Genomic DNA, 57,671 nt, shown 5'->3' on the forward strand with positions numbered 1-57,671 from the left:
CCTCAGTTAATGTCACTTTGTATCGTATTGCCATAGTTGCTTTTGTGGCAAATATACGATATTTGTCAGACATTATCAAATTGACATGACACTAGTGAATTAGAATAAAACATAGAAAAGATGAAAACAGTAACATTAAATAATGGAGTAGAAATGCCTATCCTGGGATTTGGCGTTTATCAAGTGGAACCGGGCGAAACCGAAAAGGTTGTTTCAGATGCCCTTGAAGTGGGTTACCGTTCCATTGACACTGCGACCGGATATATGAACGAGGAAGGTGTCGGACGAGCTATTAAAAGCAGTGGTATTCCCCGCGAGGAACTTTTCGTAACCACCAAACTGTGGATTCAGGATGCCGGTTACGAGAATGCTAAGAAAGCTTTTGAGGTAAGCATGAAAAAGCTGCAACTCGACTATCTCGACCTATGGCTGATCCACCAGCCGTTCGGCGATGTGTACGGCTCATGGCGTGCCATGGAAGAACTCTACAAAGAAGGCCGTATCAGGGCTATTGGTGTAAGCAACTTCCATAATGACCGAATAATAGACCTGATTGTGAACAACACTGTAGTTCCCGCTATAAACCAGATTGAGACGCACCCGTTCGACCAACAGATCGAAACACAAGCGTTCCTGAAAGACAACGGTGTTCAAATCATGTCTTGGGGGCCGTTTGCAGAAGGCAGAAACAATATGTTCACTAACGAGATACTTGCATCTATTGGTGCAAAATATAGTAAATCGGTAGCACAGGTTGTTCTCCGTTGGTTGGTTCAGCGCGATGTGGTGATTATTCCGAAATCGGTACGCAAAGAACGTATGCAGGAAAACTTCGATATATTCAACTTTGAACTGTCTGCCGAAGATATGGAAGCAATCAAAGGACTCGATTTGGGTAAGAGCGCATTCTTCGACCATCGTGACTCGGAGTTTGTGAAATGGATTAATGGCATGAAGTTCTAATACAATGATGAGAGTTATGAGGTTTTTATTATCTACATTATTAATCGTAACCATTTCAACAACAACGATTATGGCACAGACTAAAGTGAAACAAACAGCGGGAAGGGAGCAGTTGGGCGATTTCGCTCCCAAGTTTGCTGAATTGAACGATGATGTTCTTTTTGGCGAAATATGGAGCCGCACAGATAAACTCGGTTTACGAGACCGAAGTATGATTACCGTAACCGCCCTTGTCAGTATGGGTATTACCGATACATCGCTAAAATATCATCTCCAGTCGGCTAAGAACAACGGGATTACACGCACGGAAATTGCCGAAATGCTGACACATGTCGGCTTCTATGCCGGATGGCCTAAGGCATGGGCGGCATTTCGTTTGGCGAAAGAAGTCTGGACAGACGATACAGATGCTGCCGATGCAAAAGCCGCATTTGAGCGGGAAATGCTTTTCCCTATCGGTGAGCCCAACGATGCCTTTGCGCAGTATTTCATCGGTCAAAGTTATCTTGCTCCGTTATCGCAGGAGCAGGTCGGTATTTATAACGTAACCTTCGAACCTCGCTGTCGCAATAATTGGCACATACACCACGCCACCAAAGGCGGTGGACAGATCCTTGTCTGCGTAGCCGGAGAGGGCTGGTATCAAGAGTGGGGCAAACCCGCGCAGTTGCTTAAACCCGGCGATGTGGTCAACATACCGCAAGGTGTAAAGCATTGGCACGGAGCGACAGCCGACAGTTGGTTTGCCCATCTGGCTATCGAAGTGCCGGGCGAGAAAGGGAATAACGAATGGCTGGAAGCCGTAAGTGATGAGGAATATGATAAATTAATAAGAAATGAATAATATGAAGAAGAAAAGTTTAATAGCCTACTTCTCTTGTAGTGGGGTAACAAAGAGAGCAGCAAATAAATTGGCGGCGGATATGGATGCCGACCTTTACGAAATAGTACCCGAAATACCCTATTCGGCAGCAGACCTGAACTGGAACGACCGGGCGAGCCGCAGTTCCGTAGAGATGCGCGATCCGTCATCACGTCCGGCCATAGCGGGAAGACTTGACAATGTAGAGCAATACGATACAATTTATATCGGATTTCCTGTATGGTGGTACATTGCGCCGACCATTATCAATACGTTTATTGAGAGCTACGACCTTTCGGGCAAGACTCTTATACCCTTTGCCACTTCCGGAGGCAGCGGAATTGAGAACTGCGAGAAGAATCTTCGCAAAGCCTATCCCCAGCTCGGCTGGAAAGCCGGCAAACTCCTGAAAGGATAACTATTATCATAAAATACAAACAAATGAAACATCTGATTATAACGATTATGTGTGTCCTGTCGGCGACATGGACATACGCCCAGGAGAAGAAAGTAATGGTAGCCTATTTCTCCTGTACAGGCAATACTGAAACGGTGGCTAAAGCCATCGCTCAGGCTACGGATGCTACCTTGTACCAGATCCAGCCTCAAACAGCTTATTCATCCGCCGACCTTGACTGGCGTGATAAAGAGAGCCGCAGCAGTAAAGAGATGAATGACGCCTCTTCACGTCCAGCCCTGGCAGACAAAAATGCAAAGGCGGAAACCTACGATGTGATATTCCTCGGTTATCCGATATGGTGGAACCTGTGTCCGCGTATCATCAACACCTTTATCGAAAGCTATAAGCTGGATGGAAAGACTGTGATACCGTTTGCCACGTCGGGCAGCAGTTCCATACAGAATAGTGTAAAGGAATTGAAGGGACAGTATAATAAAATCAACTGGCACACCGGAAAACTATTCAATGATGGTACTTCTGGTGTCAAGAAATGGGCTGAAGAAGTAATAGCAGCACAAAAATAACAGTTGTGTTGAAATTACATCAAACTAAAAAAGTTACTATCAAATCAAGGAAATCAAGCGCTTGTTAACCTATTTCCCGTTCAGGTATAAAAATATCATTGGACGTAAGTTTACATTTAGCCGCAATATGCCTGCAATAGTCCAAGCGACCGGTTTTCTCGTCGCGCGTATCAGAACCGAATGTGAATTTAAGTCCTGCACGCTTGGCCATTAGGATGAATTGCTCATCAGGGACACGCACCAAATCGTTAATCTCGATAGCAATCTTTCTGGCGCGACAGGCATCAATGATTTGGGATAAACGTTTCTTTGTCCACAATCTATTATATTCCCGCTGTATCGAAACTGGTAAAAACAATGGACAGGCAAAAATATTCAACGGTTCATCGCCTGTAAGGATATCCATGTAATGTTGCATGTTCCGCTCCATGAAAGCATCGGGATTATTGATGTAGGTAGCATATTCCCATATATGGATCGTTTCACCATAGCTGTTTCCATTGGGGATAATCTGAGGATCCATTGCAACGTAATCGGCCTGGGCTATCAGTTCAGGAGAGAGATTTTTAGACCATCCCGGACTCATGGGTTGCAATCCGATGTAAACGGGATAGGGTTTTAAGGATTCGATATATGTTTTTAATTCTTCATTGTTCGTAATGCCCCATGGAGCCACATTTTCCATGACACCAAAGTGTATCCCACTCTTTTTTGATTTGGCAATGATATCTTCAATAGACTGTTTGTTGGAACGATGCACATGCAAGTCTATCAGGGGAGTATTCTCTGAAGCAGCCAATATACTTCTGTCTAATAGATCGTTCGTTAAAGACATTGAGGCGGCTATATTTTTTGTCATCATGCTGCCTGCAAGAAGTAATCCGGATGTTTGCAAAAACTTTTTCCTATCCATCGCGGTCTATTTATTGTAAGAAGCTTTAACAAAAGGAGCATTTAGCAGATAATCAATACTTGTGTAAAGCCCTTTTTCCAGGCTTTCGGTATAACCTTCCATTTCAACCACTATATGTTTCGTTCCGGCAATATCCGCGTGCCTGAAAATAGCATCGAAGCCTACCATTCCGCTTTGCCCGACTTCCCTGTGGTCTTTAATGTGAAGCACCGTAAAACGCCCGGGGTATTTCTTGAAATAATCAACCGGACTGTTTTGCCCCATTACCACCCAATAAACATCCATCTGGAAGAATACATATTCGGGATTCGTATTTTCCAACATATAATCCATCATCACCACTTGATTTTCTACTTTCTGAAATTCGTGCGCATGATTGTGATAGCCAAATTTCATGCCGTTAGCCTTACAACGTTTACCGATTTCGTTATAGTAGTCACAATAGGTTTTAAGTTCTTTCACTGTCTTGGGGATACTGAGCCAAGGATCGACGATATAGGTCATACCTGCAGCTTTGTGCGCGGCAATACATTGATCCCACCATTTCATTGACTCCTCGAAACGGCCGGAGGTCAATTCTTCCACCGTCAGAGGTTTACTGCAATGGGAAGATAAAACTTTCAACCCAAAGGCCTCTACATCCCGCTTGAAATCTTCCGGCTTTCTACCATAAAACAATCCTTCGTGATAACCAGCTGATTCGACAGCGGTATATCCCATTTGAGCAAGTTCTTTCAATATGCCGGTATAGTCGGCATTGTAATTGCCTGATTGGTTGTTTACATGGCTGCCGATCCGTTCCCGAACAGAATAAAGCTGAATGGCTACTTCTTTTTTCTCTTTCTTTTGCGCTTGGACGAAATTGGGCATTAACAGAAGAAATGCCAATAGTTCAAACAGATAATTTGTACTTCTCATGGTCTATTAATTGAATTGATATACTTTAATGATTAACTCATTTTATGCAACAATTTCGACAGTATTCCCTTCGGGGTCAAGAATAACACTCTCGTAATAGCCATCGCCGCTGGTACGAGGCTCACCGACAACCCGATATCCGTCTGTTCTCAGTCTTTCCGTCAAAGCATCTACGGCTTCTTTACTTCCTATGGAAACGGCAAAATGCGTCAGCCCTTTCATCAGTGTACGACTCGCCGGTTCGTGCAAATTCGGTATGTGCATCAACTCAATGCGACACCCGCCTTCTCCGAATGATAAGAAATAGGAACTATAATTCCGTTTACTATTCACATACTTTTCACCGCTAACTGCGTGGAAGTATTTTGTATAGAATTGACGAAGCAACTCTATATCATCTGCCCAAATTGCTAAATGTTCGATTTTCATACGCTTGCTATTAAATATTGGACAAAGATATAGTATGAAATCCTGCCTATACTAATACTATAGTTCAAAATATTGTCGTATATTCGCAATTTTAGATTATTGCGGTATTATGGGTAATATTATCTACGAACAAGTATTCAAGAGCGAGCATCGTTCATTCCTTTTTCGGCAGGACAGGCTCTATTATATGGATGAATTTCCCTATCATCAACATCCCGAATTTGAGATCACATATGTGATCAGCGGGAACGGGAAAAGGGTAACCGATGATTTCATCGAAGAGTTTGAAGAGGGTGAGGTGGTTATTGTACCTCCTAATCTGCCACATGGTTGGGTGTACGATAAAGCCCTATGTGCACCCGACGGAATGATTGAAAACGCTTCCTGGCAATTCGGTCTTGACTTTTTTCAATCGCTGGAAATGTTCGCACCCGAGTTTTTGCCGATAATCACATTCTACAGGGAATTGAAACAATGTATCATCGTCAGAGGTGAAAAGGCAAAGGAAGTAAGTTCTATACTACATGGATTTAGCGATTATACAGAACCTGAAAGTGTCATGGTACTTCTGAAAATTTTGTACCTGATTGTGCAAAGTGGTGATTATCGCTTTATTGGCGACCAACTCTTCGACGGCAACAAGATACATCGTAACAAACAGAAATTACAATCCATCTATAAATATATTGTAGAGAACTACCACCGCACAATTACCCTTGCCGAGATTGCCGACTATGCCAATATGAACCGTACAGCATTTTGCTTATTTTTCAAAAAAGCCCGGAATGAACCTTTTGTATCTTATCTAACGTCGTTCCGGTTGCAAGCCGCATGTACGCAACTGGAACGAACAGATCTTTCCAAAAAGGAAATCTGCTTTGCCGTAGGCTTTAATGATGTTCCATATTTCAATCGCATTTTCCGCAAACGCTACGGGGTTACACCTTCTCAATACCGGAATGACAGGCAGGCATAAGTTACAAGAATTACAAGTTTATATTAAATTTCTTTTTTGAATTTGATATACCAATCAACTGCCAACTCATACCACCCTTTGTTGCATCTACATGAACTAATAGGAATTCGTTGTTTCTTTGTTTCAAAATTCAATAATAATCAAAGAATTACGATATGGAAATTATTGGTGTAGATTCAGAGTTGTATAAAGAGTTGGCAAGGAAAATCGACTTTATTGCAGATTATATCGTTAATCAGAAGCAATCCGACTCTAAAGAAGATGTTGATGAAACATGGGTTGATGGTTATGAAGTTTGTACTTTCCTTAGAATAAGTGAACGTACACTCCAGCGGCTACGTTCCAACGGACAAGTATCCTATTCTATAATATCAGGGAAGAGTTACTATCAGATCAAAGAAATCAAGCGTCTGTTAGAAGACCGTTTAATTAAATCGGGAAGTGATTGTCTTGATGATTTAATAAAGCAACAGAAGCAGTATAACGAGGTTCGGCGGAAGAATAAACCTCAATAGATTATTCGGTGAAATAATACTTCCTGAAAATATTACTAGAAAATGCAAACGAATTCGTTTGCATTTCGTATCTTTGTAAAAAAGATAGGAGATGAAGCATAATCTTGATACATATAAGGGTATTCATCCGGGAAAAATTATTGATCGAAGGTTGAAGAAGCTGGGTCTTAGCCAACGTGCGTTTGCCCGAAATATAGGGGAACATAACCAATCTATAAATGCTGTTATTACAGGACGCAGACCTCTCACTACAGAGCTTTCCATAAAGATTGAACGGGCATTGGATTTTGATGAAGGATTTCTTCTTGCATTACAAGCCTATTATAATGTTGCAGAATATAAACGCAAAGAGGCAAGTGCTTCTGTAACGGGAGTTCCCAATATTCGGAAGATGTTATTCTGGGACACCGATTTTGAAAAGATAGATTGGGGACGTTATCGTAAAGCTGTTATTCAAAGAGTCTTTGAAAGAGGAAATGAGGCAGAAAAAGAAGAGATTATTCGTTTCTATGGAATTCAGCCTTCGGAGATTGACAATTATAAGCCAACAAATTCATACCGTATCCGGGCATACACCAAATGAATATGGAAGAAACAGGATTACAATACAAAACCGTTACTCCGCTTCTAAAAAAGGTTCTTCAACAATTGATGCATGAACCTCTTTTTGCTCCATTCCGACTTGTTGGAGGAACAAATCTAAGCCTTCGGTATGGGCATCGTCTTTCTGTTGACATTGATCTTTTTACTGATTCAGAATATAGAAGTCTCGATTTTGCCTCTTTAGAAAATTACCTACGCTCTCAATTTTCCTATTATGATTGCAATGATAAAGGCTCTATTGTGGGTATGGGACGCAGCTATTACATTGGAAACTCCAAAGATGATTATGTCAAAGTTGATTTGATGTACACTGATCCCTTTATAGGAGAAGTAGAGATACTTGATGGGATACGGATGGCATCTGCGGATGACATTGTAGCAATGAAAATGAATGTCGTTTCTCGCGGAGGACGAAAAAAAGACTTTTGGGATTTGCATTACCTTCTCGGAATTTATTCGCTCTCCGAAATGTTTAATTTGCATGAAAAGAGACATGAATGGGAGCACAATGCTGCTGAACTTCTCCGTAATTTCATAGATTTTTCTGTTGCGGATGAGATGCCCGACCCTATATGTCTTTTAGAAAAGGATTGGGATGATATAAAACTTGATTTAATAGAGATAGTTGAAAATATGAAATAAAATTCACATCTTTGCAGTGTAAATTATGTGCGGACAAGAGAGGTCAAAGCGGTGACAAACAGGGATATATTTATTCTCCTAAAGTGTTCACCTTTGCAGCAAAAATAAAGATAAAACGTTGATATTGAGGTATGGGTTGCTATATTTAACGGCTTCCGTCCATACCACCAAAAGCTAAAACTTGACTTTCAATAAGTTAGTTTTTTTTGTTTCCATAAATGTTGCCGTTTCGCTGAAAAAATGAATTTTTAGAAACTTTGAGCCTCAACATGAAAAGACAAAAATTCACCTCATTTTGTCCTCTTAAAAATAAATACACCCGAAATTAAGCCAAAATAAACTTTTTGCTGTCTTTTTGTAAACTGCATTATTTGTCTACTTAGTTTATATGTTATTTCACTAGCGTCCCATTAAAATGGAACTATTAAATTTTAAGTACTAAGTACTGGTTATAATTTAGTTTGTATTATTATCTTTATGCCCCATTATGGGACGAGTAAATACCCCTATCCTGACTTCCTTGCAGCGTATGGAGTTGGAGGCAGGATTGAGATCAGGCAATAGCCACAGTTTTCGTATGCGCTGCCAGAGTGTCTTGCTTAAATCGGAAGGTCTATCAGGACTGTACACCAAGCCTGGGCGAGGTCGTAAGGCGATTCTTAGCAAGGAATCAGACAAAGATAGTATCCTTGAGGCCATCAAAGCCAACCGGCAACGGATGCGCACAGCTAAAGCAGAATGGAAGTCTCCAGTGGTAAAACTATTAGTGACAGTACGTTCAAGGCTTTATTTAAAAGATCCATGGCAGCATTGGGAAGTAGTCTGAATATTAAGTTTGCTCATTTTAATATAAGTACAGAACACGAATTAGTTTATATTATTTTTAAATGTATATATCCGATTATCAGTATTGATATAAATATGGATAATACAAACTAATTTCAACTTAGTACTTAAACTAATTTTTAACTTGTACTTATATGAAAATATCTTTACTTGATTTTATCAAAACCGGAAAATTCGGAACAGCAGAATTAGGACAAACTACCAAATGGGTAAACGATAATTTTGCCGTGCCTGACAGTAAAACATGGATGAAGAGAGGTACAGGAATCTGGCTGTATGGCGCGTTGGAGTTTCATTTTTTTGATGATATATTACATTTAATCTGGTGTGATAATCTTTCGAAGCTGAATTCTACGGAACAATTTATCTTAGACCGGTCAGTACTGGAACGTACTGATAATTATTTCCCTTCATTCTGTACATACTTGAATGAATTGAATATACAACACGAAATTATAGAGGACAGGCAACCGGATGGAATTTTAGAGGGTAGTGTAAGAGTAGATATAACAGGAACTACAGTTGAACTGTTTTTCTTGGAAGATATGGATTTTCCTGCCGATAAAAATAAGTATTGGTTAAATGGAATCGGTTCAAGTGACTTCTGATGATTCCGACAAAAAGCAATATGAATTAGAGTCTGTTTAAATTTTATAGCAAATCTTTTTTATAGCTATTTTTAGATGTATTTTATCATTTTTGCTAGCCGAACCAACGGTCAGCGGAGCTAATTAGCGGGCTAAACCAAGAGTAAAAAGGGTAAAATACGATAAAAAGAGCATAAAAAAATTGCTAAGAACTATTGACCAGAACCTGTAATAAAAAATTTCGCTAAAATTTAAACAGGCTCTAGATAAATGGTTGCTAAATGAACCAAATAAGATGACTTTTTCTTATTTTTGTTCATTGTTAGAGCAGGAAGACGTAGAAGAAAATGCAACAACTGTTTCGGAATATAGAATTGTCGCTATAGGCGCTACACAATTTAAATCAACGTTTTAAGGAGCGAGAGCAAAACTGAAATTTATTATATGTTATGCCGAGTCACGCAAAACGACTAATGAAATTGCAAATATAAAGTATATCCTTTATGAAAGATTTAGTGTTTAACGGTTTTACTCCTGGAACTTTTCAATTCTTTGCAGACTTGAAAGAAAATAATTATAAAGAATGGTTCGATGCACATAAGGATGTGTATGAGAAAGAACTGTTGAATCCGCTGAAAGCTCTGGTTGCCGCACTGTCTCCGGCCATGTATAATATCGACCAGTCTTTCGAATTGCGTCCGCACCGTTGCCTTTCGCGCATATACAGGGATACACGTTTCTCTAAGAATAAAGACCCATACAAAGACTTTATGTGGATGGCATTCCAGATACCTGTGACAAATGATGTGTGGAAAGACTATCCCGGTTTTTTTATGGACATTTCCGCTACGGGATATACCTTAGGTTTAGGGCTTTTTCAACCGAAGAAGAAGGTAATGGATGCTTTCAGGGATGAAATTAGGTATGACGCCGAAGAATTTCAGCGGGTTACCCAGAAGACAGTTCTCGACAGGGGCTATATAATCAACGGCGAAGAATATAAACGTCCTATTCCCAATGACCTGCCTGAATATTTCCAGCCGTGGATGAACCGGAAGGGTATCTGGGTAAGTAAGGCAAAACCGATAGGGGAAGAACTGTATTCGGCACAGTTGGCAGATATAATTAAGGAAGACTTTGCCGCTATGGAGTGGCTGTATAACTTTATGAAACAGTTAACAGTTAATAGTTAGCAGTCAACAGTTTGTAGAGAATAATTCATAACTTATAATTCATAATTCAATAAATATTCAATGAAAAAAATTAGAGCAGCTATTGTCGGATATGGAAACATCGGGCAATATGTATTGGATGCAATTGTGGCATCGCCGGATTTGGAAGTAGCGGGCATCGTACGCCGCGACCCTGCAAATATACCTGAAGAACTGAAAAAGTACCAGGTGGTAAAATCAGTGAAAGAACTCAAGGATGTAGATGTGGCAGTACTATGTACCCCGACCCGCAGCGTGGAAGAATATGCGAAAGAATGCCTTGCGGCAGGTATCAATACGGTTGACAGCTATGATATACACGGGGGAATAGTAAATCTACGCAAAGAACTGGACGCTGTAGCCAAAGCAAATAACAGTGTGTCTGTCATATCCGCGGGATGGGATCCGGGAACGGACTCTATGGTGCGCTCCATGCTTGAGTTTATGGCGCCTAAGGGTGTAACATATACCAACTTCGGCCCCGGCATGAGTATGGGGCATACTGTTGCCGTAAAAGCGATTAAAGGAGTAAAAGCGGCTCTGTCGATGACTATCCCTTTAGGTACAAGCATCCATCGCCGTATGGTATATATCGAAGTAGAAGACGGGTATAAATTTGAGGAGGTAGCAAATGCTATAAAAACAGATGACTACTTTGCCCATGACGAAACGCATGTGATGCAGGTAGACAATGTAGATAACCTGAAAGATATGGGGCATGGCGTGAACATGGTTCGCAAAGGTGTTTCAGGTACTACGCAGAACCAGCTTTTCGACTTCAATATGCGTATCAATAACCCTGCCCTTACCGCTCAGGTGCTTGTGGCTTCGGCGCGTGCGGCTATGAAGCAGAGGCCGGGGGCATATACGATGATCGAGGTTCCTGTTATCGACTACATTTATGGAGATAAGGAAGCCCTGATAAAGAAACTGGTATAAGGTGTTATGTATTCAATATTATCGGGCTATTGATATTTAATAGCCCGGTTTTTTATATATTTGACGGCAAGCAATAACAGTCTGACACGCAGTTCTTTAAAGCTGCTATCCTATATTTGTTACTTTATCCCGCCAACTGTTTTATTACAGCCATCACCTCAGCTCCGATATCCTCCGCTTCTTTCATGGTATGCGCTTCGGAATACACGCGGATAATAGGCTCGGTATTCGACTTGCGAAGATGCACCCATTTGTCAGGGAAGTCAATCTTCACCCCGTCTATATCGGTTACATCATATTGGCTGTATTTCTCTTTTACAGCTTTCAGTATGGCATCTACATCGATGCTTGGTGTTAGTTCCACTTTCTGCTTGGCAATAAAGTACCCGGGATACGACGCGCGAATCTCGCTTACTTTCTTTTTCTCATGAGCCAGATGGGAAAGGAACAGGGCAATACCCACCAACGAATCGCGTCCGTAATGGCTTGCAGGATAGATAACCCCGCCATTGCCTTCGCCACCTATAACGGCATCGGTAGCCTTCATCTTTGTGGTCACATTCACTTCGCCCACGGCAGAAGCATTGTATTCGCATCCGTATTTACGGGTAATATCGCGTAGCGCACGGCTCGAACTCAGGTTAGAAACCGTATTGCCCGGAGTATGCTTCAACACATAATCGGCTACGGCAACCAATGTATATTCTTCTCCGAAGAACTCTCCGTTCTCACATACGATAGTCAAACGGTCTACATCGGGGTCAACGACAAAACCTACGTCCGAAGGAGTGGTTTTTACCATTGTAAAGATATCTTTCAGATGTTCAGGCAGAGGCTCCGGGTTGTGAGGGAAGTCTCCGTTAGGAGTGCAGTACAACTCGTTTACCTTATTCACACCTAAGGCTTTCAGTAGTTTAGGCAGTACGATACCACCTACCGAGTTTACACAATCGATAGCCACTTCAAAATCAGCCGCTCTGATCGCGTCCACATCCACAAGGTCCAAATCCAGAACCGCCTGTATATGCTTATCAGTATAATCTTTTTCAGTCAATGTCCCGATATGGTCTACATTGGCAAAAGTAAAATCTTCCGATTCTGCTATTTGAAGGACTGTTTCTCCTTCGAGGGCATTCAAAAACTCGCCTTTTTCATTCAGAAGCTTCAACGCGTTCCACTGTTTAGGATTATGGCTGGCAGTAAGAATAATTCCGCCACAAGCTTGCTCCATCGTTACGGCTACTTCTGTAGTAGGAGTTGTTGCCAAACCAATGTTAACAACATCGAATCCCATGCCCATAAGGGTTCCGGTAACGATTTGCTCCATCATTTTACCTGAAATACGGGCATCGCGTCCGACAACAATTTTGTTTGAGTCATTCTTTCTGTTGTCTCTGATAAAAGAGGCGTATGCTGATACAAACTTCACAGTGTCCAAGGGGTTGAGACCATCGCCGACTCTGCCGCCCATAGTACCCCTGATTCCTGAGATAGATTTAATTAAGGTCATTTTTGAATTATGAATATGAGTTATGAATATGAGTTATGAGTTGCTAACTGTTAACTGTTGACTGCTAACTGTTGACTGTTTCTGCGTCCGGAATGATTGTATATTTCAACCGGCCGAAGAAAACAGGTTCATAAGATGAATACTGTTGCAGATACGAACCGTTCGAGAAAGGTACAATCAAACTTACCTCCGCCTGATTCCCCAGATTATAATCTAAAGGCAAAGCACATCCCGGAGATAGGAACATATACATATAGAACTCACTGGAATAGTACGAATTATAAGAATAACACATATAACCGCTCGAATTTCCGTAAGTCATATACATATACGAAAACTCGGTAACATTCTGCATATCATTCGTTATCAAAGAGTCAGGATAACTTTGCAACAACTTGGAATCATAAAAACGCATTGTCACATAATCTCCTTTTTTTATCTTATCCTTCGTACCCGAATCTATTACATGAATATAAATTCCAGTGTTGGGGTCTTTATAATATTCCTTATTTTTAAAGGCATGTTTGTCAGGATATGTATTTCTTATCGATATACCCGTTGTATCAATAAAACGGTCTATCGTTTTCTGTTCCTTCTTCAGTTTATCGGCATACGTCTCGCTACCACATGCTGAAAATATAATAGCAAAACCCATAAAAGCAAATATAACACCAATGATCTTTCTCATTTATAATCTATGTTATTTAATTGTATATTATTTTTTAGTCAACAAATCTCCAAACTCAGGCAAAGCCTTTTCAAATATGGCTATAGCCTCATCCATCGTTCCATAAAACTCGCCACCTGCCGCGTTAAGATGGCCTCCGCCATTATAACACTGAGCAGCAAACTTATTACTAGGGAAGTCCCCTTGAGAACGAAACGAAATTTTTATAAAATCATTGTCCTCACGAATAAAAACTGAGAAAATTATTCCTTTTATATTTAGAGGAAGATTGGCAAAACCCTCTGTATCACCTTTTTTTACATTATAGCGGTTCTGCTCTTCATTTGTCAGCCAGATAAGGGCAGAATTGTATTCAGGATAAATCTTCATCTTCTCCGATAATGTAAAGCCCAACATGCGGAAACGGTCTTCCGTATAGTTATGATACACATTCGAATAGATCTGGTCTTTGTTGATTCCTTTCTTCAGCAATTCCCCTATGATGTAATATATTTCTATATTATTCGAATTATAAGTAAAGCCTCCGGTATCGGTCATCATACCTGTATATAAGGCAGTAGCCGTATCAAAGTTCATCACTTCAAAGTCTCCCATCCGGCAAATGAGACGGAATATCAACTCACTGGTGGACGAAATCTCGGGATAAGAGATCATCACATCGCAAAAATCCGTAGGTTCGGGATGATGGTCTACCAATACTTTCTTTCCTTTGGCGGCTTCAATAAACGGCGCTAAATGGTAAGAACGTTTTGGTACATTAAAGTCAAGACAGAAAATAAGTTCTGCTTCCGCGATCAGTTTCTGGGCATACTCGGGATATTTCTCGTAATTAAGAATATCTTTCGAACCGGGTATCCATTTCAGGAAATCGGGAAAAGAATTAGGCACTATTACATTCACTTCATTACCCAGATCGTTGAGATAATGATATAATCCGAGAGAAGAACCAATAGCATCGCCATCAGGAGAAACATGCGTTACAATCACTATTTTTTCGTACTGATCAAGTAGTTCCTCTACTGCCGTTATCTTCTGACCGGCTATTATTTTTGATATCATTTATTTATAATTCCGCTAAATATATAATTTACAAGCCACAAAAATACTAAAAAATCAAACTAAAAGCACCACTTTGAACAACATCATGATAAGTAATATTTAGTTTTTGACATTCTTTAGCCAATCTGTAACGGCTATATGCTGATAATGAAGCATCTAAAATTATATTTTCGACATCAAGGAGTTGAGTTAAAGAATATAAAGAGAAGTTGTTGTCGTGGGTAAGCACCAGATTATGCACTCTCAGTTTATTTTCCGTTTCCTTATTATGCCATACATCTGATGAAAGGATCAGGATATTATTATCATGAAAACCAATATACTTATATCCTGTGGATATATCGCTATCCGACAGGCAGCTTTCGCTGTTCCCTATATTCCACCTTACCTCCGGGGCCTGCCTTCTGTTATATACAGTGAACATATCCGGTTTGGTTTTCAGATTATTATATATATGGCTCCCCAATAGTAGCAATATAGCGGATAGAGTGATGACGAATGATTTCAACCTCTTGTGTATCAGAAACATTAACAGACCTGTTATTATTACAAATATCAGGAGTAAATCGGCAAGGCTGACCTTTACACCTTGTACCAAAGCATGGGGCAGATTCTCCAATATCCCGATAGCGGAAGTCATAAGATAAACCAACAGTTGCAAAGCTTTAACAGGAAGATAGTAAAGATAGAATGTTAAGTCAGGCAATATAAGGCTCAACACCTTAGCCAAAGCAATAGCACCTACCGCATACATTATCAAAGAAACCAACGGCACAATAACCAGATTCGCTACAAAGAAATAAGTAGGGAACGTCCCGAAATAATACAGGCAAATAGGGAATGTAGCCAGCTGGGCTACCAGCGAAAGTGTAAACATTTGCCAGACATTCCTTATATATTTATTCTTTACCTTAACCAAAGCGGAGGCTTTCGGCTGCAGATACAGAATGGAAAGGACAGACATAAAACTAAGCTGGAATCCTATATCAAACAAAGAAAACGGATTGACCAGAAGCATAAAGAAAGCGGCGATAAATAAAGCATGTATTGAAAAGTTCTTTCGCCCGAATATCTCCGAAGCGCAGAAGATACTCAGCATGGCGCTTGCCCTTACCACGGAAGGAGGCAACCCGGTAATGAAAGCATATACCCAAAGCAACAGAATGGTCAGTAGCGGCTTTATCCAATAATACTTTGCGCTGCGCCTGACAAAGCCGAGCAAGGACGCGATCATCATATAGATTATACCCACATGCAACCCGCTGACTGATAATACATGCACTGTTCCGGTCGTTCTGAATCCCTGTTTCAGGTCATCAGTCAGGTCATTTTGGTAGCCAAGTGTCAGCGCTGATAAGATGGCATATTCCGTATCATTAAAACCTAAAGACTTATAGAAGCGGAGTATCACCTGCCTGCAACGTAATGCCTGACAGTTGAACGAAGACGAAACTTCCCCTGTAACCTTGTATGAATCAGACGGTACATAGACTGAGCCTACAAAATTCTGATTGTACATATAACGGACATAATCGAAATCGTCGGGATTGCCCATATTCCTGAATGGCTGTATCTTTCCATAAAACAGGAATTCGTCTCCGGGCTGTAAACGGCTGGCTTCCAACGAATCCCTTTGAAAATAACAGACTATCTGCCTGTCCTCTTTGGGGAGACAGACCCTGTAGGCCGTTGTCTTTGGCTTTTCCTGCGGTGAGTCTGTTACAATGCCTTTGTAGATTCGGGCATCATCCGGATAGGCAAACTCCGATAATTGCTGGCGATACGCGGTCGCCGAAATGCCGATGCCTGTTATTGCAAATATTACCCCAAAGCCGAATAGCCACCGTAAAGAGAATTGCCTGTCTTTGGGGACGAAATAAGATAAAAGCATAACCAATATTCCGATCAGAAAAAAGACTATGCTTAGATATTCTATCTTTAAATAATACTGGAATAATATCCCCGCAATCAGAGGGATCAGGAGAAAAAGGAAAGGTATTTTGGACAATGGATTGCGCATCCCAAAATATCAGTTATTATTCCAGATTTTTCAGTTTATGTATCATCGCTGTCGGGTTTGCGTCCGCAAATACGGCATTTCCGGCTACAAGCACATCCGCTCCTGCTTCTACCAAACGTTTTCCGGTTTCCAGATTTACACCGCCATCCACTTCGATAAGCGTGTGCAGCCCTCTGCGGACAATCATATCCTTCAGGCAGGCAACCTTGTCCAAAGTCCGTTCGATAAACTTTTGCCCGCCAAATCCGGGATTGACCGACATCAGCAGCACCATATCCAGATCTTGCAGGATATCGTCAAGCAAATGAACCGGAGTATGAGGATTCAGCGTAACGGCCGCTTTCATACCCGCCTCATGGATTGCCGAGATGGTGCGGTGTAAGTGTACACAGGCCTCGTAATGTACATTCATCATATAGGCTCCTGCATCTTTTACCACGGGGATATACTGGTCGGGATTAACTATCATCAGGTGCACATCCAGAGGCTTCTTCGCTATCTTGCTTATTTGTTTGATTATAGGGAAACCAAATGAAATATTGGGAACGAATGTCCCATCCATCACATCGCAGTGAAACCAATCGGCTTCACTATTGTTTACCATTTCTATATCGGCCTGCAGATTCAGGAAATCAGCAGATAATAATGACGGGGCTACTTTATGTTGCATGTTAATATAAGTTACTTTGCCCTGCGGGCAGTTACTGGTTACAAATCATCTATATGAATGATTATAGCAAAAGTAGTAAAAATGAATAAGGCTGAAAAACAAAAAGGCACAAACATCATTTGTCTGTACCTCTTATTCTTTTACCTGAAGAAACCTTAATTTATACAAAACCCATTCATTGGTTTTGGCAGGGATTTCTCAACATAGTATGTGCGTGCAAATTGCTTGATAAAGTCCATTGTACTTTTAGCAGGTGCGACAACCTCGCTTTCACAATCAAAGCCTTTGCACAGTTTCCGGGTAGAGACTTTTTTCATAGGCTATTTCCTTAATAAGTTAAATACAGAAATTTAATAACATATTTTTGAGTTACAGCTTACACTGGTGGTTCACTCACAAAATAATGAATAGGTCTGTGACCTTAAGTTAGTTCTATTTAAGAAACGCCTTGCTTATATTGTTATTGTTTACAGACTAAATTTTAACATTTTAGCTCATCCGGCTCTTATAATCTTCGTAATCGAACTCCCTGTATATTTCCAGTTGGTTATGCCTGTTCCACAAAGCGATAGCGGGATGCGATATGCCATTAAACATAGTAGTTTTCACAATCGTGTAATGAATCATATCCTCGAAGATAATCTTATCCCCAACCAAAAGAGGTTCGTCGAAAGACCACTCTCCTACGAAGTCGCCACTCAGGCAACTGCTTCCTCCCATGCGGTAAGTCGGCAGTCCTTCTACAGGCTCCTGATACGCCCCTCTGATGTGAGGCTTGTAAGGCATCTCCAGGCAGTCGGGCATGTGACAGGCAAAAGAGACATCTAGTATAGCCGTCTTTATTCCCCTGTTTTCCACTATATCCACAACGGTAGAGACTAATACGCCCGTCTGCCAAGCAAAAGCGCTTCCCGGCTCCATTATTATTTCCAGATTCGGATACTTAGCCTTAAATGACTTCAACAGACTGATCAGGTGCTCCACATCGTAATCTTTGCGGGTCATCAGGTGTCCGCCTCCCATATTGAACCATTTGACCTGTGGCAACAGATGTCCGAACTTTTGCTCTATTACCTCCAGCGTCTTCTCCAAGTCATAAGACGACGATTCGCACAATGTATGGAAATGAAGTCCTTCTACTCCTTCAGGGAGTTTATCGCCCAGTTGGTCAACCGTAACACCTAGGCGAGAGCCGGGAGTAGCGGGATTATAGAGGTCAGTCTCCACTACCGAAAATTCGGGATTGATACGCAGTCCGCAGGAAACTTTCTTCCTGTATTTCTGCGCTTCGGGATAGAACCGTTCAAACTGAGACAGGGAATTGAATGTGATATGGCTGCTGTACCGCATAAACACCGGAAAATTCTCGTGTGTATAGGCCGGAGAAAAGGTATGTGCCATGCTTCCCATTTCTTCGTATGCCAATTGTGCTTCATATACCGAACTGGCTGTAGAATGTGGGATATATTGCCTGATAATTGGGAACGACCTCCACATGGCAAACGCCTTAAATGCCAGTATTATATTAACTCCTGCCCTATCCTTTACCGATTTGATCAGTTCAAGGTTCTTTCTGAGCAGTTCCTCTTCCATCACAAAACAAGGTGACGGCACTTTATTTATTTCTATCATCGCTTCTATCTATGCTTATTCAATTTTTTAAACTAATCTCAATAAAAAGTAGCAAAGGTACACAGTACATGACAAAAAACAGAATATATCTTTGATATTGCCCTTTAAATGTATGTGAAATATTTTTTGTCATGTACTATGCAAAAAAATATTATAGTTTTTTTATCCTATCAATCCGACATTAAAATTAAATATAAATAATTAAGCATCAGCTTGTTATATTGAGATGAAAGTTGTATATTTATGATTATCAACAATATAAATGAAATGGCAACTAATTATTCAACAGACTTAACAGATGCTCAATATGATACAATATTACAGATAATGGGTAACAATCGCAAACGAAAACACTCTCTGAGAGAAATATGGAATGCAATTTTATTTGATTAGATTCTTACTACTTTATCCACTATGCTTTCAAAATCTTTCAGGTGGGTAGCCATCAAAATAGTAATATCAGGATATTGACGTTTAATATTTTGGAAAATCGCGATTGCGTTTTCTGAACTGATACCGGCTGTCGGTTCATCCACAACCAGCAATTGTGGATTTTTGAGCAGTGCCTGTGCAAGCAACAGCTTTTTTCGCTGTCCGCCACTCAACGTTTCGCCATTTTCTCCCAACCATGTTGCCAAACCTTCAGGAAGTGATAGCCGCCAGCTTGTTAAATCAACTGTATCCAATGCTTGTTCAATCGCTTCATCGGGATAACTTTCAAAATTTTCACGCAATGTTCCGGTAAGCAAATAAGCTTTCTGGGTAACATAGATACATTCGGGCACAGGTAAATGCGATAGCTCTACATTGGCGTTCCATATTAATGAGCCACTACGGCGGTATTCTGGATAAAAAAGGCTGTTTAGCAAAGTGGTTTTTCCTTTTCCCGTCTCCCCAAAAAGGGCGATCCATTCTCCTCTTTTTATCTCCAGGGACACTTCGCCGGTTTGTACAGGTGTTTCAGGTATTTTCGCACTGAAATTCTTTAAACTTAAATTTGCCAGATTGGAACGAACCTCTACTTTTTCTACAGGTCGCTTCCCTTCTTTGATAATAGTGTCAATATCCCTGATCTGATGAGCGACCGAACTTTTCTCCGATTTTCCCGAAAAAAGCATTTCAGATAATTCGGCTTGCGCCATAATTCCGAAGAAAATTCCAATAGCAGTAGGGGTGTCTATGTTGTAATTGCTTGAATTCCAAAGCAAGAATGTAGCTATATAACTAAAGCCAAGTCCGGCAATCAATTGCAGGTTGAAAGAATTGGTTTGTAGCTTATTCTCCAATCGTTCTAGCTGAGTTAACCTCTGCTCATATTGTCCGATTACTTTTTCCTCCATATCGTATTTCGAGATTTCTATACGGCCTCTGAAACTTTGGATGAGTTCCTGATTGTTCTCTTCGCGCTGTATCTTCAATTCTTCATAGAGTTTTCTGTTTTTTTGAAAGAACAATTGCGGAATAATGAACAGAAGAATAGCTGATGAAATTAGAAACTCTATGGCAATAACCTGAGAAAATACAATAAGAAAGAAAAAGTAGATGCAAAGTGAAATTATCAGTGTGGTAAACGGCAGGAGCCACAACAGAATATGATTCAATATCTGGTCGACACCGTATGTACTATTTTCGAGTAATGCTGAATTATTATTGACCTGTTTCTTAAAATAGGGGAGATTAGCTACTGATTGAAATATTTTCAATTGTAGGCTTCTCTGGGCTTCGAGTGTGGTTTTGTGATTTTCTAATCGTTCGAAATACCTGGTTGCCGTGCGTACCAATGCAAATAAACGGATAATGGCTCCAGGTACTAAATACGAAAACACCGTGTTTGCCGTAGCGAATACCACGCTGCAAATAGCCAGAAACCATCCCGAAATAGCCGGAAGGCCGATAAATGCCATCGTCCATAGTAGCAGCAGGAAAGCGCCCAGCAGCCATTTGCCTTTCAAAGGCTGTACTATATATTTTATGATAAATTTATTCATATCTCATCTGCTCTCCCCAGTTTAAGTCCAAAATTGTAGCAGCGACGCTGTCGAACATTTTCTCGTGCGAAGCAACGATCACCAAGCGGCTTTCGGCTAATTTCAAAATCTGAGGGAGAATGACTCCGACAGTATCAGCGTCCAGATTCGCTGTTGGCTCGTCTAAAATTGCTATCGGCCTTGGATGCATCATCATCCGTGCAAGCGTGATCAACTGTTTCTCACCGCCTGAAAGCTGTTTGCCATTATGGCTCAACCCGCTTTGCCAGCCGTCTTCCTTTTTTGCTAGAATCTTATTCAGAAATTCGGGATATTGGCTGTATGTATCGGTTTCTTTTTCAAGGAAAACGTTGTATCGCAGCGTACCATCAAAGATGAAAGGGAACTGGTTCATATATGATGAGTTCGCTTTCAGCCATTGGTGCGACCACTCATTGTCTTTTCCGTTTACGGAAACAGTACCATCTTTAGCAAATAAACTTCCGGTACAGATTTTTAGTAATGTGGATTTTCCCGAACCTGAAATTCCTTTTACCAGTACTAAACCTTTCGTAGGTAGGCTCAGGCTGATATTGTGCAGAACTTTTACCGGCGAATCGGGATAAGCGAAGTTCAAACCATTGATCTCAAAGTTTCTAAGCGCTTCGTCTGCATCTGCTAAAGGAGCATTATCAGTTTCGTCCAATATGGGCATTATCAGTTTTGCCGATGCCAAAGCCCTGTTCCGGTCATGGTAAGCGCTCACAAACTTCCGCAAATAGAAGAAAAAGTAAGGGGCAAGGGTAAGCAGAAACAGCGCTATACGAAAATCATAACCTTTTCCGTAATTAGGGCCTGTCATAATTCCAAGAATGCTCATACCCAAATAAATGGCAACGGCAGCGATACAAATTGTGACGAAAAGCTCCAGTACGGCTGACGACAGAATGGCAACCTGCATCACGTTCGTAGTCGCTTTATTCAGTGCCTTACTTTTCTCCGACAAGAAACGGTATTGAGGTTTGAAGTTATCTAAATTGACAATTTCGGCGATGGTCTGTAGCCGGTTGTAGAAGACAGCTGAATATTTCAGGAAAAGATTGATATGCTTTTTATGAAGTGCTTCGGCACCTATCCCAATAATAATCATTTGCATAGGAATGACCAGCAACGAGATCAATAACACAACGCCAACCCATTTTTCGACCCAGAAACAAACGACCAATAATAATATACTGGACAAGATTGAAGCGATGGAGTATGGAATAAAAAAGGCGAAATAGGCCTTCAGGTCATCACTTATCCTGGTAACGAACAAAGTGCTTGATATAGAGTCTAATTTACTATTGTTTAGTAATATCGGATAAATCTTTTTTTTGACTTTCGAAACAATAAGGTTCCCCGCGCTATAGTTGAGCAATGATGCAAGATGAGCAAAAATGTACCTGCCAGTGAGAAATACCAATGCATATAACAATGTGTTTGGTAAAACTAAGCCATCGCTAAGCCATGAAGCGGCAAATGCCGACAAATACCAGCAAAATACAACGAAGCATCCCACGCTTATAATGGTAAGCGCCGAAGCTGAAACATATGCATATTTTGCCTCAACTATCTTTTTATTTAGCCATCGGGAAGCGCTTTCCTGACTTGAACTCATTAATTATTATTTTTAATTTCCATTTCCACTGTATGAAAATGAGGCTGCTCTAAGTAAACTGAGCGGTTTAATTTTATTACTAACAAAGATAATTATTTATATAAAACAATGATTGATATAAATATAATCGATATCTTGATTGCATTTGTTTGTCCCTTTAGGGACTGAATGTTGGTAGAAAAAAGCTTTAACCGGTTAATTGCGTGCCGTCAGGTACGCAATATCTACAGAACAATTCACATTTTGTACCTGACGGCACAAAAAAACGAATTTCATTCATGTTTCTACCAATATGATGTGCCTAACGGCACATTTAACCCTTGATTCGCATTATTCATAATAAGAGATTACCTGTCCACTGATCTGTATAAGAGATATTTCGCATAGCTTTGTGTTATATTCCGCTTGTACAAGACGCTCCTCAGCTTCTAACAAACTATTCTGGGCTTCGCGCAACTCTATACCCGAAAGGTCGCCCAGCTTATAACGTTCAATAGCTATCTCATGGTTTTCCCGGGCTGTTTCCACGTTTTCCTTTTCCAGATTGGTTAACTCTATATTGTTCCTGTAGGCCATCCACATATTTGACAAATCTGCTTTCAGCGAAAGAATGGTTTGCTCATATTGCAGTTCCTTGTTTTCTATCTCTATCCGGGCATTCTTCTGTTTTCTTTTCCTGTTAAATCCGCTAAAAAGGTTAAATCCTACCGTCAGGCCATAGGTCAGTCCCAGATTACTCTGGTTGTCTATTGTTCCCGTGTTATATATATTCTTTGTATATCCATATCCTGCATTTAGCTTCAGGTATGGATAATTTTCACTCTGCGCTGTTTTCAGATCCAATACGCTGAGGTTCTTGTTCTTGTCCGAAAGGAGGAGGAATGTGTTGGAAGACAATGTCTTTTGCCAGATACTTTCTTTGTTTAAGAATTCATTGAAATTTATAACAGAGTCGGTGGTAACGATCAATTGTTCGATGTTGTCCGCGGCCATCATCTGGTTTAAAGAGATACGCGATGAGTATAATACCTCGTATTGTTTGATTAGCCTGGAGCTGTCACTGTTGAAGTCTATCTTTGCCTGTTGCAGGTCGAGACGTGAACCTGCTCCGATTTCGTAACGGGCTTCAACGATGCGCAACCTTTCCTTGGATAGTTTTACGGCCGATTTCAGATTGTTTAACCGGATATTTTGCTGGATATAGTTGTAGTATTCAGAAGCCAGTCCGGCAACGAAATTTTCTATTGTCAGGCGTGTGTTTAGTTCGCCCATTTTTTGCAGTTCTTTTAGCCGCTGATGGTTGGTCTGAATATTAAAACCGTCGAAAACAGTCCAGTTAAGATTGACGCCCGCATTTAGCAACTGATTATGCACACCACTGTCTTTTTCTTTTTCCCCATCGGAGAGATTCCGGGTTGTATTGTTTGCCGAACCGGAATATCCGGCCGTTAAGTCCACAGTGGGAAGATAACCTGCATTACCGATTGTGAGGTTATTATCGGAAATCTCCTGGTTATTCCGGATGATGCGTATATCATAATTTTTTTGCAGGCCTATCTCAATACATCGTTTCAGGTCGTAAACAACCTGAGCTTCAGTAATACACGGTGTAATCAATAACAGAGCGAAGAAGAATATATATTTTTTCATAAACCTAAAATTCTACATGTTGTATTTTTAATAAAAAAGTGACAAAAGTGACAACTTTTTCAATGCTTTTATTTGTTACCTTTTCTAACTTCTGAGTAACTGTTTAAATTTTATTCGTTCAAATTTTTAGAGATGTTTTAGAGATGCTTTTTTTCTTCCTCGAAACGATAATAGCGGGCTATTTACATACGCTTTGCTCCTGTGACCGCTGGTTGAGTTGAGAGAAAGGAAAAAACAGCCGAAAACAGACTAAAAATGAACGAAGAAAAAGGTATAATAAAATATTCGTTATAAAATTTAAACAGTTACTGAATATCTCGAACACCTTTATAATAGATAAATTTAACCATTTATCTTTAAATCCCGTTTCTCCCTGTTGGTAGAAATATACATGTACATCGCAGGTACTATAAATATGGTAAGCAGCGTGGAAACCATCATGCCACCGATTACTGCCACCCCCATAGCCATGCGTCCGTTGGCACCTTCAGCGCTGGCAAATACCAACGGTAGCAATCCCAGTACAGTAGAAAAGCTGGTCATCAATATCGGGCGCAGACGCTGGACTGCCGCTCCCTGAATGGCTTCCAGTTTACTCATTCCGGCTTCCTGCCGCTGGTTGGCAAATTCTACGATCAGGATACCGTTTTTTGCAACCAGCCCGATGAGCATAATAATACCGATCTGGCTGAATATATTCATCGTTATGTCTTTGACGTGCATAAACAGTAATGCGCCTGCAATGGCTAAGGGAACTGTAAGCATGATTACAAACGGGTCTTTGAAACTTTCGAATTGTGCAGCCAGAATTAAAAAGATGAGCAATATCGCCAATATAAAGGCAAACATCAGGCTGGACGAACTTTCGCGAAAATCTTTAGAGTCTCCGGCTAGCGCCGTGCGGAATGTATCGTCCAGCGTCTCTTTGGCTATGCGGTCCATCTCGTCCAACCCCGCGCCTATAGTAACTCCCGGCGCTAATCCGGCGGAGACTGTCGCCGAATTGAAACGGTTGTAACGATATAATTGCGGAGGAGCCACATTCTCTTCAAGGTGTACCAGATTATCCATCTGTATCATATTTCCTGAAAGGTTCTTCAAGTAGATCGATTTTAATTCCAGCGGAGTATTCCGTTGTTGACGGTTAATTTCCCCTAATATCTGGTATTGTTTCCCATTCATATAAAAGTATCCCATACGCTGACCGCTGAGCGCATATTGTAAGGTTTCGCCTATATCGCGCGTGCTGACCCCCAATAACGCGGCCTTATCCCTGTCGATAATAATACGGGTTTCGGGTTTGGTAAACTTGAGATTGACGTCTGCCATCTGGAACATAGGGCTTTCCTGTACCTTTTTCATAAATAGGGGAATGAATTCCTCTAGTTTTTCAAGATTTGTAGCCTGTAATACATACTGTATAGGCATACTTGAACGCCTGCCCCCAAATGTAGACTGTTGCTGGACGAATGTACGGGCGGCAGTCTGTCCCCTTACTGCTTTTGTCAATTCATTTGCTATTTCCATCTGGCTTCGCTGGCGGTCTTTGATGTCGGGCAGGCTCATGTTTACCATTCCGCCGCCAGTCCATACACGCATGGTGTTGATAAGCCTTTCGGGTGCAACGGAGTCTGCTATGACAGCTATTTTTTCTGTATAGTTCCTGTTATATTCATATGTAGAACCTTCAGGCCCGCTTGTACGTATCGTTACTTGCGAACGGTCTTCCAATGGAGCCATTTCGGACGGTATGATATTAACCAGATACCCTATTCCTGCCAGTGTAAGGGCGATAACAGGCCAGATAATGAATTTGTTTTTGAGGAAATGTTCCAGTCCGTTATGATAGCCGTTGGTTATCCACTGGAAGAATGGCTCCGTTTTGCGGTAGAACCATCCCGGCTGATCTTTCTTTTTCAACAGCTTTGTAGATAACATCGGGGTAAACGTTAAAGCTACGAAAGCCGAAATCAGTACAGCTCCGGCAACTACAATGCTGAACTCGCGGAACAAACGCCCCGTCATACCTTCGAGGAATACAATAGGGAAAAATACGGCCACCACTGTAATCGTAGTGGATATAACGGCAAAGAATATCTCTTTAGAACCCTCTATCCCGGCTTCCCTTGGGGTCATCCCGCCTTCTATCTTCAGGTAAATGTTTTCTGTGACCACAATCGCGTCATCTACCACCAACCCTACGGCAAGCACTACGGCAAGCATGGACAATACATTGATGGAGAAGCCCGCGACATACATCACAAAGAACGCGCCAACCAATGACACCGGGATAACAACACACGGAACAAGGGTCACGCGCCAGTCGCGCAGGAAGAGAAAAATGATGATAACAACGAGCAAAAACGCGATATAGACCGTTTCTTCAACTTCGGCTATGGATGCACGTATAAATTTGGTATTGTCAAAAGCTACATCTATAAAGACATCCTCCGGTAAATCTTTTCTGAGCTGTTCGAGGCGAATCATCGCTTCGTTGGAAATCTCTATCTGGTTTGCTCCCGGCTGGGGTATAATTACGGTACTCACGGCTGGTATACCGTTGCGGCGCATGATGCTGCGATGATTCTCCGTTCCCAGTTCGGCGGTACCTACATCCTTAAATCGTACAACATTATAATTATCTTCTTTGATAATCATATTGTTAAACTCTTCAGGGGTTTGCATCAGTCCGAGTGTACGAATAGATAGTTCCAGGTCATTCCCTTCGATGCTACCTGACGGTAGTTCCACATTTTCCCTGTCAACGGCCTTTTTTACATCCATTGGGGTAATTCCGTAGGATGCCATTTTAACAGGGTCGAGCCACAAACGCATCGAGTAGCGGTTTTGTCCCCATATCTCCACCGAACTAACATTCGGAATAGTCTGCAACCGTTCCTTTACCGTCAATTCGGCTATTTCGCTCAGTTCGAGCAGGGAACGTTTTTCGCTCTGGATACTGATCTGTATAATAGGATTGGCATCCGCATCGGCTTTCGATACGGTAGGAGGGTCACAGTCGCGTGGAAGGTAGCGTTGCGCGCGCGATACCTTGTCGCGTACGTCATTCGCTGCCGTTTCCAGATCTACGGATAGCTCAAATTCAACGGTGATACGGCACGAACCCTGGCTACTGCTACTGGTCAGCGACCTGATACCCGGAATCCCATTGATATTCTGTTCGAGCGGTTCAGTTATCTGGTTTTCGATTATTTCAGCATTCGCTCCCGGATAAGATACGTTTACCGAGATAATTGGGTTGTCTATATTCGGGTATTCCCGTACTCCAAGGTAAGTGTATCCGATCATCCCCAGCAGGAATATGACCAAAACAAATACAGTGGCTAGTACCGGGCGTTTAATACTTAATTCTGATACGGTCATTTTTTTTGTATTTCCAGATTTCAGCTTTCAAGATTTCCTCTGCTTTCCAAAAATCTTGAAATTTTGAAACCTGAAATCTTGAAACTTAAAATATCCTTATTCATTTTCTATAAAATTATCTATCATCACAGGCAGTCCGTCACGCAACTGCATTACGCCGGTAACCAACAACGTGTCTCCTACGTTCAATCCGTTCAATATCTGTATAGATGATGCTGTACGCATTCCTTTTTTTACAGCTACCTGATGCGCCTTTCCGTCTTTGTATACATAGGCTATATCGCGTCCCATTTCGGCAACGGTAGAAAGGCTTGGTATTACCAGTGTATTCTTTATCTCCTGAAGCTTGATCTCAATATTGGTGGATAAGCCTGGCTTTAGCCTACCTCCCGGATTAGAATACAGGGCACGGGCTTTCAGCGTAAGCGTCTGCCTGTCCAGATTGGACTCTACGGCATATACAGTAGCCTGATATTTGTTCAGGTCGTTGTCGAATGTAAAGGTCAGGGGAGTTCCCGGTTTTACATTATTTACCTGTGATTCATTCACGGAAAACTCGATTTTCAGCGGGGTGATCCGTGTCAGCCTCGAAATGATGATCGTAGGCGAGGCGTATGTCCCTTCGCTCACCTGCCTCAACCCGATAACACCATCGAACGGCGCGCGCAACTCGGTCTGGGCTATTCTTGTCTTCACCAGTTCTATATCGGCTTTTAGTTTTTCAAGCTCGGTGTTTACCGATTCGTATGCTTCCTGACTGACAGCGTCTTTTGCCAATAAGGCTTTTTGCCGATAAACCCGGTCTTCGGCCAATGGAACCTGAGCTTCCAGTTTCAGTAATTCAGCCTGTAAGGGTTTGTCATTCACTTTTGCCAGAAGTTGCCCTTTTTTTACGTTCGAACCTTCTTTAAAGTGTATTTCCGTAATTTTTCCGGATGTTTCGAAAGAAAGGTCAACTTCCTCATCGGGTATCAGTAATCCTTTTACGCGGATTACTTCATTCAGATTTTCATACTTCAACACTTGGGCGTTTACGTTCAGTATTGTTCTGCCCCTTCCGCCACCGCTTACACTCACAGGGGCAGACGTATCATCTGCACTGATGAATGCCTTAATCTTAGGGTAGAATGCCATGCCGGCTATAAATAGGACAATGACGATAATGAGGGCTATTTTCGTTTTTTTATTCATAGTAAATTATTCTGTTTTGGGCTGATGTAATAGATTTCCCAGAAGTACGATGTGAAATAAGTAAAAAGGTTTAATTGTAAAGTAAAATTTTAGTATTTCTTTACATTGATAAACAAAATTTAAAACAGGTGTTTCTGAAATAAAAGCCCAATGCATTGATACATTGGGCTTTTGTGGAATAATGATAAATCTAAACAGGCTCTTATATTTATAACTTATCAGCTATACTTTTTATAAAGGCCGTAGCTTCAGCTACTTTATCTCCGTTTTCGGAAAAAATGCCTATTATATATTGTCCTTTCCATACTACAGGTATATCCCCGTTGTATCTGTCGGTAATGGTAAGCTCGCCTTGCTGAAAATCCGGAGACTGTTTTGTGAATGTAAAGTATTTATCCAATGTTTCTTTCGCCCCCTCTTCCGATTTTCCGTCTATAATAAATGCCTGGAATGTTTTCCCGTCTTTACTATATTTAGATGTGTATACCGATTTTAGAAATTCGTGGCCGATATAATTGGAAGTGGTATACGTTTCACTGTGCGGGATTTTATCCTCGGCAGGCAAAAGCTTAATGAGTGCAGGATAACCGGCTTCGGGGTCTATCTTCTTAGATAATTCTTCGGCTATATTCTGCAATACAGCACTCACATTTTCGGCAGAACTGCTCCACATCTTAACATATATGTTCCCGGCAAAGAAAAATATCCCGTTATCATCGCCCTGAGCTTCCCCGGCAAACGGGTAGAATGTGAGATCGGGCGAACGTTCTGACGCATACATCCCAAAAGCGTCTTCGGGCGAGGCATGGCGGTAAGCCTGAATTGTTATATAATCATCCCCCCTGGTGTATTCCATAGAGGTCATCTCCCTGAAATTATTTTCGATAAACAGGGGAGCCGCCCCGTTTATACGGTCGAACAGGTTATCAGGGCTGAATATTTCCACTTTTTCAGAAACCGTCCATCCTCTTACGGCCGGGAGATATGATTTTAGTTCGTCAGGTGTTTGTGCCAACAGGCAATGACATACGCTGATAAATATAGTGAGCGTTACTATAAACTGTTTCATATACTGATATTCTGAATTAGGTTAAGAATTCGTTTGGTACCTGCATAACCGGGGTGATGGCGGCTATTTTTTCTCCTACATTAAAGCCTGACGGACATTTAACTTTGCAACTGTCGCAGGATGAACATAGGTCTTGTGGCAGGTTCAATTCAGCCAGAGTTTCTTTCGACAACTGCGAATACTTATATCCGTAAGTGTACATATACGCCCGCATTATATCGGGGATAGGGAGTTTTTCGGGACATTGCTTCTTGCATTCCCCGCATTGCTGGCAAAACATCATTTCTTTCTCTGCCAGTCCGGCTATATACTCTTTGTCAGCATCGGTCAGGCATGAGTCTCCGGCGGCGGCAAGGCATTCGTCCAACTCGTCATAATTTGTGAATCCGGGTATGGCTGTCGTTATATGCTCATTATTCCATGCCCACCTGAGGCAGGCCTGCGCGTTGATTTTTTTCTTGCCGTCGGCGTCTTCTGTGCCTCCGGTCATCGTTTTCATAGCAACAAGGCCAATACCGGCTTTTGCTGCCCTCTCTATCGCAGCATCTGTTTCGGGCAGGTTGTGCAATTTGAAATTGTAACTCAACAGTATTACATCATATATTCCGGCTTCTACGGCCGCGTCTATTTGCTCCGGTTTATGCGCATGGGTCGAGAATCCGAGAAAACGGCACTTGCCTTCTTCTTTAATTTTCTTCAGTGCTTCTACAACCCTGCTGTCGCCTATTTCTTCCGTTGTAGAATATGCATGAGCATAGAAAATATCCACATAGTCCATTTTAAGGCGTTTGAGGCTCAGTGTCAGTTTTTCATTCAGATCCTGCTCGAAATTATCTTTTAACGGATAGTCGAATTTCACTTTTGTCCCGATAAAGTAGCTGTCGCGGGGTTTCCCTTCGAAAAAAGTTCCTACCATTTCTTCGTTTCTTCCGTTTTGATATCCGTGAGCCGTGTCGAAGTGGAATATGCCCGAATTATAAGCTGCACGCAGAAGATTCGGGTTGTCGGCACGCATTACTCCCATACTCAGAATCGGAATCCGGATGCCTGTCTTGCCGAGAGTGCGCACCGGAAATTGGTTAACTGCAGCATTGCTTGTATTCTTACTTAACGAAGATGCTGTTGTCTCAGGAATAAGGATTGCTCCTGCACCAACAGTGGCCGAAAGCCGGAGGAAATCTCTTCTATTAACGCCTTTCTTTTTCATGGTTTGATTGTAGTAAAGTAACAGATAGAATTTAGTAATATGTTTTCAGTGTTATAACTGGCTCATGTTGTTATGCTTACAAAATGATTAAGCAGGTCAGCCAAACTATATTTGTTAATCAGGTATCAATTTCAACAGAAATGATAATATGTGTATTCTGTGCTATTTGATTTTTACAAATATAACAATATATTTCAAATCAGCGTATTACGGAGGTAATAAAATGTAGGATAGAAATGTAGGATTATTGCAATATACTAAAAATAGTTATTTAAGGGAATGGAATCTTTACAGGTATGTCCGATATTCAAATGAGATGCTTATATTTGTAAATATTTTAAGAGCCTGTTTAAATTTTAGCGAAAATTTTTATTACAGGTTCTGGTCAATAGTTCTTAGCAATTTTTTATGCTCTTTTTAGCGTATTTCCCCCTTTTTACTCTTGGTTTAGCCCGCTAAACCGGCTAGCAAAAATGATAAAATCCATCTAAAAATAGCTATAAAAAAGATTTGCTATTAAAATTTAAACAGACTCTTAATAAGTAGCCTAAATATAAAAAATACCTCATGAAGAAAAATGTTTTTCACCTCAAAACAAAGCAGTTGAAGGAAATTGCCCTGTCGCTTCAGGCAAAAGTAGAAACCGGACTTAATAAAGAGGATACCGAAATACAATGTATTCCGACCTTTATTAATCCCAAGACTTCGAATATAAACGGCAAAGCTACAGTGCTTGATTTGGGAGGAACTAATTACAGGGTAGCGGTAGTTGACTTTGTAGACGGCAAAGCGGAGATCCATCCCGAAAATGGCTGGAAAAAAGATTTGTCAGTAATGAAAACTCCTGGTTTTACTGAAGAAAACCTGTTTAAGGAACAGGCAGACCCAATAGGAGAGATCAAACGTGAAGAAGAAATGCCTATCGGTTACTGTTTTTCTTATCCTGCACAATCGATGCTGGATGGCGACGCCGAACTACTGCGTTGGACAAAAGGCGTGGATATCAAAGAAATGGTTGGAAAACCAGTTGGACAGCCATTGGTAGACTATCTGAATGCCCGGAATACAGTGAAATTTAATGGTATAAAAGTAATTAATGATACTGTCGCAAGCCTATTTGCGGGATTAACGGATACAAGTTACGATGCTTATATCGGATTGATTGTTGGTACCGGAACCAATATGGCTACTTTCATCGATGCCGACAAAATAAAGAAACTGAATCCTGACTATAAGTTAAGCGGATTGATCCCTGTAAATCTTGAGTCCGGAAATTTCTTTCCTCCGCATTTAACATCTATAGATGATATGGTTGACGCATGTTCGGATACAAAAGGTGAGCAGCGCTTCGAAAAAGCGGTATCAGGAATGTATCTGGGCGAGATACTAAAATCGGTTTTCCCGTGTGACGAATTCGAACAACGTTTCGATGCGCAGAAACTGACTAACATAATGAATTATCCTGATATCCATAAGAAGAGATATGTAGAGGTTGCCCGTTCGATATACGAGCGTTCTGCAAAACTTGTTGCCGCGTCTATTGCGGGCTTGGTTATAGTTTTGGTGTCTCACAACCCTTCTATAAAGAAAGTAAGGCTGGTAGCCGAGGGTAGCTTATTCTGGAGTGAATACCGGAAAGGGAAAGATTATAAAGACATGGTTATGTCTGAACTGCAAAAACTACTGGCAGAACTGGGACACACCGATGTGCATGTGCATGTAGCCCAGATGGAGAATGCAAATCTTATCGGTTCGGCCATTGCGGCACTATCGTGATGCGATAATATGATATAGATATATAACGGGATTCATTTTCAAAATGAATCCCGTTTTTGTATTATAAGAAACTGTTTAAATCACTTTTTATAAGTATTTTTGCTATGTAATTAAATTTTTACCTATAGTAGTATATGACAATTTTAGACAAAGCGGTTGCAGCACTACCTGCGAAAGGATACCTGGATATGGAAATCCCGAAGGGTATGAACCTGATAGAAGAAATAAATAAAATGCGCAAAGAAAAGAATGCGATTATTCTGGCGCATTATTATCAGACAGGGGATATACAGGATATCGCCGATTTTTTGGGCGATAGCTTGCAGTTGGCACGCGCCGCGGAAAAAACAGAGGCAGATATGATCGTGTTCTGCGGAGTACATTTTATGGCAGAAACAGCTAAGATATTGAATCCTGCGAAGAAGGTGGTTTTACCAGACTTGCTGGCAGGATGCTCTCTGGCCGATTCGGCATCGGGAGAAGGCATTCGTGAGATGAAAAAGAAATACCCGAATGCGATAGTTGTAAGCTATATTAATTGTGATTCAAGTGTTAAAGCAGAGAGCGATATTATCGTTACTTCTTCCAATGCTGAACATATTATAAATTCGTTACCAAAAGAGCAGGAAATAATTTTTGCTCCCGACAAAAACCTGGGGCGGTACATCAACCAGGTTACAGACCGTAATATGATACTATGGGATGGGGCTTGTATAGTACACGAAGCATTTTCGCTGGAACGTATCGCACAGCAAATGCTCGACCACCCGAAAGCGAAACTTATCGCGCATCCCGAAGCGCAAAAACCTGTATTGCAGGTAGCGCACTATATAGGTTCTACAGCCAATCTGTTGAACTATGTGGTAAATGACGAGAGTCAGGAGTTCATTGTAGCTACCGAAGAGGGGATATTGCATGAAATGCGCAAGCGTGCCCCAAATAAGGCACTTATCCCTGCCTTGACGACAGATGATACCTGCAATTGCAGCGAATGCCATTTTATGAAACTGAATACAATGGAAAAGCTATACCTGTGTATGAAGTACGAACTGCCGGAAATACTAATGGATGAAGAAATCCGTATAAAAGCACTGAGGCCGATAAATAAAATGCTGGAACTGTCGCAGGCAATAAAGTAATGGTGGCGGGGTAACATGGGTAGGGTAAAATATCGTATAAAACAACATAAAAGATAAGGTGTATTACAGTGATAATACTTCTGTAAATTTATCTATTATAAAGGTGTTCGATATATTCAGTAACTGTTTAAATTTTATACGAATATTTTATTATACCTTTTTCTTCGTTCATTTTTAGTCTGTTTTAGTCTGTTTTTTCCTTTCTCTCAACTCAACCAGAGGTCACAGGAGCGAAGCGTATGTAAAAAAAGCATCTCTAAAAATTTGAACGAATAAAATTTAAACAGTTACTCAGAAGTTAGAAAAGGTAACAAAGAAAAACGATGAAAATAGTGTCACTTTTGTCACTTTTTTGACAAAGGACTGTTACCCGAGCCAGGCATGTGATTCTCTAAACAAGTGAGTAGTAATCTTTAGGAGATTGCAGAACAAGCCCACAAAGACAAAACTAAGAGTTACTTTTTTACTGTTTTTGATAGCTTAAAAACGATAAGGGCAATTATATTTTAATTAAAATTCATTACGAAATCGAATGATATACACAGATGTTTTAGTCATCGGCTCAGGAATTTCGGGCTTGTCGTACGCCTTGAAAATTGCGCAACAGAGACCTGACACAAAGATTACGATTATTACAAAATCGGACGATGAAGAGTCGAGCACTAAGTATGCCCAGGGTGGTGTTGCAGTGGTAACAAACTTTGAAAAGGACAGTTTCGATAAGCACATCGAAGATACATTGCGTGCCGGAGACGGGTTGTGTAAACGCGAAACGGTAGAAATAGTAGTAAAAGAAGGCCCCGAACGTATACGCGAAATGGTAGAGTGGGGAGCTAACTTCGACAAGGACGAGTTTCATAGCTACGATCTTGGGCGTGAGGGCGGACATACCGAAAACCGTGTGGTTCATCATAAAGATATAACGGGAGCGGAGATTGAGCGTGCTTTGCTGAAAGCGATCGAGCGGCTCGAAAACGTGCAGTTGCTTAACCATCATTATGTGATAGACCTTCTTACCGAGCATCAGGTGCCTGATACAGAGTTGGATAAATATAACCTGAATTGCTACGGCGCTTATGTGCTCGATATGAAAGGCAGCCGTATAATAAAGATGTCGGCTAAGATAACGCTGATGGCAACAGGAGGATGCGGGCATGTGTACAAGAATACTACAAACCCCATTATAGCCACCGGAGATGGTATCGGTCTGGCTCATCGCGCTAAGGCGAAAATAAGCAATATGCAGTTCATACAATTCCATCCTACGGCGTTTTACAGTAATATGACGGGGCAGTTGCCTCTTATATCCGAAGCGGTCAGGGGATTCGGGGCAAAGCTGCGTACTGCATCGGGAGAGCCTTTTATGCATAAATATGATGACCGTGAAGAACTGGCATCCCGCGATATTGTAGCACGGGCGATAGATAGTGAAATGAAATTACGCGGCGACGACTATGTCTGCCTCGATTGCCGTCATCTTGACCATCAAAAATTTCTGGAACATTTTCCGAATATATATAACCAATGTAAAGATGCAGGATTGGATATGTTCAGGGATCTGATACCGGTTGTTCCGGCCAGCCATTACCTGTGTGGCGGAATCGATGTGGATTTATTCGGTCAAAGTACGATTAAGAATATGTTTGCTGTGGGAGAATGTTCCAATACAGGACTCCACGGGGCAAACCGCCTGGCTTCAAATTCGCTTCTCGAAGCTTTGGTCTTTGCACATCGTGCGGCGCTAAAGACAGTAGAGCGGCTTACCAATGATAATTTTAACTATGCTCATCTTCATCAAATCCCGGAGTGGAATGAGGAAGGTATGGAAGTGAATGACGAAATGGTTCTGCTCAATTACCTCCGTAAGGAATTACAGTCGCTGATGAGTGACCTGGTAGGTATTGTACGTAGTAATACCCGCCTGAAAATGGCAAAGCAAAAAGAAGAAGAAATTTATAAATCGGTAAAGGAAATCTATAAATTTTCGATACTTTCGCCACAACTGTCCGAATTGAGGAACCTTGCCAGCGTGGCATACCTGATTATAACCCAAAGCATAGAACAGACAGAAAACAGAGGAACATTTTATAATAAAGATTTAGATGAAAAACAATAGACCATCATACGTAACCGACGAGAGATTATACAACTTTATAGATCAGGCTATAAAAGAAGATATAGGAGACGGCGACCATTCTACATTAGCCAGTGTGCCGGATAACCTGAAACAGCGTGCCCGCCTGATAGTAAAGCATGACTGTGTACTGGCAGGTATAGACCTGGCTCAGGAAATCTTTCACTATTACGACAAAGATCTGGAAATAGAGACGTTCAACAAAGACGGCGATCAGGTAAAGGAAGGCGACATCGCTTTTATCGTATCAGGGTCTGCCCGGTCTATTTTGACTATGGAGCGCCTTGTACTCAATTGTATGCAGCGTATGAGCGGTATCGCTACATATACGCACCGCATGGTTGAGCTATTGGCCGATACCAAAACCCGTATTTTAGATACACGCAAAACTGCGCCGATGTTCCGTATGTGTGAAAAATGGGCAGTTAATATAGGTGGAGGGAAAAACCACAGATTCGGGCTTTTCGATATGATTATGCTGAAAGACAACCACAACGATTATGCCGGAGGAATTACCAAGGCGGTGGAGGCGACAGTCAAATACCTGAAAGAAAAAGGGAAGAATCTGCAAATAGAGGTTGAAACCCGTAATCTGGATGAGGTGAAAGAAGCTCTGGCAACGGGTGCTGTCGATGTTATCATGCTTGACAACATGTCACTGTTCGAAATGAGTGCAGCTGTTCAGCTAATAAACGGGGCAGCCAAGATAGAAGCGTCGGGAGGCATAACCGAAGATATGGTACCTGACATTGCCAAAACCGGAGTCGATTATATTTCGTCAGGGGCAATCATTTATTCTGCTCCAAATATTGATTTAAGCCTGAAAGCGTTTTAGGAACTATTTGAATTTATGACAGATAAGGAAATATTATTGTTACGCCTGGCTAATCAGCAGTTAGCAGGAAGTGATATAAAAGAGCCTCACAAGCTTGTAGGGTGGATGGGGGCTATGCAGTCCCAGAATTATGAAATGGCTAAATGGGGTATCGGTTGCCGTATACAAGGCATAACGAATAAGGATGTTGAAAGATCATATGATGATGGCGATATTATACGCTTACATATCTTGCGTCCTACATGGCATTTTGTGTCCAAAGACGATATTTACTGGATGCTGTATCTGAGCGCGCACAGAGTAAAAATGGCTAATAATTCGGCTGATAAGGTATTGGGCTTAACGGATGATTTGATAAAAAAAACGAATTCTATAATAGAGAAGGCTCTCAGGGACAATGCACATCTAACGCGCGAAGAACTAAAGAATGCGATAAACGATGCCGGTATAGAGGCCGATAACCGCAGGGTTAACCATATCATGTTCAGGGCCGAAACCAGCAGCCTGGTCTGCAATGGCGCTATGAGAGGAAAAAAGCAAACATACGCTCTGTTGGAAGAACGGGTGCCTAAGACAACGGATACTTTCGATAAAGATGAGTGCCTGTATAAGTTAGCCTATAAATACTTCAGAAGCCACGGCCCGGCAACCCTTCCTGATTTTATCTGGTGGTCGGGTTTGACTACTACAGATTGCAGGCGTGCTGTGGAATTAATCAAGGACGATTTTATATTAGAGCCGGTAGGAGGGCAAACCTATATTTTCCATAGAGAATCAGTTCCTACAGATGAGGTGCATCTAATCAATTTATTGCCTGCCTTTGATGAATTTATAGTTAGTTACAAAGATCGTAAAGAGACACTTCATACAGACCATCATAAGAAGATTATCACAAGCCCGGGTATATTCCAGCCCTCTATATCCAAAGATGGTAAAACGATTGGTTCATGGAAAAAGGCTTCTACAAAGAAAGATATTATTACTGCGGAATACTTCGAACCAGTAAATAAATCTACAGAGAAGCTGATCGGTAAAGCGGCTGAAAGATTTAAGGCGTATATGCTCTAAGCATATATGAGATATATTACTAACATAAGGTATAGCAAAAAAGTGACGGCGATAAAGAAGGTGTTTATACCCATAAGAAAGAAGGATTTGATATTGGATACAGCTCTTCTTTCCCCATAAAAAACACGATTACCCCTGAAAAAATAGAAAGTTATATAAAAGAAAGAGAAACTGTATAGTAATACTTCCGGCAGGGCACTGTCAGTGTTTATCAACTCTATCAGGTACATAAGAATATAACCGATAGATATCGTAAGCAATACTACGGAGAAAAAGTGTAGCGTGAATATCCCGCTGTCGAAATAATAACGTTTCTTTTTATTGTGGAATACCCAAAGCCAGAAAGCGAAAAAGGGCATATATACAAATAGAACTTTAGGTATATTGTGGGTAAAAAAATCGATCGCCTTATCTAGCCTGTCTTTGTCTTTTATATTTGCCAGCATAGCTAACAATGTCTTATATACCTTATTATCAGGGCTTATTATTTGTTTTTCAGCTGATCTCGTCCGGTATAGAGAATCCAGCTTGAAAGCCACTTCTTCAGCAGATGTATCATCGAATAGTTCTATTTCATCATCGTTGTCTGTTTGTGTAGTTATGTCGTTGTTCTCTAGCTGTTTACCGCCTTTATTGTGTTGCGCTACCTTTTCTGTTTTTTTGCCGTCGGCATCAGATATCGTAGGCAAAAGGGTTGGAATGAAAAAAGCGGCGAAGCTTATAAATATATAGAGGGTAAAAGGATTCACATACGATTTCCTTTTACCCTTCATATATTCTACCGACAGTTTTCCCGGAGATAGGAACAGTAGTTTTGTTGTTCGCCAGAAAGAACTGTCATAATGTATAAAATCGAAAATGAAGTGAGTGAACAAATGATGGAAAGATTGCCTGCTTTCGCTGTTTTCCTGCCCGCATTTAGGACAAAAGTTACTTTCAACAAAAGCGCCGCAGTTCTGGCAAACCTTATTCTTTCTTATTTTATGTTTACTCATAGTTTTTAAGAAGGCGTTACTTACTTACTTACTGAGGCGGTAAGTGATGCCGATAGTTCCGTATGTATTTCGCAATTTAAATTTGATCGGATTCGAACCCGAATAGAAATAAGGCATTAAACCCCATGAAAGGCTTCCATAAAATCCGATTCTATTATTCAACCTGAATTCTGCACCTCCTAATAAACCGAAATCGTAATCGCGCGTATCGTCACTGAAGTCGAAGGTGGCGCCATCTCCTGTTATTTCCTGTTTTTGTCCTACCGGCGAATCTATTCTTATATATCCGTCATTGACACTGCCGTCGAATGTCGAAGAAAGTGTTTTTGCCGCATATATCCCCAGTCTTGCCTGCCATTTGGGGTTGAACGTATAAGTAGCGTATACGGGAACTGTAAGATAAGTCATATCTACGTTTGTCTTGTTTTTCCCGACAAAATATCCTGTCAGCTTATCTCCGCCGTCAGCCAGCGTAACACTTGTGTACATGTACTTTACGTGGTCTGTGACCCTCATACCTTTCCAGTCGAGTGTAAGCCCGGTGCCTACGCCCCATTTGTCAGTGAGGTTGTAAACTATATTAAGCCCTATCTGGGGATTAATCTTAGGATTATAGCTGTTTATTTCTCTTACCTCGGCCGGAATAGGCATCGGAGCTGTTGCTCCAAAGTTGAAACCTAACAGAAAGCTTAAATCCAATGTCTTTTTATCTGTATCCTGAGCCGATACACCAGTATAAAAGAATAATGCTGCAAACAGGGCTATTATATTATATTTTAATTTCATACGATAATTTCAATTTAATTTACCGGATCACATATAACCTCTAAATCATCTACTACCAGTTTACTGCCTACCGCGCCCTGATATTCGTTACCGTCTTTGCTGGATGACAATACAATGGTAAGGCGATAATCATTTTTGGTAAAATCTAAACTTTCGGTATATTTGAATGGTATGGAGAATTTAGTAAATCCGTTTATAGCAGGGGTTTCTACCATATCTTTGGCTTTTAATGCCCATCTGGCTGTGCAGACAACACGATCGGAGGTTATTATTGTTTCCCCGTCGAGATATTCTTCGTTGGCAGCAGCCCCTTTGGTAACTTTAAATAATGTAGCGTACATGGACAGTGAGTCTGTCCTGTGCGGTATCACTTCTCCATTGGTACCGGTAAACACCTCGCCAGGAGTATATTTATAGTATCCGTTAAACATGATCGGCCTTCCGTTCTCTATAGGGTGGGCTTGTCCTAATTTAAGTGATAACAAAGGATTCGACATGTTTGCCGAGAATGCTCCCCTGAAAAGATTACCTGCAAAGATCGGATAATCTTTGCCGAAAATAGTAGTTCCTTTTATCGTTTGCAATACTGTGCCGTATTGGCCATTGACACAGTCTGTTGTTTTATCAGTAGGATACTGGTCGATAATAAGAGCGCCTGTTCCCACCAGAATAGCCAGGCCGGAGTTGGCGTTACTCCAAAGTAAATCACTTAATACCGGATAAGGAGCTTTTTCTGTGCCCATTGTAGTCCAGTCCTCAAATGTATGTTTCAGGCTGATCTTGGACGACACGGTTACCGTGTATTCTTTATAATACCTGCCGTCTTCGGAGGTTACGGTATATTTAACCTGCTTGTCGTTTGAGAAATCCTGCGCGACACCCGATGCAGGCTGTATAGTCGCTCCCGGACTAACTTCGATGACAGGTACGATGCGGCTATAATCGGCTTTTTCCGATACGATCAGTTGTACGGTATGTTCGGATATGGCACGTGTAATATACGTATCGTCATCTACACTCATATCTATAATATCAGCTTCCATGTTAAGGGCTTCGTCTTTAATACAAGATGTGGCTCCCAATATTATAATGATATATAACAGGAAAGGATTAAGTCTCATAAAGCAATAATTAAATTATACGCGGTCAAAGGTACATAATGATTTTAAGGCTGAAGTTTCCCGATTATCTAATTAACAGATTTTAATATAATGGGAGGCTTCAGTAAGCAGGATATCATCTCAACTGAAGATGAATAGACAAAGTTTTGATAGACAATGTGAGTGAAACTTAATAATAAATCTCTGATGGATCGCTAATAAGCTCTACATACAAATTATCATTGTCGTTTGAGAATTTTATTTTATTTTCTCTCGACAACCAACCCAAAGCAAGTAGTATAAACGAATCCTTGTAGTTCGTTAACTCTTCGATTTCCTTTATCGATAACCTGCCTTTTTCTGATAAGTATCTCCATATTGCACCCGCATTGATTCCAATATCCTTTTTTAGCATAATGTGTTGGTTTTTAGTTGGGATAAAATTGTACTACGCTTCTTCTCTGTTGTACAATGTAGCGAATAGTCCTCCGAGTATCGCGCCCAGCCCGCAATTTACCCACCATTCGGCCGAGAGCGGGTACGTGCCCCAATAACAGGTAACATAATACCAATAGGTATATCCTGCTATAATGCCCAGCAGGATACCTATCAGCACTATTTTGTTATTATATATAAAAATGAAGATGTCCTTCATCTTTCATCTGATTAACGGCTCCATGAATAATAACCTGCATGAACTGCTTCGCCAACCATCATAGGCACTTCTTCCTTTATGTTTGGATACACAGCTTCCCTGATAGCTCTGGCAAACAGATTGTTTATTTTATGGCCGGGGCAGTTGGCGATAACTTTACCCTTGATAAAATGCCCTACTAATGCCAGGTCTCCGATTATGTCCAACAGTTTATGCCTTGCCGGTTCGTTAGGGTAGAGTAGGGGCTTGTTCATAATATACCCCAGTTTGGATGAATCTTTCCTTTTAGTACCCATCATATCAGCCAGCTGATCGAATTTTTGCTGTTCTATCGGCTTGTCATATATTACGATAGCATTGTCCAAATCGCCGCCTTTTACAAGGTTGCTATTAAGCAGAGGCTCTATCTCTTTTACAAATACGAATGTTCTGGCAGAAGCGAAATCTTTTGTAAATTCAGAGATGTCATTCATTGTCGCATCCTGCCTTCTTAAGAATGTAGAGTTGAACGCTATCTGTGATTGTATGCTGAATGATTCGTCCGGTACAAGCAGCATTGAAGACCCTGTTGTCTTATCTACTACTTTGATCTTCTTCCGTTTGATCGAAATATATTCCCTGATGGCACTTTGTTGCTGGGTGCCTACTTCTTTTATTTTGCTGACAAATAGGATAGAGCTGCCATCCAGAATGGGGAACTCGGGTCCGTCTACGTCGATTAAGCAATTGTCTATTTCGCAAGCATACAGTGCTGCCATGGCATGTTCCACTGTGCTCACCTGCACGCCGTTTGCCGAGAGGACAGTACCTCTTTGCGTTCCTGTCACATTTTCAGCTAAAGCGTCAATGATTGGCTGTCCCGGTACATCTACACGTCTGATTTTATACCCATGATTTTCAGGGGCAGGATTAAATGTTAAATGAATTTTTAACCCTGTGTGCAGTCCTTTACCTTCCAGGGAAAAGCAGCTTTTTAAAGTACGTTGATTAACCATAATGATCTTTGTTTTATTTATATTTCAGGGTATTTTCACAAGGCACGAACCTGTGGAATATCCTCCGCCGAAGACTGATAAACATATCAGATTTCCGGATGTGTATTTATCTATGTTCTGCGCAAAAACCAGAAGAGCGCTAGCTGAGCCTGTGTTACCTAATTCTTCGATATTAGATAATAGGATTTCTTCTTTCATGTCCAGCTGTTTGATCACATTTTTAAGAATTCTCATATTGGCCTGATGCCCAATGAAGAAAGTAAGGTCGTCCAGTGAGTATCCGTTTAGCTCTACTATATCCTTTGTATTCTGTACAATGTATGTGCAAGCCTGCATAAAGACATCTTTTCCATGAGGCATTTTCAATCCGCCATTTTTAGGATCGAGGTAAACACCTTTGGGCCCCTGGCCTATGTGTCCGAGGCCTTGTGTCGTAATATCCAGTATTTCCGGGTCTTTTTTAGAATAGGACTTATCCGAAAAGAAATATGCGGTCGCTCCATCGCCCCATAGGTGCCCTGACATACAATCTGTATCGTCAGAATAGGTTGAATTCCGGTCAGCACATATTAGTAATGCTTTTTCTGCAATTTGCGTTGTAAGGAATGAATATATAATCTCCATCGCATTAATAGCCGATGAGCAGGCGGATGATATAAGAAAGACTTTTGCATTTTCGATGTTATACTCACGTTGGATCTGATGTCCTGTTGTGGCAATTGTATCCGAAGGGGTATATGATGCAAAAATTATCAGATCTACATCTTCTATATTATAGGGTAGCTTAGGCAATGCATTCATTACAGCCTGGCTGCTCATATAATCCAAAGTCTCTTTTTCGGAAGCTCTGGACCGGGTCTTGATACCTGTCCGTTGAGCGATCCAATCATTGGTAAGACCGCTTGTTTGGGAAAAGTAATCGTTGGTAATCCTTTTTTCCGGAATATAATATCCTATTGAATTTATATACATACTAGTGTCTATTATTTAGCCTGTTTTACTTCATTATTCTATTATAGATAATCTCTAGGTTTGTAGTCGGAACGACTCCCATTATGCGGTCTATCTCTTTATTACCCTTGAATACGAGTATGCTTGGTACTCCCGATACATTATATTTTGTATACAATTCAGGGTTCTTGTTGATTTCCGATCTGTAAAACTTAATATCCTGATTCGAAATCCTGCTTATATTATCCATCATCTTGTTGCATATATCTGAATTTTCATTGTAGAATATGACAGATACGATATTTGAAGAATCTTTATCCAATACGGACAGGTCGTTCAATTCTTCAAAATGTATGTCTTCATCCATATTGTAGGATGTGCCTTGTATTGTCATAGGGCCTACTATGTTGATTACAAAGAGAAATAGGCCTAATAACAGGCAGAAATGCCATGTCTTAAAACGAAATTCTTTTAGTTTGAACATATTAAAAGAAATTATAGAAGTTCGGTTTGATACATATACCTACTCTTATGTTCATCGCATACCTATTATAATCGAGGAGGCTTTCTCCATATCCCTGATAGAAACGTGCAAACAAGTATTGATTGGAGCGTTCGGACATCCTGAATGAGGCTGTCAAAGTAGTGTTTACATTTCCCCATCCCTTTCGTGGGTTAATATCCGCTGACAACCACCACTTATGTTTATTGCTCGTATAATTTATGGAGACAAAGCCTAAGCCTCTGTAATCCAATAAGTCTTTATTGTTTCCTCCATCTACATAAGGAATCCATACTTCTCCGGAAACATTGAATCGCGCATTGAAATAGTATTTCATCGACAAGCTCAGATAATTCCAGCTCCGCGAGTCATCTCCATCACGCCCGTTCGATTCATGTTTTATCTGGGCAAATGCGGCACCTACTACGCGATCTTTATATAATATATATTTACCTAATCCTATACCCGGATTGTAATTTGTATCTTTAAACGGGCTGGACTCCGCATATATATCCCAAAATGATTTTTGAGTGTAGGTCAGATACAAAAATGTCTTGAATGGCAGGATACTCTTTGTTAGCCGTTGCCGTATGCTTATCTGGAAAGATGCGTCGGCTGTATTTTTGTCTATTTTCTTATTCAGCGGAACTCCTGTTACAAAGTAAGTATCGCGGTATACAGCAAATGCAGGCATCCTGTCTGCTATCTTTATAGCGTCTTTTTCTGTTATTGCCAAATGCTTTGGACGAAATATATGCGGATCTTGCATAGCGCTGTCATATATCTGACGGATACTATCGTTTTCCAGATACATTAAATCGGTGTCATTCTGGGCAAATAATGCAGTAGTGGATAATGTGGTAAATAATATGAATAAATAGTTTCTCAACATGATTTTTTATGTTATTACCCGAAAATAAATTGGTTGATAAATTTATCACCTTCCAATTCTTCCTTGTTTTTAGTTTTGATCCCTATTTTATTTAATATATTTTTTAGATCCGTATTGAAAGATTCTGCATATACAATGCTTACTTTCTTTAGAGCCATCAGTAGCGAAAAATAGTTATTCTCCGTATTTTCCAGTTTCAGGCTTTCAACGCCTTTAACTTTTTCATTTTCCAGTTCAAAAAGGTTGACAGTAGTGTTATGTTGAATGTTCTTACTTAAATTCCCTTTTTGTGTTAATATTGCAATTATTTCTGCCATATAGTCTTGTTTTTTATATTTCACCCCTAAATACAGTGAACAATCATTCACATTTTTTGTTTAAAAAAAGATCATGTTTTTATCAGATTATATAAATAATCCATCACTTGCTTTCTACGCTCCATATCTTTTATTATATCTATGATAAAATTTGCTTCTTCGCAATGTTTATCGGATGATTCTTTTAGATTGGTGTTGTTGAATATAATAGCCATGATATCGACGTCAACATCGCTTTTTACTTCACCAGCTTCGATGCTGTTCTTTATTGCATTTCGCCAATTATCAAGTAATCGTCCATTGATGATTTTGAAACGATGAATAAAGTTAGGGTAATGTTTTGCGGCCTGTATCATAAGTGCGGTATAATTAAGAAAGAAGGTATGGGTAACACCTGCTCTCGTAAATGCGTTAATAATAAACTTCTGGCGTCTGTACATTATTTCGATATATTCAGCAAGTGTTCTGTCGTCTCTTATATTCTGAAGGATCTTATCAAATAGCCTAAAGAAATAATCATCGATAACGGCATTAAATAATTCCTCTTTATTTTTGAAATAGCGATACAGAGCCCCCCGCGACATGTTTAATTCTTCCTGTAATACAGATATTGAAGCGCTGTCGTATCCTTTATTCATAAATACGTCGAATGCCCGTCTCAATATGTATTCTCTACTGTACTTCATATTATTTGTAAATGGATTTGTTAAATGTGAACAATCGTTCACTATGCAAAGATGAGTATTTTATTAAAATCAGCAATAGATTTTATGTTAAAAAATCTATTGAAAAATAAGTAATATATGGAGATAGAAAGATGCTGCCTTTAAATTCAAATTTTATCAAATTAATATTGTCTGATTTTGAGCTCATTATAAAAAGAGCAAATAAAAGTTGTCGGAATTGTTTGCAAAAACAAAAAAAAGACATACATTTGCATCGCTTTTGAAGAAAAGTATTGTACTGGAGAGATGGCAGAGTGGTCGATTGCGGCGGTCTTGAAAACCGTTGAACTGCGAGGTTCCGGGGGTTCGAATCCCTCTCTCTCCGCTGAAAGCCTAAGACAAAAGGCGACAAACAGCAGACAAGTCCTACAAATCAATGATTTGTGGGACTTTTTGCATTTAAGAGTGTCTGGGTGTAAAGCCATAAAAAAGCCAATTTTGGACATAGTTGCGTAACCAATTCGTAACCTACTCTCCAAAATTAGAAATAGGTTACGAATTGTCCGAAATTGGCAGTGTGTTGTCCATTATTGGCAGTCTGTATTTATCTCATTATTTGATTGTTAAAACTAATTTTGAAATTAAATTTTGAGTTATGCAAAAGAGTACATTCAACATCCTTTTCTATGTTAAAAGGAATGCAGTAAAAGCAAATGGCAAAATGCCGATTATGGGACGGATTACCGTCAATGGAGAAGCTGTTCAGTTTGGAGCAAAAACAGAAGTCAATCCCAAAATCTGGGATACGAAATCAGGAAAAGCTGTCGGCAAAACACAAGAAGTAATAGAACTCAACGGTATCCTTGAAAGTATCAAGGCTACTATGACAAAGATCTACCGTGAATTACAGGAACGGGAAACTACCGTAAGCCCTGAACGTATTAAAAACATCTTCTTTGGAGTAGAAATTAAACAACAGATGCTTTTAGACTTATTTAAAAAGCATAATGACGATGTTGAAAGATTGGTGGGCATAAGCAAATCAAAGGCTACTTATCAGAAATATGAGGTAACACGTAAACATCTAACCAACTTTATTAAGGAGAAATACAATCGCTCGGATGTGGGATTAAAAGAAATTGACTACCTCTTTATTACAGATTTTGAAGTCTATTTACAAACTACCTGTGGCTGCAGTTCAAATACAACAGCCAAGTTCATGCAGTTTTTCAAGCGCATCGTCATTATCGCAAAAAACAATGACTGGATTAAAGCTGATCCATTTGTCAATTACAAAATTCGTATTAAGAAAGTAGATAGAGGCTATCTGACACAAGAGGAAGTCGAATCTATAATGGAAAAAAGGTTTTCTACAAAACGATTGGAACACGTGCGTGATATTTTTGTGTTTTCTTGTTTTTGCGGATTAGCATATATAGATGTAAAGAAATTGCGCAAAGAAAACATTCGAACCTCATTCGACGGTAATCTGTGGATTATTGGTAAAAGAGAAAAAACAGATGTAACGTTTTCAATCCCCTTACTTGATATTCCCAAAAGAATATTAGAAAAATATGAAGGCACTTTGCCGGATAACCGAATACTCCCTGTACCAAGTAATCAAAAGATGAACGCTTACCTGAAGGAAATCGGCACATTATGTGGGATTGATAAGGAAATTTCATTCCATCTTGCACGCCATACATTTGCTACTCTGACACTTAGTAAGGGCGTTTCTATCGAAAGTGTTAGTAAAATGTTAGGGCATACTAATATAAGAACAACTCAAATTTATGCGAGAATAACTGATTCAAAAATAAGCCACGATATGAATGCTTTTGCCGGAAAAGTTAAAAGCATGGAGGATAAATTAGTAGTTAATCAATAAATAATAATATCATGGAACTACAAATCATTCAAAATAAGATATACGATATCAGAGGTGTGCGTGTCATGTTGGATTATGACCTCGCAAAATTGTATGAAGTTGAAACAAGAGCCTTAAAACAGGCAGTCAAACGAAATATAGACAGGTTTCCGGCTCCTGACTTCATGTTTGAATTGACACGGGAAGAAAGCGACGAAGTAATCAAATTAGGGGTGTCACAAAATGTGATACCCCCCGGATACAACGTCGGCTCTTCCTTTATAATGGCGTTCCCGGAACTCGGAGTGGCTATGCTTTCATCCGTATTGAAAAGTAAGAAAGCTATTCAGGTAAATATATCTATTATGCGGGCTTTTGTTGCTTTACGCCAATATGCACTCGGTTATGCAGAATTAAATCGTAAATTGGACGAATTTATGATAGAAACAAATATGCAGTTCAGCGATATTTATCAGGCTCTTACCGAACTGGCATCACAAAAAGAACAGGAAAATATGCCCCGTAAGCGTATAGGCTTTAATGTTAAATATGATGAAGAATAGCAAAATATGGAACGAGGATATATCAAAATTAAAGAAAACGATGAAAATCAACTAATTGTTGAAGCAAAACTCGTAAATTGCACCCTGTGGCTAACGAAACATGAGGTTGCCGATTTGTTTAATGTGTTCGTCAATACGATTGGTAACAACCTTCGGAGCATATTCAAATCAGGCTTACTTCGTGAAGAAGATGTTACCCGAATACATAAATTCGAGAATAATGGGCGCTCATGTGAAACGGTACTGTATAATCTTGAAGCATTGATATTTGTCAGCTACCGTGTAGCATCTTTTGAAGCAAAAGCATTTCGGGAATGGGTAATGAAAGCATTAACCGAATATACCCGAAATGATAATAAAAAATCAACTGAAGTTCTGATAGTATATAACCTGCATTCAAAACTTCCGGCTATTTCAATGAATTAATAAACTCTTAATACATTCAGATATGAAACACGTATTTTATTTACTTATCGCTGTTTTTATGGTTTCCTGCGGTTCAAACTCATCAACGAGTAATTATGAAAAAACCATTACTGATAACCTGTTAAAAGGTAGTGATACAAAAGAAAATCTCAACTTCAAAATTGTTGAATTGAACGAAACTGGAAATGTTACGGTTGCTGATAGTGTTGCTTATCTTACCGATGAGTTCAGAAAGGAAAAACAATCTGTTATTAGTCGTATTGAACTTGCAAGAAAAATGAGCGAAGATTTATTGGCTCAAACTAAAAAACAAAGCGATATTGACAAGTATAATGCTGATATCGCCGTAATGAACACCCGTATAGATTCGCTTAAAAACCTTGTTCCTGATAACTTGCAAGGATATGACAGCAGAAACGCAAATGATGTACTTGCAGTCATTGTCAGGTGCAAGTATTCTGTTCAACTGTCGGGAACTCCGAAAGAAGAAACATTCAATTTCTATCTATCCCCTGACGGTAGTAAATGCTACGGTAAAAAAGGAATATAATAATTACCAATAATACGAATGAGCCTGTGTCAAAATGATACAGGCTTTTTTTATGTTTATAGCTTTCCTTTCTGTGGGGAAAGTGCAGCGTTTTATGATGATAAACGCAAAGTATATCAAACTCAATTTTCTTTTTTCTACACTTCCCTCGGTATAATTCCTTCCTCATTTAGCTACTAAGCCACGGAAAGCGGCTCGGAGTAATCGAGTATCAGTTGCGAAAGTATTTCCGTGTTCTTAACGCCACAGCAAGTTCAAGCCGCAAGGGTTTTACGAAAAATCTTCCTCTTTCCCTCATTCTTCAGGCGAGCGTATTTATTCGTAAAAAACTGGCAGTGGCTAAACACTACTTTCTAATTGCACCTGAAACTCGATCACACCTCACCGGCTCCGATACGGCATAAAAAAAAAGTCAGAAATTATGAGAAGTATAGAAAAAAATAGGAAACAACGACCGACAGCCTACCTTCCAATTAGCATAAAATTGGTTGTAAAAATCGTTTTGGCGGTTTTGGGCTTCTGTGTGTGGGGAACAGGGTTTATTTGGACTTTAGTGGGCTTGTATCTCTTTCTTCCTGTTATTCGGGGTATCCTCTCCTTCTTCGTGGGTTTGGGTGCTATAATCCTCTTTATTCTCGCAATGCTGACCTTTTTATAATCCCTTAAAATTTAGAGTTATGAGCAAAGTATTTTTATTAGGAGCAAACAAGGAGATAGACAGAGCCAAACAAGTGGTAGAAGTCAATCAGGTTATCCGAATGGAGGGTTACAGCTATGACAGATATGTAGTGTATGAAATCCGTAAAAACGATTGGGGCATTGCTTACAAGTTGATTAACCTGCGGACAAAGGATTTTCATACAGCCGACATTATCAGACCATTGAATGAAAAATTCGGTATTGGTTATTACTATGACAGCGAGAACCCTGAATTTATAGACAGTTTTGAAGTTGCAATGCTTCTTCAGCAAGCACAGAAACAGAAGAAAGCAGAAGAAGACGAAGCCGAACAGGAAAAAACCAGAGTAGAGCAGGTTAAGGAAATCGGGCGTAAACGCTTTGCCGAGATATTCCCCGAAGATGCTTTAGGCGTTATCGTGGCACGATTGAAGCAAGACGACAGCGACCGAATGACCGACTACTATGCACACAGCACACAAAGGACGGTTATTATAGGCTTTTCCAAACACAAAAGGGACATCTTTTCCGAAATGCGCAAACACGCATCCAACTTTGATGAAACCGCCTATTTAGCCGAACCTAACGAGGACTACGAACACCGTGAAAAATACAGTATGGGCGACGGCTACTATTTAGGCGAAAGCAAATACTGCGGTTGGATAATCGAAAAAGTGCCTGTATATGACCGTAAACGCACGATTGAAGATTTTGCATACACAGCAGGGAATGACGATAACATACATATCAGCAAATCCGACACAATGCCACCCAGTAAGCCGACAGAAGAAAGCAAAGGCGGTTGCACATTGGTAGAGTATTCAGCCAAAGCGGTAGCGGTATTCGGAGAAACGAGAGCCATAAAAGACGAACTCAAAGCAATGGGCGGACGCTTCAACAGCTGATTGACATTCAACGGCAAGAAGTTAGCAGGTTGGATTTTTCCGAAATCACAGGAACAACGGTTAGCGTATTATTTCGGATTGGATTAATAAGTAGTAACACGGGGCAGTAACCCTGCCCCACAAAAGAATGGTCATGAAATACAAAGATTTATCAGCATACGAAAAATTACAAAAGATACAGGATATCAATTTTTGCAGGGTAGAACGCCACAATGTAGCCGTATATCTGAACGCACTAAGACATAACGACAGGGCTATAATTGAGGAATACGAGAGTTTTGGAGATACCCCACGCCAGTTATTAATGAATAAACGGGAGTATGAAAAACATTTGCTATTCGGCTTTACCAAAAAGGGATTTAACGAATATGGTTGGTTGGAAAGACCTGATTTTTTGGAACGTGAAGAAATACAATTCCCCCATCGGGACGGTTGGGCGGTAAGCAACCATATTACACTGGGTAAAGGCTTAAACGGAAAATGGACATACGGAATGAGTTATTCTTACAGCACTGGCGGAGCAGGTTATGGCTTAGGCGTATGGGGTAAGATATTCGACAATCGAAAAGATTGCCTTACCGCAGCCCTCAATGAAATGATGAAAGGACTTGACAAAGACAGCAGTAAGACCGACAAATACGCTATATCCGTTTTGAAACAAGCGAAAAGCCTGTTTGATGAAATCACAGGACGCAAAGCAGTACAATTAACATTATCATTCTTTTAATCAACAATAGATATGAAAACAACAGAAGTAAACGATAGTATTATAGGCAAGCGTTGTAAGAGCATTTTTACAGGCTTAATGGTAACAGGCATTATCGAAGAAATCAAGATAACCGAATACACAGCAGAGGTAAAGGTGCGTTTCGATAAACCACATAGGTGGGGAAATCATACCTACAAAAGCGATTGGAGTTCCGCACGCCTACACGACGAGTTCGGCTCACTACATCATCTTGAAATCATTGACGACAAATACCAAACTATCGTGGTGGAGTTCAACAAAGAGATAGCCGAGATTGACCGAATGTTTGCACAGGATTACAGTACTTGGGGAGCAGTAAACCTCAAAGAGTGGATAGACAACTACGAAAGCAGTCGTTTCACTCAATTTTCAAGGGATTCGGCAATCATTACCTCCGAATATAATATGGAGAACCTAATCAAGTGGCTAAAAGAACAGGATTATATTAAAGAATATCAATATATTACAAAATGACAATGAAAACAAATTCAATCAATCATAACGGCTGTTCTGTATGTGAACAAGGTAAAGAGAACTATACAACGTTTCGTCCTGCCCACCGTCCGAAACAAACATTTTATCAATACGATTACAGGCATACAGACGGGAAATTATTTTCAACCGTAGCACCAACTCTGGAGGAATGCCGTACCCGTCGGGATGAATGGCTAACCAAGAAAAACGATAACATTAACATCTAACATCATGGCACAGGAAAGAATGGACGATTGGATGCAGTATGCGAAAGACCTTGCAAAAGCGGAACGGGAACTGGGTATTGAACATTGGGTATATATCACTTTTGAAATTCGCCACGAGGACAGAAGCCGGGAAGTTTTACACAAAATAGACATTCCCCGTGATATGTTAGATCGTTGGCGGTGGCTTATCGAATGGCGTAAGGCAAAATTAGTGTGCAAATATCCGAGAAAAAGAGTTCAGATATATCATTGTTTTTACGACAAGCGAACAGGTTTACAGACGGGCTTTGACTTTTTGTTGGGTAAAGTTGCATCCGCAAAAGCACAGATAACAAAAGTAGAAAGAGCCATTGCCCAGTATATCGACTACAAAAAGCACAATGATCTGTTTTTCAATGCAGATACGGATGAACAGTTATTGAAGGCTTACAACAAATTGGAACAGAAGAAAGACAACTATCAAAAAATGTATGTGATGTTACAGGAAGAAGTAAAAAAACATAAGGAGAACAACGATAGATACAAACTATTTATCGGCTTCAACAAATTAGGCGAGTTCGGTACAATCAGCGAAGCCAAGAAACACGCCAACGATAGCGGATTATCGGGCGTTTTTAACCTGATTGGCGACAAGTATCAAGACAGTTGGTATGTTTCCCCGATACAAGTACAAACATCTAAATAACAAAGGATATGACAACGATAAAGGATATTGACGGAAACAGAATTGAAGTAACAGATCTGAAGGCAGCCATACAGCAATGTATTGAATGTTCCGACAGTCCTTACAAAATGGCTTCGGGGCATACGGTTGGCGAAAACCATCGGTTTATGCTGAAACAGCTTGAGAAGTTACAAAAAGAGGGACAAGAAAAATGATAAGCGGGCGATTTTCGCCCGTTACTATTCTTATGAGCAAAAAAATGGGCGGGAGAAAAAGTAACAAAAAGCCGATTAACAAACAATCCGAAACGTTTAATTAGCTTCGGATTGCTTTTGTAATAGAAATTAGAACTATCAAAAACTATCTAATTTGTATATTTATTGCCTTCTTGAACCGGAACGGATTGGCAACATAATAGTAACAGTTGGTAGCTCCACCCGTAGTAACCACGATAGAACCATAGCCGAAGATACGCCCTGCAATACCTTGTACCACCTGAATACCCTCACATTTAACCAGTACCAGTTCAACAGTCCGACGACTTATTACTCCCGTTTTTATAATCACTCGTTTGTTGGTTACGGCATAGATTGAGCCTACTTTCACTAACACACGCTGTACAAGGGAAACCAATCCCAAGAACAGAAGTGTAATCCCTAAATAATGTGTTATTTTTACATCATCAAAATAACACATAAACCCGATAGTCAATAATATGGCAGGTTGCAGGAATAAGAATATATGTATCCGTGCCCTGTACATTATGTCCTCTCCGGGTTGTAAATATGTATTAAGAAATTTCATGCTATTTTTTCGTTTAAATTTTGTGTGTTCCATATTTCAATCAGACAACAGCACCATTCAGACGGATTCAAGAAACGTTTCCCTTTCCTGATTTCATAATGTAAATGGCTGCCTGTTGCTATTCCCGTATTACCCACACAAGCAATCTGTGTAGTAATACTAACCGAATCCCCTATATTTACCATTATCTTACTCAAATGAGCATAGAATGAATGAAAATTACCTGCGTGTTCAATCTCAATGTAATTCCCATATCCCGAACAATAGCCCTTACGAACTACTCTCCCGTTGCCACTGGCATACACGGGAGTACCCTTTGGTTTGGCTATATCAATTCCTGTATGAAATTTTCGCCTTTTATAAATAGGATGATAACGCATACCAAAGCCCGATGAAATTCGTAACGGCTTTTTAATCGGAAAAACTACGGGATAGTCGGATAATTCTTCGATAGTCATTTGCATTGAATCGGCTATTCGTTGAAACTCTTTTGCAGAATAAGCCTGTTCCGTACATTTTTCTATTTCCGATTTTCTGTTTGGTTGTCCCCATGCAGTTAAATGAAGCAACGCAATGAAGAATGTTATTATATATTTCATAATCAATCTGTAAATACAGTAAGTACCCGAATTGCTCCGGGTACTTTACTTATTCAACTTCTTTTCCCCACAGCTCTATATCTGTCGGAGCATTATTCAACGTATGGGCTATCCATAGCCAGCAAAGGGCGTTGAACACGATATAACCGCATAAAATCATTGCCTGATATTTTTTGTGAAACCATATTTTCTTCTACATCATCGTCTTCATCCCCCCTGTCATTTTGCCAACTGAATGTTTTCTGCACGACCTGACCGAATGAATCTTCTATATATATGTCGATAACCTGCTGATCCGTGCTGTGTGATGTGTAGTAAAGTCGGAATGTCGTTTTATCCAACGGGTACAGGTCATTCGGTAGAAATACCGTTCCGTCATCCATCCGCAGCTCGCCTTTCCCATCACTTTGGAAATACCTGATAAAGAACCGAGCCTGTTCATAGTCGCCTTCCTTTACCAGTTGGCATCGAATTTCCGCACTTTCGCCCTGAACGATTTTTTTCTGGACGGGCATAGTAACAAGATCAAATGAATAAACCTGCTGAACATCCAAATCGTCACTACAGGCACAGACTATTGCCGATAGCAATAGCGTGTATAAAAAATATGCTAAGAACTTTTTCATTTTGAATTTACTTTTAGTTGTTTATTAAATAGAGAAATTTACCTTTTATCCGATTTCTTGAAAGTATTGCTGCATCTTCCTCTCCGTAGGCAACAAGCATGGAGCCGTTTCGAGGTTGTGTTCCCTTTGTTCCGTCAGGTTTGAAAAACTGGATTCTATTATACAGGAACTTTACGGCAGTGGCATACTCAAACACAATATCATGAAACCATTTTGCTTCAATCTTTGAAAAAACTAAGGCTATACCCTGATTGTGTTCAGCCATTTTTTTGAGAAAATCCTGCAATAACGGGTTAGAGTATGGCGGATTTAGCCAAATCCTACCGTGCCAATCCTGTATCAGTCCGTTCTCTTTTGCAGTATATATTTTCTTTGCCGACTGGTTTAACCGAAATGCTTCTTCCGAAGATGACGGATCTAAATCAAATTCTCCCAAAGAATGAATAATCTCCGGTGGGGTATACCATTCATCATTTTCTTTCATGGCACTAATTGATTATAAATTTCAGTCCCAATCCGAACTGGGTATGGAAATGTCCCGTCGATGTTCCCCACAACACCCGCTCACGAGCAGTCAGGAGTAACACCACACGGTCGGATAGATATGTTTCCATTTCCAACGTAATAGCACCACCATAAATAAAACTGTCTTTGTTCCGGAGCGTGGAGCCGTCAAAAAGCGTTTTTTCTCCCCAGTTACTTGTTTCGTATCCGGCGAGTGCAGATCCGCCCAAAGAAAAAAGAACAACCTTATTGCGGTCTGATAAGAATTTTAGGTAATAACCACCCTCTGCCGTAAACTGGCTGACAGGTATCCTGTCTTCCTTATAGGGGTAGTATTTATTCAGGAACTCTGCACCAAATACCCACTTATTAGCATGTTTGGTATAGGTGGCCATAGATAACCCGAAATAATACCCCAGTTCATTCTTTTTATCCGACGAATGGAATCCGTCTACCATTCCACCTGTTACCTGAATGCCCTGCATTCCCGGTAAACAACGCTGTGCGTGGGCTTGGTCTGCAAAGACCAGGCACAGCACAAACGTTAGTATAAGTAATAGCCGTTTCATGGTTATTTAACTTTCAGTTCATTAATAACTTTGGCTCTTACGAGGTCGGCATTTTCAACCACGAACGACTGATGCCGTCCGCCCTCTTTTTCATTCAGTTCAATGATAAGGTGCTTATCATCCGGAATAGTGAACTTCGGCAGGGTAAACACTACACGTTCTGTTTTCTTGCCCCCTACCAACGTCAGGTTATTGTGTGCCCTTAGTGGGATAATTACCTGTTCCTGAATGGCGGTACGTTTCGCCACTTTCTTATCAACTATTTTGAACGTAATATAATCTACGTCAAACGGCACATTGGATGAGTTTTTGAGTTGCATATGGAAATAAAGCAATCCGTTGTGCGTATAAACCCCTTTGAGCGTGTATTGTATGCCAAACCTTTTACTGCCGATATGCTTTATTTCCCGATTATCGTTTTTGTAAATGGACTTCATAATGAGTTTAACCAGTAACGGCGATTCGCTACCCAATTCTCTCATATATATTTCCATTGCGTTATTCGGGCGGTTTACGGCTTCTCCATCGTGGATGAAGTCGGTCATTTCGACACTCAACTTTACAGGCTCATCGGCATATTTCACGTTGAACGTATAATATGCACCGTCTTCGGTAATAACCGCCAGATTGCTTTCCCGTGAAAAATCACGCAGGGCGGCTTTTACACGGAGTACATTTTCCGCTCCGTCTGCTTTGGCTGCCAACAGGTCGGCAGAACCTAAGTCCACATAGCGGATAGCCGAAGGGAAGATGATATGCACTGTCTTACTGAAAGTAACTTCCAGTGCATACGGCGGTATCATCCGGTTAAAGGTCAGCGGTCGTGTCAGACCTTCAAAATAATCGCCCGTAGAGGGATTGGTGGAAACTTCGTGTTCCTGTGCGTTGGCGGTAAATACACATACAGATACCGCAATCATTAAAAGAAATCGTTTCATACGAAAATTGTTTTAATTGTTAATTACTATTGGATTTTTTTAGTGGTGGGCTTTCGCCCTGATTGTTTTTTTATGCTTTAGGGAGTAACAAGACCTTGTAACCTGCTTTCAGTGTAACTTTTACCTCACGCATTTTCTTACTGAAAAATTGCGATGTCCCTTGAATCAGACTTCGCCCTAAATCGGCTGCAAGCTGTGAACCTGCATCGTCTGTTATGGTTATGCTACTGCCCATCGACGTACCCATATTAGCGGCAATTTCTTTAGCTGCATTGAGTTCGTCCGAGTTCGGAACGAAAATACCCTGCATACCGTCCATATCGTACACTTCCATTTCAACAGGTATCACATTATCCGCATACTGGATTGAAGTAATGGTAATGTGCAGGCGTTCCCCGCCAATTTTTGCACTTCCTGTAAGAATGGTATTTGCAGGAATTAGCATATTTCCGGCTCGCATTGGTTCTGATAACCGTAGTTGCAATTCTTTTCCGTTGGAAATTGTTACAGTCTGATATACCGAAGCCCTGATGCTGTTTTTATCTATTATCGCTTCGTTTCCGGCAGCCGTGATAAATCCCATATTTCGGGGCTTACCGTATTGTTCTAAAAATTCATCATTAT

At 40.5% G+C, this 57,671-nt stretch carries 59 protein-coding genes, 1 tRNA gene and 3 pseudogenes (1 of these 63 running past the window's edge); 28 read left to right on the forward strand and 35 right to left on the reverse strand.

The window, feature by feature from the left end; genetic code table 11:
- Positions 1-120: 120 nt before the first annotated feature.
- The 4 genes from D0T84_RS00005 to D0T84_RS00020 are packed head-to-tail and all read left to right on the forward strand — an operon-like array spanning position 121 to position 2,809.
- Complete coding sequence (locus D0T84_RS00005) at positions 121-963, forward strand: aldo/keto reductase (RefSeq protein WP_163304606.1); 843 nt, start codon at positions 121-123, stop codon at positions 961-963.
- 16 nt (positions 964-979) lie between these two features.
- Positions 980-1,807, forward strand: coding sequence for a carboxymuconolactone decarboxylase family protein (locus tag D0T84_RS00010; protein ID WP_255495074.1), 828 nt, complete (start codon positions 980-982; stop codon positions 1,805-1,807).
- Between the two features lies 1 nt (position 1,808).
- Positions 1,809-2,243, forward strand: a complete 435-nt coding sequence (locus D0T84_RS00015) for a flavodoxin (protein WP_163304610.1) — start codon at positions 1,809-1,811, stop codon at positions 2,241-2,243.
- Between the two features lie 23 nt (positions 2,244-2,266).
- Positions 2,267-2,809, forward strand: coding sequence for a flavodoxin (locus D0T84_RS00020; RefSeq protein ID WP_163304612.1), 543 nt, complete (start codon positions 2,267-2,269; stop codon positions 2,807-2,809).
- A gap of 64 nt (positions 2,810-2,873) precedes the next feature.
- On the opposite strand, the gene D0T84_RS00025 is transcribed toward D0T84_RS00020, so the two are convergent.
- The 3 genes from D0T84_RS00025 to D0T84_RS00035 are packed head-to-tail and all read right to left on the reverse strand — an operon-like array spanning position 2,874 to position 5,069.
- The gene (locus D0T84_RS00025) at positions 2,874-3,722 is read right to left on the reverse strand and encodes a hypothetical protein (RefSeq protein ID WP_163304614.1); all 849 of its coding nucleotides are present in this window, start codon (positions 3,720-3,722) and stop codon (positions 2,874-2,876) included.
- A gap of 6 nt (positions 3,723-3,728) precedes the next feature.
- Positions 3,729-4,640, reverse strand: coding sequence for a sugar phosphate isomerase/epimerase (locus D0T84_RS00030; protein ID WP_163304616.1), 912 nt, complete (start codon positions 4,638-4,640; stop codon positions 3,729-3,731).
- Between the two features lie 42 nt (positions 4,641-4,682).
- On the reverse strand, positions 4,683-5,069 hold the full coding sequence (locus tag D0T84_RS00035) for a VOC family protein (RefSeq protein ID WP_163304618.1): 387 nt from the start codon (positions 5,067-5,069) through the stop codon (positions 4,683-4,685).
- 109 nt (positions 5,070-5,178) lie between these two features.
- Here D0T84_RS00035 and D0T84_RS00040 point away from each other — a divergent pair, with 109 nt between their 5' ends.
- The 7 genes from D0T84_RS00040 to D0T84_RS00070 all read left to right on the forward strand — a co-directional run bounded on the left by D0T84_RS00040 (position 5,179) and on the right by D0T84_RS00070 (position 11,388).
- Positions 5,179-6,045 carry an AraC family transcriptional regulator gene (locus D0T84_RS00040; protein ID WP_163304620.1) on the forward strand — a complete coding sequence of 289 codons (867 nt, stop codon included), beginning with the start codon at positions 5,179-5,181 and terminating at the stop codon, positions 6,043-6,045.
- A gap of 155 nt (positions 6,046-6,200) precedes the next feature.
- The gene (locus D0T84_RS00045; RefSeq protein ID WP_163304622.1) at positions 6,201-6,560 is read left to right on the forward strand and encodes a helix-turn-helix domain-containing protein; all 360 of its coding nucleotides are present in this window, start codon (positions 6,201-6,203) and stop codon (positions 6,558-6,560) included.
- 91 nt (positions 6,561-6,651) lie between these two features.
- Positions 6,652-7,143, forward strand: coding sequence for a HigA family addiction module antitoxin (locus D0T84_RS00050; RefSeq protein ID WP_163304624.1), 492 nt, complete (start codon positions 6,652-6,654; stop codon positions 7,141-7,143).
- 2 nt (positions 7,144-7,145) lie between these two features.
- Positions 7,146-7,805, forward strand: coding sequence for a nucleotidyl transferase AbiEii/AbiGii toxin family protein (locus tag D0T84_RS00055; protein WP_163304626.1), 660 nt, complete (start codon positions 7,146-7,148; stop codon positions 7,803-7,805).
- 980 nt (positions 7,806-8,785) lie between these two features.
- Positions 8,786-9,259, forward strand: coding sequence for a hypothetical protein (locus D0T84_RS00060; RefSeq protein ID WP_163304628.1), 474 nt, complete (start codon positions 8,786-8,788; stop codon positions 9,257-9,259).
- Between the two features lie 482 nt (positions 9,260-9,741).
- Positions 9,742-10,431 carry a DUF2461 domain-containing protein gene (locus D0T84_RS00065; RefSeq protein WP_163304630.1) on the forward strand — a complete coding sequence of 230 codons (690 nt, stop codon included), beginning with the start codon at positions 9,742-9,744 and terminating at the stop codon, positions 10,429-10,431.
- 60 nt (positions 10,432-10,491) lie between these two features.
- Positions 10,492-11,388 (forward strand): diaminopimelate dehydrogenase, encoded by an 897-nt coding sequence (locus D0T84_RS00070; RefSeq protein ID WP_163304632.1) that lies wholly within the window; start codon positions 10,492-10,494, stop codon positions 11,386-11,388.
- 124 nt (positions 11,389-11,512) lie between these two features.
- Here D0T84_RS00070 and glmM read toward each other — a convergent pair whose 3' ends face one another.
- The 14 genes from glmM to D0T84_RS00135 form a co-directional block, all read right to left on the reverse strand.
- On the reverse strand, positions 11,513-12,898 hold the full coding sequence (gene glmM / locus D0T84_RS00075; RefSeq protein WP_163304634.1) for a phosphoglucosamine mutase: 1,386 nt from the start codon (positions 12,896-12,898) through the stop codon (positions 11,513-11,515).
- Between the two features lie 64 nt (positions 12,899-12,962).
- Positions 12,963-13,586, reverse strand: a complete 624-nt coding sequence (locus tag D0T84_RS00080) for a DUF4827 family protein (RefSeq protein ID WP_163304636.1) — start codon at positions 13,584-13,586, stop codon at positions 12,963-12,965.
- Between the two features lie 27 nt (positions 13,587-13,613).
- On the reverse strand, positions 13,614-14,645 hold the full coding sequence (locus D0T84_RS00085; RefSeq protein ID WP_163304638.1) for a bifunctional oligoribonuclease/PAP phosphatase NrnA: 1,032 nt from the start codon (positions 14,643-14,645) through the stop codon (positions 13,614-13,616).
- A gap of 46 nt (positions 14,646-14,691) precedes the next feature.
- The gene (locus tag D0T84_RS00090) at positions 14,692-16,665 is read right to left on the reverse strand and encodes a ComEC/Rec2 family competence protein (protein ID WP_163304640.1); all 1,974 of its coding nucleotides are present in this window, start codon (positions 16,663-16,665) and stop codon (positions 14,692-14,694) included.
- A 16-nt stretch (positions 16,666-16,681) separates the two neighbouring features.
- Positions 16,682-17,335, reverse strand: a complete 654-nt coding sequence (rpe, locus tag D0T84_RS00095) for a ribulose-phosphate 3-epimerase (protein WP_163304642.1) — start codon at positions 17,333-17,335, stop codon at positions 16,682-16,684.
- Positions 17,336-17,490: 155 nt separating this feature from the next.
- A complete protein-coding gene (locus D0T84_RS22415; protein WP_185155663.1) occupies positions 17,491-17,652 on the reverse strand; it encodes a hypothetical protein in 162 nt (53 codons plus the stop codon).
- 172 nt (positions 17,653-17,824) lie between these two features.
- Entirely contained in the window at positions 17,825-18,967 is a 1,143-nt protein-coding gene (gene nspC, locus D0T84_RS00100; protein WP_163304644.1) for a carboxynorspermidine decarboxylase, read from the reverse strand.
- A gap of 389 nt (positions 18,968-19,356) precedes the next feature.
- A complete protein-coding gene (locus D0T84_RS00105; protein WP_163304646.1) occupies positions 19,357-20,955 on the reverse strand; it encodes an ATP-binding cassette domain-containing protein in 1,599 nt (532 codons plus the stop codon).
- Positions 20,948-22,594, reverse strand: a complete 1,647-nt coding sequence (locus tag D0T84_RS00110; RefSeq protein ID WP_163304648.1) for an ATP-binding cassette domain-containing protein — start codon at positions 22,592-22,594, stop codon at positions 20,948-20,950. Before D0T84_RS00110 ends, D0T84_RS00105 begins: the two co-directional genes overlap by 8 nt.
- Positions 22,595-22,924: 330 nt before the next feature.
- The gene (locus tag D0T84_RS00115; protein WP_163304650.1) at positions 22,925-24,244 is read right to left on the reverse strand and encodes a TolC family protein; all 1,320 of its coding nucleotides are present in this window, start codon (positions 24,242-24,244) and stop codon (positions 22,925-22,927) included.
- Between the two features lie 342 nt (positions 24,245-24,586).
- On the reverse strand, positions 24,587-27,628 hold the full coding sequence (locus D0T84_RS00120) for an efflux RND transporter permease subunit (RefSeq protein WP_163304652.1): 3,042 nt from the start codon (positions 27,626-27,628) through the stop codon (positions 24,587-24,589).
- A gap of 96 nt (positions 27,629-27,724) precedes the next feature.
- Positions 27,725-28,819: an efflux RND transporter periplasmic adaptor subunit gene (locus D0T84_RS00125; RefSeq protein ID WP_163304654.1), complete on the reverse strand. Its 1,095-nt coding sequence runs from the start codon at positions 28,817-28,819 to the stop codon at positions 27,725-27,727.
- A 208-nt stretch (positions 28,820-29,027) separates the two neighbouring features.
- Positions 29,028-29,888: a DUF6599 family protein gene (locus D0T84_RS00130; RefSeq protein WP_163304656.1), complete on the reverse strand. Its 861-nt coding sequence runs from the start codon at positions 29,886-29,888 to the stop codon at positions 29,028-29,030.
- Between the two features lie 16 nt (positions 29,889-29,904).
- Positions 29,905-31,095, reverse strand: coding sequence for an aldo/keto reductase (locus D0T84_RS00135; protein WP_163304658.1), 1,191 nt, complete (start codon positions 31,093-31,095; stop codon positions 29,905-29,907).
- Positions 31,096-31,662: 567 nt separating this feature from the next.
- Here D0T84_RS00135 and D0T84_RS00140 point away from each other — a divergent pair.
- The 5 genes from D0T84_RS00140 to D0T84_RS00160 all read left to right on the forward strand — a co-directional run bounded on the left by D0T84_RS00140 (position 31,663) and on the right by D0T84_RS00160 (position 38,047).
- Complete coding sequence (locus D0T84_RS00140; RefSeq protein WP_163304660.1) at positions 31,663-32,871, forward strand: hexokinase; 1,209 nt, start codon at positions 31,663-31,665, stop codon at positions 32,869-32,871.
- A 134-nt stretch (positions 32,872-33,005) separates the two neighbouring features.
- Positions 33,006-34,010: a quinolinate synthase NadA gene (nadA, locus tag D0T84_RS00145; RefSeq protein WP_163304662.1), complete on the forward strand. Its 1,005-nt coding sequence runs from the start codon at positions 33,006-33,008 to the stop codon at positions 34,008-34,010.
- A 532-nt stretch (positions 34,011-34,542) separates the two neighbouring features.
- A complete protein-coding gene (gene nadB / locus D0T84_RS00150) occupies positions 34,543-36,126 on the forward strand; it encodes an L-aspartate oxidase (RefSeq protein WP_163304672.1) in 1,584 nt (527 codons plus the stop codon).
- Positions 36,113-36,979 carry a carboxylating nicotinate-nucleotide diphosphorylase gene (nadC, locus tag D0T84_RS00155; RefSeq protein ID WP_163304674.1) on the forward strand — a complete coding sequence of 289 codons (867 nt, stop codon included), beginning with the start codon at positions 36,113-36,115 and terminating at the stop codon, positions 36,977-36,979. The genes nadB and nadC overlap by 14 nt, the downstream gene beginning before the upstream one ends.
- 15 nt (positions 36,980-36,994) lie before the next feature.
- The gene (locus tag D0T84_RS00160) at positions 36,995-38,047 is read left to right on the forward strand and encodes a winged helix DNA-binding domain-containing protein (protein WP_163304676.1); all 1,053 of its coding nucleotides are present in this window, start codon (positions 36,995-36,997) and stop codon (positions 38,045-38,047) included.
- Here D0T84_RS00160 and D0T84_RS00165 read toward each other — a convergent pair.
- From D0T84_RS00165 to D0T84_RS00215, 11 genes and pseudogenes are all read right to left on the reverse strand, one after another.
- Positions 38,044-39,042, reverse strand: a complete 999-nt coding sequence (locus tag D0T84_RS00165) for a DUF3667 domain-containing protein (protein ID WP_163304678.1) — start codon at positions 39,040-39,042, stop codon at positions 38,044-38,046. The genes D0T84_RS00160 and D0T84_RS00165 overlap by 4 nt on opposite strands.
- 24 nt (positions 39,043-39,066) lie before the next feature.
- Positions 39,067-39,828, reverse strand: coding sequence for a porin family protein (locus tag D0T84_RS00170; RefSeq protein WP_163304680.1), 762 nt, complete (start codon positions 39,826-39,828; stop codon positions 39,067-39,069).
- 14 nt (positions 39,829-39,842) lie between these two features.
- The gene (locus D0T84_RS00175; RefSeq protein ID WP_163304682.1) at positions 39,843-40,949 is read right to left on the reverse strand and encodes a PCMD domain-containing protein; all 1,107 of its coding nucleotides are present in this window, start codon (positions 40,947-40,949) and stop codon (positions 39,843-39,845) included.
- Between the two features lie 169 nt (positions 40,950-41,118).
- Positions 41,119-41,343, reverse strand: coding sequence for a winged helix-turn-helix domain-containing protein (locus tag D0T84_RS00180; protein WP_163304684.1), 225 nt, complete (start codon positions 41,341-41,343; stop codon positions 41,119-41,121).
- 33 nt (positions 41,344-41,376) lie between these two features.
- Positions 41,377-41,583 carry a hypothetical protein gene (locus tag D0T84_RS00185; protein WP_163304686.1) on the reverse strand — a complete coding sequence of 69 codons (207 nt, stop codon included), beginning with the start codon at positions 41,581-41,583 and terminating at the stop codon, positions 41,377-41,379.
- Positions 41,584-41,672: 89 nt separating this feature from the next.
- Positions 41,673-42,578 (reverse strand): annotated as a pseudogene (locus tag D0T84_RS00190) (UDP-3-O-acyl-N-acetylglucosamine deacetylase); the annotation flags it as partial.
- 24 nt (positions 42,579-42,602) lie between these two features.
- Positions 42,603-43,550: a 3-oxoacyl-ACP synthase III family protein gene (locus D0T84_RS00195; RefSeq protein ID WP_163304690.1), complete on the reverse strand. Its 948-nt coding sequence runs from the start codon at positions 43,548-43,550 to the stop codon at positions 42,603-42,605.
- 25 nt (positions 43,551-43,575) lie between these two features.
- Positions 43,576-44,013, reverse strand: a complete 438-nt coding sequence (locus D0T84_RS00200) for a co-chaperone YbbN (protein WP_163304691.1) — start codon at positions 44,011-44,013, stop codon at positions 43,576-43,578.
- Between the two features lies 1 nt (position 44,014).
- Positions 44,015-44,923 carry a phospholipase A gene (locus D0T84_RS00205; RefSeq protein WP_163304693.1) on the reverse strand — a complete coding sequence of 303 codons (909 nt, stop codon included), beginning with the start codon at positions 44,921-44,923 and terminating at the stop codon, positions 44,015-44,017.
- A gap of 14 nt (positions 44,924-44,937) precedes the next feature.
- The gene (locus D0T84_RS00210) at positions 44,938-45,240 is read right to left on the reverse strand and encodes a hypothetical protein (protein WP_163304695.1); all 303 of its coding nucleotides are present in this window, start codon (positions 45,238-45,240) and stop codon (positions 44,938-44,940) included.
- A 71-nt stretch (positions 45,241-45,311) separates the two neighbouring features.
- On the reverse strand, positions 45,312-45,926 hold the full coding sequence (locus D0T84_RS00215; RefSeq protein ID WP_163304697.1) for a TetR/AcrR family transcriptional regulator: 615 nt from the start codon (positions 45,924-45,926) through the stop codon (positions 45,312-45,314).
- Positions 45,927-46,205: 279 nt separating this feature from the next.
- On the opposite strand from D0T84_RS00215, the gene D0T84_RS00220 reads away from it, so the two are divergent.
- From D0T84_RS00220 to D0T84_RS00275, 12 genes and pseudogenes are all read left to right on the forward strand, one after another.
- Positions 46,206-46,290, forward strand: a tRNA-Ser gene (locus tag D0T84_RS00220).
- 270 nt (positions 46,291-46,560) lie between these two features.
- Complete coding sequence (locus tag D0T84_RS00225) at positions 46,561-47,793, forward strand: site-specific integrase (protein ID WP_163304699.1); 1,233 nt, start codon at positions 46,561-46,563, stop codon at positions 47,791-47,793.
- Between the two features lie 11 nt (positions 47,794-47,804).
- Positions 47,805-48,335: an ORF6N domain-containing protein gene (locus tag D0T84_RS00230; RefSeq protein ID WP_163304701.1), complete on the forward strand. Its 531-nt coding sequence runs from the start codon at positions 47,805-47,807 to the stop codon at positions 48,333-48,335.
- 6 nt (positions 48,336-48,341) lie between these two features.
- Positions 48,342-48,761, forward strand: a complete 420-nt coding sequence (locus tag D0T84_RS00235; RefSeq protein ID WP_163304703.1) for a virulence RhuM family protein — start codon at positions 48,342-48,344, stop codon at positions 48,759-48,761.
- A 22-nt stretch (positions 48,762-48,783) separates the two neighbouring features.
- Positions 48,784-49,311 carry a hypothetical protein gene (locus tag D0T84_RS00240; protein ID WP_163304705.1) on the forward strand — a complete coding sequence of 176 codons (528 nt, stop codon included), beginning with the start codon at positions 48,784-48,786 and terminating at the stop codon, positions 49,309-49,311.
- A 421-nt stretch (positions 49,312-49,732) separates the two neighbouring features.
- Complete coding sequence (locus tag D0T84_RS00245; protein WP_185155664.1) at positions 49,733-49,969, forward strand: hypothetical protein; 237 nt, start codon at positions 49,733-49,735, stop codon at positions 49,967-49,969.
- A 19-nt stretch (positions 49,970-49,988) separates the two neighbouring features.
- Positions 49,989-50,981, forward strand: a pseudogene (locus tag D0T84_RS00250) (fusion protein).
- Between the two features lie 46 nt (positions 50,982-51,027).
- Complete coding sequence (locus D0T84_RS00255; RefSeq protein WP_163304707.1) at positions 51,028-51,621, forward strand: hypothetical protein; 594 nt, start codon at positions 51,028-51,030, stop codon at positions 51,619-51,621.
- A gap of 12 nt (positions 51,622-51,633) precedes the next feature.
- Positions 51,634-52,116 (forward strand): hypothetical protein, encoded by a 483-nt coding sequence (locus tag D0T84_RS00260; RefSeq protein ID WP_163304709.1) that lies wholly within the window; start codon positions 51,634-51,636, stop codon positions 52,114-52,116.
- Positions 52,117-52,118: 2 nt separating this feature from the next.
- Complete coding sequence (locus tag D0T84_RS00265; RefSeq protein ID WP_163304717.1) at positions 52,119-52,343, forward strand: DUF3873 family protein; 225 nt, start codon at positions 52,119-52,121, stop codon at positions 52,341-52,343.
- A 4-nt stretch (positions 52,344-52,347) separates the two neighbouring features.
- Positions 52,348-53,028: a hypothetical protein gene (locus tag D0T84_RS00270; RefSeq protein WP_163304719.1), complete on the forward strand. Its 681-nt coding sequence runs from the start codon at positions 52,348-52,350 to the stop codon at positions 53,026-53,028.
- A gap of 8 nt (positions 53,029-53,036) precedes the next feature.
- Positions 53,037-53,222, forward strand: a complete 186-nt coding sequence (locus D0T84_RS00275; RefSeq protein ID WP_163304721.1) for an NADH-quinone oxidoreductase subunit F — start codon at positions 53,037-53,039, stop codon at positions 53,220-53,222.
- 145 nt (positions 53,223-53,367) lie between these two features.
- Here D0T84_RS00275 and D0T84_RS00280 read toward each other — a convergent pair whose 3' ends face one another.
- From D0T84_RS00280 to traM, 7 genes and pseudogenes are all read right to left on the reverse strand, one after another.
- Positions 53,368-53,811 (reverse strand): PH domain-containing protein, encoded by a 444-nt coding sequence (locus tag D0T84_RS00280; RefSeq protein WP_163304723.1) that lies wholly within the window; start codon positions 53,809-53,811, stop codon positions 53,368-53,370.
- Positions 53,808-54,410 (reverse strand): M23 family metallopeptidase, encoded by a 603-nt coding sequence (locus D0T84_RS00285; protein ID WP_163304725.1) that lies wholly within the window; start codon positions 54,408-54,410, stop codon positions 53,808-53,810. Before D0T84_RS00285 ends, D0T84_RS00280 begins: the two co-directional genes overlap by 4 nt.
- A 197-nt stretch (positions 54,411-54,607) precedes the next feature.
- Positions 54,608-55,036 (reverse strand): annotated as a pseudogene (locus D0T84_RS00290) (DUF3872 domain-containing protein); the annotation flags it as partial.
- A gap of 13 nt (positions 55,037-55,049) precedes the next feature.
- Positions 55,050-55,520 carry a DNA N-6-adenine-methyltransferase gene (locus tag D0T84_RS00295; RefSeq protein ID WP_163304729.1) on the reverse strand — a complete coding sequence of 157 codons (471 nt, stop codon included), beginning with the start codon at positions 55,518-55,520 and terminating at the stop codon, positions 55,050-55,052.
- Positions 55,521-55,524: 4 nt separating this feature from the next.
- A complete protein-coding gene (locus D0T84_RS00300) occupies positions 55,525-56,109 on the reverse strand; it encodes a conjugal transfer protein TraO (RefSeq protein ID WP_163304731.1) in 585 nt (194 codons plus the stop codon).
- Between the two features lie 2 nt (positions 56,110-56,111).
- A complete protein-coding gene (gene traN / locus D0T84_RS00305; protein WP_163304733.1) occupies positions 56,112-57,047 on the reverse strand; it encodes a conjugative transposon protein TraN in 936 nt (311 codons plus the stop codon).
- Positions 57,048-57,117: 70 nt separating this feature from the next.
- Positions 57,118-57,671, reverse strand: partial view of a conjugative transposon protein TraM gene (gene traM / locus D0T84_RS00310; RefSeq protein ID WP_163304735.1) — the end only. The gene runs 760 nt beyond the window's last position; 554 of the gene's 1,314 nt are visible here — the last part of the coding sequence; the start codon falls outside the window, past its right edge; it ends in the stop codon at positions 57,118-57,120.

The sequence above is a fragment of the Dysgonomonas sp. 521 genome (assembly GCF_010501055.1).
GTDB lineage: Bacteria > Bacteroidota > Bacteroidia > Bacteroidales > Dysgonomonadaceae > Dysgonomonas.

Bases quoted from the DNA above. Each gene is read 5' to 3' on its own strand.
- D0T84_RS00050 (WP_163304624.1), top strand. From the start codon at position 6,652: ATGAAGCATAATCTTGATACATATAAGGGTATTCATCCGGGAAAAATT.
- D0T84_RS00010 (WP_255495074.1), top strand. From the start codon at position 980: ATGAGGTTTTTATTATCTACATTATTAATCGTAACCATTTCAACAACA.
- D0T84_RS00065 (WP_163304630.1), top strand. From the start codon at position 9,742: ATGAAAGATTTAGTGTTTAACGGTTTTACTCCTGGAACTTTTCAATTC.
- D0T84_RS00130 (WP_163304656.1), bottom strand. From the start codon at position 29,888: ATGAAACAGTTTATAGTAACGCTCACTATATTTATCAGCGTATGTCAT.
- D0T84_RS00080 (WP_163304636.1), bottom strand. From the start codon at position 13,586: ATGAGAAAGATCATTGGTGTTATATTTGCTTTTATGGGTTTTGCTATT.
- D0T84_RS00215 (WP_163304697.1), bottom strand. From the start codon at position 45,926: ATGAAGTACAGTAGAGAATACATATTGAGACGGGCATTCGACGTATTT.
- D0T84_RS00020 (WP_163304612.1), top strand. From the start codon at position 2,267: ATGAAACATCTGATTATAACGATTATGTGTGTCCTGTCGGCGACATGG.
- D0T84_RS00210 (WP_163304695.1), bottom strand. From the start codon at position 45,240: ATGGCAGAAATAATTGCAATATTAACACAAAAAGGGAATTTAAGTAAG.
- D0T84_RS00025 (WP_163304614.1), bottom strand. From the start codon at position 3,722: ATGGATAGGAAAAAGTTTTTGCAAACATCCGGATTACTTCTTGCAGGC.
- D0T84_RS00300 (WP_163304731.1), bottom strand. From the start codon at position 56,109: ATGAAACGGCTATTACTTATACTAACGTTTGTGCTGTGCCTGGTCTTT.
- D0T84_RS00070 (WP_163304632.1), top strand. From the start codon at position 10,492: ATGAAAAAAATTAGAGCAGCTATTGTCGGATATGGAAACATCGGGCAA.
- D0T84_RS00295 (WP_163304729.1), bottom strand. From the start codon at position 55,520: ATGAAAGAAAATGATGAATGGTATACCCCACCGGAGATTATTCATTCT.
- D0T84_RS00200 (WP_163304691.1), bottom strand. From the start codon at position 44,013: ATGTTCAAACTAAAAGAATTTCGTTTTAAGACATGGCATTTCTGCCTG.
- D0T84_RS00260 (WP_163304709.1), top strand. From the start codon at position 51,634: ATGAAAACAACAGAAGTAAACGATAGTATTATAGGCAAGCGTTGTAAG.
- D0T84_RS00140 (WP_163304660.1), top strand. From the start codon at position 31,663: ATGAAGAAAAATGTTTTTCACCTCAAAACAAAGCAGTTGAAGGAAATT.
- D0T84_RS00265 (WP_163304717.1), top strand. From the start codon at position 52,119: ATGAAAACAAATTCAATCAATCATAACGGCTGTTCTGTATGTGAACAA.
- nspC (WP_163304644.1), bottom strand. From the start codon at position 18,967: ATGATAGAAATAAATAAAGTGCCGTCACCTTGTTTTGTGATGGAAGAG.
- D0T84_RS00235 (WP_163304703.1), top strand. From the start codon at position 48,342: ATGGAACGAGGATATATCAAAATTAAAGAAAACGATGAAAATCAACTA.
- D0T84_RS00270 (WP_163304719.1), top strand. From the start codon at position 52,348: ATGGCACAGGAAAGAATGGACGATTGGATGCAGTATGCGAAAGACCTT.
- D0T84_RS00060 (WP_163304628.1), top strand. From the start codon at position 8,786: ATGAAAATATCTTTACTTGATTTTATCAAAACCGGAAAATTCGGAACA.
- nadA (WP_163304662.1), top strand. From the start codon at position 33,006: ATGACAATTTTAGACAAAGCGGTTGCAGCACTACCTGCGAAAGGATAC.
- D0T84_RS00180 (WP_163304684.1), bottom strand. From the start codon at position 41,343: ATGCTAAAAAAGGATATTGGAATCAATGCGGGTGCAATATGGAGATAC.
- nadB (WP_163304672.1), top strand. From the start codon at position 34,543: ATGATATACACAGATGTTTTAGTCATCGGCTCAGGAATTTCGGGCTTG.
- D0T84_RS00255 (WP_163304707.1), top strand. From the start codon at position 51,028: ATGAAATACAAAGATTTATCAGCATACGAAAAATTACAAAAGATACAG.
- D0T84_RS22415 (WP_185155663.1), bottom strand. From the start codon at position 17,652: ATGAAAAAAGTCTCTACCCGGAAACTGTGCAAAGGCTTTGATTGTGAA.
- D0T84_RS00160 (WP_163304676.1), top strand. From the start codon at position 36,995: ATGACAGATAAGGAAATATTATTGTTACGCCTGGCTAATCAGCAGTTA.
- D0T84_RS00280 (WP_163304723.1), bottom strand. From the start codon at position 53,811: ATGAAATTTCTTAATACATATTTACAACCCGGAGAGGACATAATGTAC.
- D0T84_RS00030 (WP_163304616.1), bottom strand. From the start codon at position 4,640: ATGAGAAGTACAAATTATCTGTTTGAACTATTGGCATTTCTTCTGTTA.
- D0T84_RS00245 (WP_185155664.1), top strand. From the start codon at position 49,733: ATGAGAAGTATAGAAAAAAATAGGAAACAACGACCGACAGCCTACCTT.
- glmM (WP_163304634.1), bottom strand. From the start codon at position 12,898: ATGACCTTAATTAAATCTATCTCAGGAATCAGGGGTACTATGGGCGGC.
- D0T84_RS00040 (WP_163304620.1), top strand. From the start codon at position 5,179: ATGGGTAATATTATCTACGAACAAGTATTCAAGAGCGAGCATCGTTCA.
- D0T84_RS00045 (WP_163304622.1), top strand. From the start codon at position 6,201: ATGGAAATTATTGGTGTAGATTCAGAGTTGTATAAAGAGTTGGCAAGG.
- D0T84_RS00110 (WP_163304648.1), bottom strand. From the start codon at position 22,594: ATGAGTTCAAGTCAGGAAAGCGCTTCCCGATGGCTAAATAAAAAGATA.
- D0T84_RS00090 (WP_163304640.1), bottom strand. From the start codon at position 16,665: ATGCGCAATCCATTGTCCAAAATACCTTTCCTTTTTCTCCTGATCCCT.
- D0T84_RS00035 (WP_163304618.1), bottom strand. From the start codon at position 5,069: ATGAAAATCGAACATTTAGCAATTTGGGCAGATGATATAGAGTTGCTT.
- rpe (WP_163304642.1), bottom strand. From the start codon at position 17,335: ATGCAACATAAAGTAGCCCCGTCATTATTATCTGCTGATTTCCTGAAT.
- D0T84_RS00015 (WP_163304610.1), top strand. From the start codon at position 1,809: ATGAAGAAGAAAAGTTTAATAGCCTACTTCTCTTGTAGTGGGGTAACA.
- D0T84_RS00105 (WP_163304646.1), bottom strand. From the start codon at position 20,955: ATGAATAAATTTATCATAAAATATATAGTACAGCCTTTGAAAGGCAAA.
- D0T84_RS00185 (WP_163304686.1), bottom strand. From the start codon at position 41,583: ATGAAGGACATCTTCATTTTTATATATAATAACAAAATAGTGCTGATA.
- D0T84_RS00205 (WP_163304693.1), bottom strand. From the start codon at position 44,923: ATGTTGAGAAACTATTTATTCATATTATTTACCACATTATCCACTACT.
- D0T84_RS00115 (WP_163304650.1), bottom strand. From the start codon at position 24,244: ATGAAAAAATATATATTCTTCTTCGCTCTGTTATTGATTACACCGTGT.
- D0T84_RS00175 (WP_163304682.1), bottom strand. From the start codon at position 40,949: ATGAGACTTAATCCTTTCCTGTTATATATCATTATAATATTGGGAGCC.
- D0T84_RS00125 (WP_163304654.1), bottom strand. From the start codon at position 28,819: ATGAATAAAAAAACGAAAATAGCCCTCATTATCGTCATTGTCCTATTT.
- D0T84_RS00005 (WP_163304606.1), top strand. From the start codon at position 121: ATGAAAACAGTAACATTAAATAATGGAGTAGAAATGCCTATCCTGGGA.
- traN (WP_163304733.1), bottom strand. From the start codon at position 57,047: ATGAAACGATTTCTTTTAATGATTGCGGTATCTGTATGTGTATTTACC.
- D0T84_RS00170 (WP_163304680.1), bottom strand. From the start codon at position 39,828: ATGAAATTAAAATATAATATAATAGCCCTGTTTGCAGCATTATTCTTT.
- D0T84_RS00135 (WP_163304658.1), bottom strand. From the start codon at position 31,095: ATGAAAAAGAAAGGCGTTAATAGAAGAGATTTCCTCCGGCTTTCGGCC.
- D0T84_RS00195 (WP_163304690.1), bottom strand. From the start codon at position 43,550: ATGTATATAAATTCAATAGGATATTATATTCCGGAAAAAAGGATTACC.
- D0T84_RS00055 (WP_163304626.1), top strand. From the start codon at position 7,146: ATGGAAGAAACAGGATTACAATACAAAACCGTTACTCCGCTTCTAAAA.
- D0T84_RS00085 (WP_163304638.1), bottom strand. From the start codon at position 14,645: ATGATATCAAAAATAATAGCCGGTCAGAAGATAACGGCAGTAGAGGAA.
- nadC (WP_163304674.1), top strand. From the start codon at position 36,113: ATGAAAAACAATAGACCATCATACGTAACCGACGAGAGATTATACAAC.
- D0T84_RS00165 (WP_163304678.1), bottom strand. From the start codon at position 39,042: ATGAGTAAACATAAAATAAGAAAGAATAAGGTTTGCCAGAACTGCGGC.
- D0T84_RS00275 (WP_163304721.1), top strand. From the start codon at position 53,037: ATGACAACGATAAAGGATATTGACGGAAACAGAATTGAAGTAACAGAT.
- D0T84_RS00240 (WP_163304705.1), top strand. From the start codon at position 48,784: ATGAAACACGTATTTTATTTACTTATCGCTGTTTTTATGGTTTCCTGC.
- D0T84_RS00285 (WP_163304725.1), bottom strand. From the start codon at position 54,410: ATGAAATATATAATAACATTCTTCATTGCGTTGCTTCATTTAACTGCA.
- D0T84_RS00120 (WP_163304652.1), bottom strand. From the start codon at position 27,628: ATGACCGTATCAGAATTAAGTATTAAACGCCCGGTACTAGCCACTGTA.
- D0T84_RS00225 (WP_163304699.1), top strand. From the start codon at position 46,561: ATGCAAAAGAGTACATTCAACATCCTTTTCTATGTTAAAAGGAATGCA.
- D0T84_RS00230 (WP_163304701.1), top strand. From the start codon at position 47,805: ATGGAACTACAAATCATTCAAAATAAGATATACGATATCAGAGGTGTG.